This is a genomic window from Roseateles amylovorans, assembly GCF_025398155.2.
GTDB classification, from domain to species: Bacteria; Pseudomonadota; Gammaproteobacteria; order Burkholderiales; family Burkholderiaceae_C; genus Roseateles; species Roseateles amylovorans.
In genome coordinates this window covers 2,006,567-2,063,901 of record NZ_CP104562.2, presented here as the reverse complement: position 1 = coordinate 2,063,901, position 57,335 = coordinate 2,006,567, and the positions used below count along the sequence as shown (strand labels likewise).

Annotated in this window: 49 protein-coding genes and 1 riboswitch (2 of these 50 running past the window's edge); of the genes, 18 read left to right on the top strand and 31 right to left on the bottom strand. The window is 67.8% G+C overall.

Annotated features, from left to right (window positions below; genetic code table 11):
* The 4 genes from ispF to N4261_RS08830 all read right to left on the bottom strand — a co-directional run.
* On the bottom strand, positions 1–211 hold the start of the coding sequence (gene ispF / locus N4261_RS08845; RefSeq protein WP_261759790.1) for a 2-C-methyl-D-erythritol 2,4-cyclodiphosphate synthase. 281 nt of this gene lie to the left of the window's left edge; 211 of the gene's 492 nt are visible here — the first part of the coding sequence; the start codon lies at positions 209–211; the stop codon falls past the left edge of the window.
* Between the two features lie 66 nt (positions 212–277).
* Complete coding sequence (gene map / locus N4261_RS08840) at positions 278–1,045, bottom strand: type I methionyl aminopeptidase (RefSeq protein WP_261759789.1); 768 nt, start codon at positions 1,043–1,045, stop codon at positions 278–280.
* Positions 1,042–1,809: a 2-C-methyl-D-erythritol 4-phosphate cytidylyltransferase gene (gene ispD, locus N4261_RS08835; protein WP_261759788.1), complete on the bottom strand. Its 768-nt coding sequence runs from the start codon at positions 1,807–1,809 to the stop codon at positions 1,042–1,044. Before ispD ends, map begins: the two co-directional genes overlap by 4 nt.
* Positions 1,784–2,095, bottom strand: coding sequence for a hypothetical protein (locus tag N4261_RS08830; protein ID WP_261759787.1), 312 nt, complete (start codon positions 2,093–2,095; stop codon positions 1,784–1,786). Before N4261_RS08830 ends, ispD begins: the two co-directional genes overlap by 26 nt.
* Positions 2,096–2,211: 116 nt before the next feature.
* Between N4261_RS08830 and N4261_RS08825 the strand changes: the two genes are divergently transcribed.
* Complete coding sequence (locus N4261_RS08825) at positions 2,212–3,345, top strand: RNA methyltransferase (protein ID WP_261759786.1); 1,134 nt, start codon at positions 2,212–2,214, stop codon at positions 3,343–3,345.
* A 114-nt stretch (positions 3,346–3,459) separates the two neighbouring features.
* Positions 3,460–3,723: a hypothetical protein gene (locus N4261_RS08820; RefSeq protein WP_261759785.1), complete on the top strand. Its 264-nt coding sequence runs from the start codon at positions 3,460–3,462 to the stop codon at positions 3,721–3,723.
* Between the two features lie 27 nt (positions 3,724–3,750).
* On the opposite strand, the gene N4261_RS08815 is transcribed toward N4261_RS08820, so the two are convergent.
* Together N4261_RS08815 and N4261_RS08810 are read right to left on the bottom strand one after the other, a co-directional pair.
* A complete protein-coding gene (locus N4261_RS08815) occupies positions 3,751–8,832 on the bottom strand; it encodes a YDG domain-containing protein (protein ID WP_261759784.1) in 5,082 nt (1,693 codons plus the stop codon).
* Between the two features lie 163 nt (positions 8,833–8,995).
* Positions 8,996–10,657 carry a ShlB/FhaC/HecB family hemolysin secretion/activation protein gene (locus N4261_RS08810; RefSeq protein ID WP_261759783.1) on the bottom strand — a complete coding sequence of 554 codons (1,662 nt, stop codon included), beginning with the start codon at positions 10,655–10,657 and terminating at the stop codon, positions 8,996–8,998.
* 395 nt (positions 10,658–11,052) lie between these two features.
* Between N4261_RS08810 and mfd the strand changes: the two genes are divergently transcribed.
* The 6 genes from mfd (at position 11,053) to N4261_RS08780 (ending at position 19,544) form a co-directional block, all read left to right on the top strand.
* Positions 11,053–14,517 (top strand): transcription-repair coupling factor, encoded by a 3,465-nt coding sequence (gene mfd / locus N4261_RS08805; RefSeq protein ID WP_261759782.1) that lies wholly within the window; start codon positions 11,053–11,055, stop codon positions 14,515–14,517.
* Positions 14,518–14,602: 85 nt separating this feature from the next.
* Positions 14,603–15,184: a hypothetical protein gene (locus N4261_RS08800; RefSeq protein WP_261759781.1), complete on the top strand. Its 582-nt coding sequence runs from the start codon at positions 14,603–14,605 to the stop codon at positions 15,182–15,184.
* Positions 15,168–15,629, top strand: coding sequence for a PIN domain-containing protein (locus tag N4261_RS08795; protein WP_261759780.1), 462 nt, complete (start codon positions 15,168–15,170; stop codon positions 15,627–15,629). The genes N4261_RS08800 and N4261_RS08795 overlap by 17 nt, the downstream gene beginning before the upstream one ends.
* A gap of 42 nt (positions 15,630–15,671) precedes the next feature.
* Entirely contained in the window at positions 15,672–16,376 is a 705-nt protein-coding gene (gene serB, locus N4261_RS08790; RefSeq protein WP_261759779.1) for a phosphoserine phosphatase SerB, read from the top strand.
* Between the two features lie 13 nt (positions 16,377–16,389).
* On the top strand, positions 16,390–16,965 hold the full coding sequence (locus N4261_RS08785; protein WP_261759778.1) for a flavin reductase family protein: 576 nt from the start codon (positions 16,390–16,392) through the stop codon (positions 16,963–16,965).
* Between the two features lie 671 nt (positions 16,966–17,636).
* Complete coding sequence (locus N4261_RS08780) at positions 17,637–19,544, top strand: putative bifunctional diguanylate cyclase/phosphodiesterase (RefSeq protein ID WP_261759777.1); 1,908 nt, start codon at positions 17,637–17,639, stop codon at positions 19,542–19,544.
* Here the strand turns inward: N4261_RS08780 and rraA are convergent.
* The 4 genes from rraA to N4261_RS08760 are packed head-to-tail and all read right to left on the bottom strand — an operon-like array spanning position 19,529 to position 22,477.
* Positions 19,529–20,053, bottom strand: a complete 525-nt coding sequence (rraA, locus tag N4261_RS08775; protein ID WP_261759776.1) for a ribonuclease E activity regulator RraA — start codon at positions 20,051–20,053, stop codon at positions 19,529–19,531. The two genes, N4261_RS08780 and rraA, sit on opposite strands and share 16 nt — an antisense overlap.
* Positions 20,054–20,074: 21 nt before the next feature.
* Positions 20,075–20,314 (bottom strand): RNA-binding S4 domain-containing protein, encoded by a 240-nt coding sequence (locus N4261_RS08770; protein ID WP_261759775.1) that lies wholly within the window; start codon positions 20,312–20,314, stop codon positions 20,075–20,077.
* 4 nt (positions 20,315–20,318) lie between these two features.
* On the bottom strand, positions 20,319–22,082 hold the full coding sequence (locus N4261_RS08765; protein WP_261759774.1) for a thiamine pyrophosphate-binding protein: 1,764 nt from the start codon (positions 22,080–22,082) through the stop codon (positions 20,319–20,321).
* Positions 22,083–22,096: 14 nt separating this feature from the next.
* Positions 22,097–22,477, bottom strand: a complete 381-nt coding sequence (locus N4261_RS08760; RefSeq protein ID WP_261759773.1) for a MerR family transcriptional regulator — start codon at positions 22,475–22,477, stop codon at positions 22,097–22,099.
* Positions 22,478–22,566: 89 nt separating this feature from the next.
* On the opposite strand from N4261_RS08760, the gene N4261_RS08755 reads away from it, so the two are divergent.
* Positions 22,567–23,466, top strand: a complete 900-nt coding sequence (locus N4261_RS08755; RefSeq protein WP_261759772.1) for an alpha/beta fold hydrolase — start codon at positions 22,567–22,569, stop codon at positions 23,464–23,466.
* A 24-nt stretch (positions 23,467–23,490) separates the two neighbouring features.
* Here the strand turns inward: N4261_RS08755 and N4261_RS08750 are convergent, their stop codons facing one another.
* The 8 genes from N4261_RS08750 to N4261_RS08715 form a co-directional block, all read right to left on the bottom strand.
* Positions 23,491–24,066 carry a hypothetical protein gene (locus N4261_RS08750; RefSeq protein ID WP_261759771.1) on the bottom strand — a complete coding sequence of 192 codons (576 nt, stop codon included), beginning with the start codon at positions 24,064–24,066 and terminating at the stop codon, positions 23,491–23,493.
* Positions 24,066–24,533, bottom strand: a complete 468-nt coding sequence (locus tag N4261_RS08745) for an SCO family protein (RefSeq protein WP_261759770.1) — start codon at positions 24,531–24,533, stop codon at positions 24,066–24,068. Before N4261_RS08745 ends, N4261_RS08750 begins: the two co-directional genes overlap by 1 nt.
* A 180-nt stretch (positions 24,534–24,713) precedes the next feature.
* On the bottom strand, positions 24,714–25,307 hold the full coding sequence (locus tag N4261_RS08740) for a c-type cytochrome (protein WP_261759769.1): 594 nt from the start codon (positions 25,305–25,307) through the stop codon (positions 24,714–24,716).
* A 16-nt stretch (positions 25,308–25,323) separates the two neighbouring features.
* Positions 25,324–25,923, bottom strand: a complete 600-nt coding sequence (locus N4261_RS08735; protein WP_261759768.1) for a cbb3-type cytochrome c oxidase subunit II — start codon at positions 25,921–25,923, stop codon at positions 25,324–25,326.
* Positions 25,924–25,933: 10 nt separating this feature from the next.
* On the bottom strand, positions 25,934–27,508 hold the full coding sequence (locus N4261_RS08730; RefSeq protein WP_261759767.1) for a cbb3-type cytochrome c oxidase subunit I: 1,575 nt from the start codon (positions 27,506–27,508) through the stop codon (positions 25,934–25,936).
* Complete coding sequence (locus N4261_RS08725; RefSeq protein WP_261759766.1) at positions 27,505–28,932, bottom strand: efflux transporter outer membrane subunit; 1,428 nt, start codon at positions 28,930–28,932, stop codon at positions 27,505–27,507. The genes N4261_RS08730 and N4261_RS08725 overlap by 4 nt, the downstream gene beginning before the upstream one ends.
* Entirely contained in the window at positions 28,929–30,014 is a 1,086-nt protein-coding gene (locus N4261_RS08720) for an HlyD family secretion protein (RefSeq protein ID WP_261759765.1), read from the bottom strand. The genes N4261_RS08725 and N4261_RS08720 overlap by 4 nt, the downstream gene beginning before the upstream one ends.
* A 19-nt stretch (positions 30,015–30,033) precedes the next feature.
* Positions 30,034–31,692 carry an MFS transporter gene (locus tag N4261_RS08715; RefSeq protein ID WP_261759764.1) on the bottom strand — a complete coding sequence of 553 codons (1,659 nt, stop codon included), beginning with the start codon at positions 31,690–31,692 and terminating at the stop codon, positions 30,034–30,036.
* Between the two features lie 364 nt (positions 31,693–32,056).
* On the opposite strand from N4261_RS08715, the gene N4261_RS08710 reads away from it, so the two are divergent.
* Positions 32,057–33,142, top strand: coding sequence for an AraC family transcriptional regulator (locus N4261_RS08710; protein ID WP_261759763.1), 1,086 nt, complete (start codon positions 32,057–32,059; stop codon positions 33,140–33,142).
* Positions 33,143–33,324: 182 nt separating this feature from the next.
* Here N4261_RS08710 and N4261_RS08705 read toward each other — a convergent pair whose 3' ends face one another.
* The 3 genes from N4261_RS08705 to N4261_RS08695 are packed head-to-tail and all read right to left on the bottom strand — an operon-like array spanning position 33,325 to position 35,687.
* On the bottom strand, positions 33,325–33,957 hold the full coding sequence (locus N4261_RS08705) for a Vgb family protein (RefSeq protein ID WP_261759762.1): 633 nt from the start codon (positions 33,955–33,957) through the stop codon (positions 33,325–33,327).
* An 8-nt stretch (positions 33,958–33,965) separates the two neighbouring features.
* Positions 33,966–34,403 (bottom strand): SRPBCC family protein, encoded by a 438-nt coding sequence (locus tag N4261_RS08700; protein WP_261759761.1) that lies wholly within the window; start codon positions 34,401–34,403, stop codon positions 33,966–33,968.
* A gap of 60 nt (positions 34,404–34,463) precedes the next feature.
* Positions 34,464–35,687, bottom strand: a complete 1,224-nt coding sequence (locus N4261_RS08695; protein WP_261760658.1) for a Rossmann-fold NAD(P)-binding domain-containing protein — start codon at positions 35,685–35,687, stop codon at positions 34,464–34,466.
* 322 nt (positions 35,688–36,009) lie between these two features.
* Positions 36,010–36,096: riboswitch (cyclic di-GMP riboswitch) on the top strand.
* Between the two features lie 95 nt (positions 36,097–36,191).
* Between N4261_RS08695 and N4261_RS08690 the strand changes: the two genes are divergently transcribed.
* Positions 36,192–38,312 carry a S53 family peptidase gene (locus N4261_RS08690; protein ID WP_261759760.1) on the top strand — a complete coding sequence of 707 codons (2,121 nt, stop codon included), beginning with the start codon at positions 36,192–36,194 and terminating at the stop codon, positions 38,310–38,312.
* 180 nt (positions 38,313–38,492) lie between these two features.
* Here the strand turns inward: N4261_RS08690 and N4261_RS08685 are convergent, their stop codons facing one another.
* The 3 genes from N4261_RS08685 to N4261_RS08675 form a co-directional block, all read right to left on the bottom strand.
* A complete protein-coding gene (locus tag N4261_RS08685) occupies positions 38,493–39,464 on the bottom strand; it encodes a TAXI family TRAP transporter solute-binding subunit (protein ID WP_261759759.1) in 972 nt (323 codons plus the stop codon).
* A gap of 356 nt (positions 39,465–39,820) precedes the next feature.
* Positions 39,821–40,657, bottom strand: coding sequence for an alpha/beta fold hydrolase (locus tag N4261_RS08680; RefSeq protein WP_261760657.1), 837 nt, complete (start codon positions 40,655–40,657; stop codon positions 39,821–39,823).
* Positions 40,658–40,982: 325 nt separating this feature from the next.
* A complete protein-coding gene (locus N4261_RS08675) occupies positions 40,983–42,209 on the bottom strand; it encodes an MFS transporter (RefSeq protein ID WP_261759758.1) in 1,227 nt (408 codons plus the stop codon).
* A 366-nt stretch (positions 42,210–42,575) separates the two neighbouring features.
* Here N4261_RS08675 and N4261_RS08670 point away from each other — a divergent pair, with 366 nt between their 5' ends.
* From N4261_RS08670 to N4261_RS08660, 3 genes are all read left to right on the top strand, one after another.
* Entirely contained in the window at positions 42,576–43,289 is a 714-nt protein-coding gene (locus tag N4261_RS08670; protein WP_261759757.1) for an AraC family transcriptional regulator, read from the top strand.
* Positions 43,290–43,390: 101 nt separating this feature from the next.
* Positions 43,391–44,506 (top strand): quinolinate synthase NadA, encoded by a 1,116-nt coding sequence (gene nadA, locus N4261_RS08665; protein ID WP_261759756.1) that lies wholly within the window; start codon positions 43,391–43,393, stop codon positions 44,504–44,506.
* Positions 44,507–44,765: 259 nt separating this feature from the next.
* Positions 44,766–45,050, top strand: coding sequence for a late competence development ComFB family protein (locus N4261_RS08660; protein ID WP_261759755.1), 285 nt, complete (start codon positions 44,766–44,768; stop codon positions 45,048–45,050).
* 39 nt (positions 45,051–45,089) lie between these two features.
* On the opposite strand, the gene nadB is transcribed toward N4261_RS08660, so the two are convergent.
* Positions 45,090–46,706, bottom strand: coding sequence for an L-aspartate oxidase (gene nadB / locus N4261_RS08655; RefSeq protein ID WP_261759754.1), 1,617 nt, complete (start codon positions 46,704–46,706; stop codon positions 45,090–45,092).
* A 160-nt stretch (positions 46,707–46,866) separates the two neighbouring features.
* Between nadB and N4261_RS08650 the strand changes: the two genes are divergently transcribed.
* On the top strand, positions 46,867–47,472 hold the full coding sequence (locus N4261_RS08650; protein WP_261759753.1) for a histidine phosphatase family protein: 606 nt from the start codon (positions 46,867–46,869) through the stop codon (positions 47,470–47,472).
* A gap of 141 nt (positions 47,473–47,613) precedes the next feature.
* On the opposite strand, the gene N4261_RS08645 is transcribed toward N4261_RS08650, so the two are convergent.
* Positions 47,614–48,453, bottom strand: a complete 840-nt coding sequence (locus tag N4261_RS08645) for a PA4780 family RIO1-like protein kinase (RefSeq protein ID WP_261759752.1) — start codon at positions 48,451–48,453, stop codon at positions 47,614–47,616.
* A 349-nt stretch (positions 48,454–48,802) separates the two neighbouring features.
* Between N4261_RS08645 and N4261_RS08640 the strand changes: the two genes are divergently transcribed.
* The 3 genes from N4261_RS08640 to N4261_RS08630 all read left to right on the top strand — a co-directional run bounded on the left by N4261_RS08640 (position 48,803) and on the right by N4261_RS08630 (position 51,984).
* Entirely contained in the window at positions 48,803–49,072 is a 270-nt protein-coding gene (locus tag N4261_RS08640; RefSeq protein ID WP_261759751.1) for a hypothetical protein, read from the top strand.
* A 2-nt stretch (positions 49,073–49,074) separates the two neighbouring features.
* A complete protein-coding gene (locus N4261_RS08635) occupies positions 49,075–49,494 on the top strand; it encodes a hypothetical protein (protein WP_261759750.1) in 420 nt (139 codons plus the stop codon).
* A gap of 99 nt (positions 49,495–49,593) precedes the next feature.
* Positions 49,594–51,984, top strand: coding sequence for an ATP-dependent DNA helicase (locus tag N4261_RS08630; RefSeq protein WP_261759749.1), 2,391 nt, complete (start codon positions 49,594–49,596; stop codon positions 51,982–51,984).
* A 139-nt stretch (positions 51,985–52,123) separates the two neighbouring features.
* On the opposite strand, the gene N4261_RS08625 is transcribed toward N4261_RS08630, so the two are convergent.
* The 5 genes from N4261_RS08625 to N4261_RS08605 form a co-directional block, all read right to left on the bottom strand.
* A complete protein-coding gene (locus N4261_RS08625; RefSeq protein WP_261759748.1) occupies positions 52,124–52,513 on the bottom strand; it encodes a response regulator in 390 nt (129 codons plus the stop codon).
* A gap of 141 nt (positions 52,514–52,654) precedes the next feature.
* Positions 52,655–52,822 (bottom strand): hypothetical protein, encoded by a 168-nt coding sequence (locus tag N4261_RS08620; protein ID WP_261759747.1) that lies wholly within the window; start codon positions 52,820–52,822, stop codon positions 52,655–52,657.
* A gap of 299 nt (positions 52,823–53,121) precedes the next feature.
* A complete protein-coding gene (paaZ, locus tag N4261_RS08615) occupies positions 53,122–55,173 on the bottom strand; it encodes a phenylacetic acid degradation bifunctional protein PaaZ (protein ID WP_261759746.1) in 2,052 nt (683 codons plus the stop codon).
* A gap of 324 nt (positions 55,174–55,497) precedes the next feature.
* The gene (locus tag N4261_RS08610; protein ID WP_261759745.1) at positions 55,498–56,658 is read right to left on the bottom strand and encodes an ABC transporter substrate-binding protein; all 1,161 of its coding nucleotides are present in this window, start codon (positions 56,656–56,658) and stop codon (positions 55,498–55,500) included.
* Positions 56,659–56,711: 53 nt separating this feature from the next.
* Positions 56,712–57,335, bottom strand: the 3' portion of a protein-coding gene (locus tag N4261_RS08605; RefSeq protein ID WP_261759744.1) for a TetR/AcrR family transcriptional regulator. 27 nt of this gene lie beyond the right edge of the window; the window shows 624 of its 651 coding nt (coding positions 28–651); its start codon lies beyond the right edge, outside the window — the gene reads right to left on this strand; it ends in the stop codon at positions 56,712–56,714.

Here is a 57,335-nt window from a genome sequence, read left to right as displayed (position 1 = left end):
CGGCAGCGGTGTCCGGAAACAGCTTGCCGATGTCGCCAAGCGCGGCCGCGCCGAGCAAGGCATCGGTCATCGCGTGGGCCAGCGCGTCGGCATCGGAATGGCCCAGCAGGCCATGGGTGTGCGGAATGGTGACGCCGCCCAGGATCAGGGGGCGGTCGGTGACGAGTGCATGGGTGTCCCAGCCCTCGCCAATGCGGAATTGCAGTTGCATGGGGATGCTCGATGGAAGGAAATGGCACGGGTCGGCATGCTCAGCGCCTGAGGCCTGCGGGCGGACTCAATGCGCGCCAGCCGCCGCCCCGGTGGTGGTGACGATCACCGGCGCGCCACGGGTGACGATCATCGTGTGCTCGAACTGCGCCGACAGATTGCCCTTGATACCGGACAAGGTCCAGCCATCCGCGCCCTCGTCCACCCAGCGGCTCTTGGTCGACAGGAAAGGCTCGATGGTGATGACCATGCCTTCGGTCAGCACCCGGGTGTCGTTGGCGTCGAAATAGCCGGGAATGGACTTCGGCTCCTCATGCAGGGAACGCCCCACGCCGTGGCTGCACAGGTTCTCGATGATCTTGAACTTGTGGGCCTTGGCCACGCGCTCGATGGCATGCCCGATACGGTTGAGCTTGACGCCGTGTCGCACCTCCTTGATCGCCTGGTCCAACGCGTACTGCGCGGCGAAGACCAATTGGGTCTTGGTGGGGGTCGTGGGCGGAACGATGCGGGTGCCGCCGGTGTCGGCGAAATAGCCGTCCAGCTCGGCCGAGACATCCACATTGACCACATCACCCTTGGCGATGACACGGTCGCCGGGGATGCCGTGCGCGGCCTCCTCGTTGACGCTGATGCAGGTGGCGCCGGGGAAGTTGTAGCTGGTCATCGGCGCCGAACGGGCACCGAACTCGGCCAGCCAGCGGGCGCCCATCTCGTCGAGCTCCCGCGTGGTCATGCCGGGCTGGATCGCCGCCAGCATGCGCTGCAGCACCGTGGCGACGGCATGGCCGGCGACCTTCAATCCCTGAACATCATGTTCCGATCCGACCGTCATGAGCGACTCCTCAACAAGCGTTCGGCCAACGCGAAGTCGGCCGGATAGGTGACCTTGAAATTTTCCATCGATGCTTCCACCAGCAGCGGTCGATGTCCCAGCGCCTCCACCGCGCTGGCCTCGTCAGTGATGCCGTCCACACCTTGCGCCAGCGCGGGCGCCAGCAAGCCCCAGCGGAACATCTGCGGTGTCTGCGCCGCCCACTTCCCTCGGCGATCGACGGTTCCAGCCACACGGGCCGATGCGGCGTTCGCATTGGCATTGGCATTGGCACTGGCATTGGCGCCGGCATCGCTGCACCCGTCCTTCAGCGTGTCCGCGACTGGCAGCGCGAGCAGGCCGCCGACCTCATCAGGATCGCAGGCTTCGATCAGGCGCTCGATCCATTCGGGACGGATCAGGCAGCGCGCCGCGTCATGCACCAGCACCCAGTCATGCGGCTGAACGCCGCGCTCGCGCAGGACCTGCAGGCCGTTGGCCACCGTCTCGGCGCGCGTGGCACCGCCGCAGCGGGCCACCCAGCCCCGATCACCCTCAAAGCCGGGGACGGCGGTGTCGAACTGGTCGTCCTCGTCGGACAACACCACCAAGGTCGCTTCAATTCGGGGAACGCCCGCCAAGGCGGCCAGCGTGTGCGCGATCATCGCGCGGCCGGCCAGCGGCACATACTGCTTCGGGCGATCGGCACCGGACCGGCTGCCCACGCCCGCGGCCGGGACCAGCGCAAAGCAGCGCGGTTCAAGGCCGATCGGAAAAGTTGTCATAGGTCAGCATTGTAGGGAGCGTCATGCCTCTGGCCAGGCGCGGGCGGGCAGATTTGACTGCGAGCCGGCGGACCGGCGGCGTGATGCCCCTGGCTTCGCGCGAGCGGGTGGACCGGTGATCCATGCGTGCAGCAAAGCCCCACGCCCCCGCTGACGACGTGACCCGGCCCTCGGCGCGCACCTGGCAGGAACGGATCACGCGCCAGGGATCGGCGAGAATCCACCGTTGCCTCGCAATGCCTGATCGCGGCATGACACGCGACCGGTTGGTCACCAGCGTGGTCATGAACTTGCGCCGCTGCGTGGCAGAGGCTCTCCGCTTGAAACGTGGGCAGGCATGTCCACGCGGTGCTTGAGCCGCCTTGCCGCATTTCACCCAGACTGTCCTACCTGCCCTGCTCCGTGCTCTCCATCGCCGACATCGACCAACGCCTCAGCGCCCTCGGCGCGAATCCCGCGCATCGTCAACGGGTGTTGCGCCACTGGGTGCAAGCGTTGCCGCTCAGTGCGGGTCGGCGCCGGCTGGAGGACTATCTGCCGCTGCCCGTCCGTCAGGCGCTGCCGGGCTTGATGGATGAGCTGCATGGGCTGACGCGATTGATCGAGCAACACCCAGGTGATGACGGCTCCGCGCGTCTGCTGGTCGGATTGCAAGATGGCCAAACCGTGGAAAGTGTCCTGCTGCCCCGCGACGGTCTGTGCGTGTCCAGTCAGGTGGGTTGCGCGGTGGGCTGCCAGTTCTGCATGACCGGGCGCGATGGGCTGATCCGTCAGGTCAGCAGCGCCGAGATCGTGGCGCAGGTGGCCCTCGCGCGGCGTCTGCGTCCGGTCAAGAAGGTGGTCTTCATGGGGATGGGAGAACCGTCCCACAACCTGGAAGCGGTCATGGAGGCGATCGAGTTGTTGGGAACGGCCGGCAACATCGGCCACAAGAACCTGGTGTTTTCCACCGTCGGCGATCCGCGGGCGTTCGATCGACTGAGTCGCGGCCCGGTGAAACCGGCGCTGGCGCTCTCGCTGCACACCACCAAGCCGGACCTGCGCCGCCAGTTGCTGCCGCGCGCGCCACGACTGTCCCCAGCCGAGATCGTCGAAGCGGGGGAGCGGTATGCCCGTGACTCCGGCTATCCGATCCAGTACCAGTGGACGCTTCTGGAAGGCGTCAACGATGGCGACGATGAACTGGAGGGCATCGTCGCCCTGCTGAAGGGAAAGTACGGCGTGCTGAACATGATCCCTTACAACAGCGTGCCGGAGCTGCCCTTCCTGCGGCCGGACTGGGACAAAGCGCGAGACATCGCCCGGCGGCTTCATCAGCGCGGCATCCTGACCAAGCTGCGCGATTCCGCTGGCCAGGACGTGGACGGTGGCTGTGGCCAGTTGCGCGCCCGCGCGATTGCCGGCGATGTGGTGGTGCCCGGGGCGGCTGAACACGATCAATCGTCCGTGTCCACGACCCGGCAGCGCAGCGCCCAGGTCGAGACCAAGCCACCGGAGGGCGCCGCGCGCCGTATCGCTATCCGACCGGTGCGCTGACTGAAGCATCCAGAGCGAGCGCGGAGCGGCGCCAGGATTTCGCCGACCTGACACCGGCGAACTGACGCGGTTGGAATCGCGGGCAGCATCGCAGGCATCGCAGGCATAAGTGGCATGACTGGCGTCACCGGCGTCAACGGCCTCAACGACGTCACCGGAGTCACCGCAGTTACCAGCTTCCCCGGCACCCCGGCATCAACGACGTCACTGATCCCAGCGGCCGCATTGAGGGCATCGATGCGATTGAAGCCATGGGCAACCCTGGTGCCGTTGGAACCCTGGGTAACCTGGATGCTCTGGATGCTCTGGATGCTCTGGATGCCCTGGATGCCCTGGATGCCCTGGATGCTGCCATCCGCGCGGACAGCGGCGGTGTGAATGCCGCCGTCCTGGCCTTCTCAACCTTCAAGGCCGGTTTTGATCCGCCTCCGCCGGCAACTGGATGCCGTGGCCTTGCTGAGTCAGGCTCTTGGGCATCAACGAACTGGGCGACGTGCCATCCGCTTGCTTGCGCGGCTTGCCGGTCAGCGGATCGATTCCCCCGGCATTCAATCCACCGCGTCCGCCGATGACGGACTGCGACGCCAGGTTCATCGACAACAGCCATGTGCCCGCACTGCACGCCGCAGCGGCGCCACTGGACGAGCAGGCCGATTGGGTGCCCTGCAACACCGGCTGGGGACGGATGACAGCGCCGTCAGCGTAGGCCTGCGTGCTCGCCAACTGGTAGTTGCCGGCATCGCTGCCGACCAGCGCCAGGTCGGTCACGGTGACACGCTTGTCCATGCCGGGTCGCTCGTCGTTGAAGCGCGCCTCTCCCCACTGGGCCGTCGCCTGGTCGCTGGGCAGCGGTGCCGTGATCACCTTCACCATGGCCAGGTTGGTACCGTCCGCATCCTTCTGCGACGGCACCACCGTCACGTTGATCAGTCGAGGAGTGATCGAGGCCTGCGCCGTCACTTCGGACTGCGACAACTGGTAGTTGCCGCCATCGGTTCCCGCCAGCGTCAGGCCAGCCACGGTCACCGTCTTGCCCTGTGCCGCATGCTTGTCGCTGAAGTTCGCCGAACCCTGGTTCACGACGACCTCATCACCCGCCACGCGGTCGTCACTGAGCGACGCGGTGGCCTTGGTGAAGCTGTCGTAGACCTTGTCCTGCGCCCGGGCAGTGACATGCAAGGTGCGTGCGGTGACATCGGCCTGCGCCATCACCGGGGCGGCGGCCAGGACGTAGTTGCCACTGTCTGCGCCGTCGACACTCAGTCCATGAACGGTGGCGTTCTTTCCCTTGCCGACATTCTTGTCGTCGAAGTTCGCGCCAGCGGCGCCGATCGTCAGGTCATCGCCGGCCACACGGTTGTCCGTGAGACCGTTCACCGTGGTGGCCACCTTGCCGTCATAGACCTTGCCGTCCACCGTCGCCTGCACCAGCAGCTCGCGCGGCGTGATGCTGGCGGAGGCGGTCACCGGATCCTGCATGACCACATAGTTGCCGCTGTCGGTGCCGCTCAGGCTCAGGCCGGAGACGGTGGCGGTCTTCTTGACGCCAACATTCTTGTCCGCGAACCCAGCCCGCGCCGCAGTGACCTCCAGTTCATCACCGGCGACGCGATCATCCGCCAATGCCGACACCCGAGCCTGTGTGGCGCCGTCATAGACCTTGTCGGCCACATTGGCCACGACATTCAGGGTGCGCGGTGTGACATCCGCCTGCCCCTGGATCGTGGTCAATGCCACCGCATAGTTGCCCTGGTCCGCGCCGCTGATCGCGACCCCCTGAACGGTGACGGTCTTGCCACTGCCCACGTTCTTGTTGTCGAAGTTGGCCTCCGTGTTGCGCAGCGTCAGGAGATCACCCGCCACCCGATCGTCGACCAGCGACACCGTGGCCCGGACACCACCGTCGTAGACCTTGTTGTCGGCCCGCACGGTGACGTTGAGGGTCCTGGGCGTGATGTCGGCACGGTCGGTGGCATTCGACACCACAACATAGTTGTCCTTGTCGGCGCCCGTCAGCCCGATGCCGTCGATCACCACGCGTTTGTCGCGACCGGCTTGGCGATCGGCGAAGTTGGCCGACTGGTGCGTGACCTGAAGGGCGTCGCCAGCCACCCGATCGTCGCTCAGGTGCACCACGGCGCTGGTGTTGCCGTCGTAGATCTTGTTGTCTGCCAGGGTCACCAGGTTGAGGGTGCGCGGGGTGATGCTGGCCTGCGTCGAATAGGTTGGCGCGCTCAGGAGATAGTTGTCCTTGTCTGCCCCGGACAGCGCCAGGCCGTTCACCGTGACATCCTTGTTCTGCCCGACATTCTTGTCGACAAAATTGGCCGATTGATTGGACAGCGACACATCGTCACCAGCCACCTTGTCACTGGCAAACGACTTGATCTGGGCGGCTGTGCTGCCGTCGTAGACCTTGTCCTGCACCGTGACCACTGCATTGAGCACGCGGCGGTCGATGTTGGCCTGGGCAGTTGCGGTCAGCGTGCTCAGCACGTAGTTGTCGCGGTCAGCGCCATCCAGGTAGAGCCCGCTGATCTGCACCTGCTTGTTCAGGCCGGCGTTCTTGTTCTCGAACTGCGCGCCGGTGCTGCGCACGCTCAGACTGTCACCCGCCACCGCATCATCTGCGATGGTGACCGACGCGCCGGTGTTGCCGTCGTAGGTCTTGTTCGCGGCGGTGGCCGTGGGCGTCAGCGTGCGTTTGGAAATGGTGGCCGTGTCGGTCGCGGTCGTCTGCGCCAACTGGTAGTTCTGGGCATCCTGGCCGGCCAAGGTCAGGCCGGTCGCGGTCACCGTCTTGCCCACGCCCGCATTCTTGTTGGCGAATGTCGAACCAGCGGTGCCCACCGACAGGACGTCACCCGCGAGGCGATCGTCCGTCACCGTGACGGTGGCGTTGACCTGACCGTCATACACCTTGTCCTGGGCCTGAATCCCCACGTTCAGGGTGCGCTGGGCAATCGATGCGGTGGTGTCGACGGACGTGGCGACCAGCCGATAGTTGTCCTTGTCCTGTCCAGCGAGTGCGACACCGCTCACCGTCACCTGCTTGGCCTGCCCGGCGTTCTTGTCAGCGAATTGCGCACCGGAGGCGCTCACGGACACGTCGTCCGAGCCCAGTGCGGTGTAGTTCAGGGATCCCACCGTCGCTTGGGTCGTGCCGTCATAGGTCTTGTCCCGAGCGGTGGCCGTGACATCCAGGACGCGCTGCGCAATGGTGGCCGAACCCGTTCCCTTCAAGGCCCCCGCCGACGTCTGAATGCCGGTCGTGGCCGTGCCGTTGAAACCGGTGAGCTGCGCTGTCGCGCTGACCGCCTTGGACACGCCGGCATTTCGATCGGCAAACGCGTAATCCGATGCGGTGAGGCTGAGGTTGCTGTCGGCGGTGAAACCCAGGCCGCTGGCCTGCCAGTTGCCACCGGTCGCGGCGGTTGTGCGGTCGTAGGTCTTGTCGCCGGCCTGGAAGGTGGCGGTGACATTGGGGGAGGTCACCGTCAAGCCACGGGCAGACACGGTGCCGAGCGTGATCGTGCCGGTCTGGGCGTTCGAAAGACCCTGACCGTCGTTGACGGCGAAGGCCACCTGGTTGCCGCTGATCGACGTTCCAGTTGCCATCGTGATGTGCGCAGCGCCGGCCGCACGGTTGGCATTTCGGATGTCTGCCGACACGGGTTGGTTGGCATTCAGCGTCAGATCACCCGACGCTTGGATGATATTGGCATTCACCAGGATGGATCGACCCGCGTTCAACACCAGATTGCCTGCGGAGGCGCTGGTAGAAGTGATTGCGCTATTGAGGGTCAGATCATTGTCGGCGGTCAACGTGACACGGGCACCGTCGTCAAGCCATTTGCCGAGCACGCCGGCCCTCGTGGATTGTCCGATCTCGACGGTCGCGCCCTGGATCTGGATCGCTCCGTTCGCACCTGCACCTGAACCCGAGACATCCACTTGCGAATTGAGCACCGGGCTGGTGGGGGCGCCAGAGACGAACCGAACGATGCCACCTGCGCCGGACACACCGGCCCCCTTGGCTTCGAACGCCGACGCACCTCCGATCAACACGCGATTTGAACCTTGAATGATCACCGAGCCGCCGTTGCCAGCCTGACTCGCATTGACCTTCGCGCTGCTGTCCATGAAGTCGATAGCAGCACGGGTGGCGTATGCGACCTGCCCACCGCCACTGCCTCCAATGGCCTCGATCGACGTCGACGGTGCCGCCAGGACGCCGCCGGCGGCCAAACGGATGTTGCCGCCCAATCCCTGGCCTGAATTTGCTGAGAGTACCGAGGAAGAGACCCAGAGCGTCGACGCGGCATCGATCCCAATGTCACCGCCTCCAGTTCTTCCGCTCACATCCATCGTCACCGGCGACATCGAGCCGGCGCTGTTCACGGTCTGGAACTCGCCCGAGGACGTCACCTGAATGTTGCCGCCTCGGCCGTTAGCACTGACGGCCTGCCACTGCCCTGCGCCCTTGACGCTGGCCGCCGAGGCGTCGATCCGCCCCCCAGTGCCATCCACCGCGTTGGCCGTCGACCGGCCCGCATGTGTCAGGGTGCCATCGGTGATCAGCGCGATGCGCCCGCCCGCACTCTGCGCCAGGCTGCTGGCCTCGAGGGTGCCGTTCTGGTTGATCGCGGCTCCCGCCAGATCGCTGGCGCCCTTGGCGCTGAGCACGATCTGACCGCCATTGGCCGCAATCACACCGCCGTTGTCCACCTGAGCCTTGACGGCTGCCTGGGTCACATTGATCCGAACAGGTCCGCCGAAGTCCAGGGTGACCGCATTGCCCGCGCCGAGCAGCGCATTGCCCTGCGGCGCAGTGATGGTCCCCGAATTGACGACCTTGGCGCCGATCAGCGCAATCGCACCGCCGGACGCGGCGGTCAGGCTTCCCTGGTTTTCCACTGTCGCCGTGCTGGCGCCGGAAAAATCATTGAAGCCCGCCCGGAAGTCGGCATCCGTCATGCCAAGGGTCGAGGCCACGAGGCTGCCGACATTCACCTGCGCCCCGCTGCCGAACAGCACCCCGTTGGGATTGATCAGGAACACCTGGCCATTGGCTTCGAGTCGCCCCAGGATCTGGCTGCCGTCCGCGCCGGTCACCCGGTTCAGCGCCACGGACGCCGCACTTGGCTGGATGAATTTCACACTGGCATCCTTGCCAATGCTGAACGTATCCCAGTCCGTTTGCAGTCGCGCCGACTTTTGCTGAACTTCCAGCACGTTGCCGGTGGCAACGAAATCGGCTGCGCCAGAGCGAACGACCTGCCCGGTCGGCAACGTGGTCGGGGCCACCGGCTGGGCCTGCGCGAGGGCTTGCTGAAGCGGGGTCAGGATGAACAGTGCGGCGATGGCCGCCATGGCGGAGCCGGCGACCGAGCGGGAGGACCGTGCGCCGCAGCTGCGGCTGATCTCAGGCACGGCGACCCAAGTGCCTAGCGCTGCATTGAAGAGGGAGCGGAAACTTTGATTCATGGTGGCGATTCAATGAAATGGGAAGGGGAAGATCGATCGGGCGTTGTCTGAACAAGCGCCCACCCCGATGAGGGGACGAGGCCGCGCCGCGTCATCGCGTCATCGCGTCATCGCGTCATCGCGTCATGGCGTCAGCCGGAGCGTCCTGCGGGGAGTGGGGAGATCAGAACGAGCCCGGCGTGTAGTTCACGCTGACCCACAGCTGCGGATTGCCCGCGCTCGGATCGGACACCGGGCGGTCACGCAGGGCTCCCGTTCGCCAGCCCACCGTGCCCTGCATGGTCCAACGCCCCTCGGTCCAACGCAGGCCCACACCGGTGCCTGCGATCGTCCGCGTGTTCTTGGAGACGTCCCAGCGGTTGTGATTGATGCGCACGCCACCGGCATCGACAAACGCAAAGGGTTCGGCCGCACCGAGGCGATAGCGAAGTTCCGCCTGCCCCAGCACGCCGTCGTCCCCAGCGGCCTCGGCCGCGGGCCAGGCTCTCACGCCATCGGCACCGCCCAGCACGAACTTCTTGGAGGGATCGAGATTGCGATCGCTCGTCTGCCCCGCGCCGCGCAGGAACACCGACCAGCGACCAAAGGGCTTGAGCAATGCCGCATCGCCCGCAACCAGGAGATAGCCACCGTTCGTGCGTGCCGACCGGCTGTCCAGCTCACGCTGCGCGGCCTGCAGTCGCACCTGCCCCACTTCTGCAGACAGGCGACCCCAAACGGCACCGCCGGTCGACAAGAGGCTGGATGCCTGCAAGGCGCCAGACAAGGACCGCACCTGACGCTGGTCACTGGCCCCGACCGCCCGCTGCAGATTCGTGATCTGTTGCCGTTGAACCCCCGTCTGGAAATCGACGCGTTGGCCCGCCGTGACCACCAGCGGCGCGGTCAGTTGCAATGCCACCGCATCCACACGACCTTCGGCACCCAGGGAGACGAACTCCTTGCCCAGCTCATAGTGGCTGCGGCTGCCGGACAAGCCGGCACGCACACCGGAGGTTCCCAGTGGCAGCGAGTAGGCGGCCGCACCCTGCCAGCCCTTGCCGTCATTGGCGCCCAAGGACAAGACACCGCGGTCGCCCAGTGTGGCCAGGCCATTGCCATAAACGGTGGCGGTGAGGCGCTGGCTGCCGGCGTAGCGGCTGCCATGGTTGTCGAGCCGGATGTCCCCACCGAATCGGCGTCGCGGGGTGATGTCCACCGACAGATCGCCTTCCCCGGTGCCGCGCCCTGGCGCCATGGTTGCTGCGACGTCGATGCCGGGCAATTCAGACAGCAACTGGATCTGACGGGTCAGTTCCTCACCGATCGGCTGGCCGGGCTTCAAAGGTTCCAGCCAGGACTGTGCCGAGGCGGCCGAGTCAGGTGACAGCTCGTGTGCCTGCACATTCACTGCGCCGTAGCGGCCTTCCACAACGGCGATGCGCAGCTCGCCACCCGACAGATCCTGCGGCGGGAGATAGGCACGCGCAAAGGGGCGGCCGGCCAGTTGCACGCGTTGCTGCACTTCAGCCGCCAATCCACGCATGGTGGTCAAGGTGAACTGCTGGCCATCCACTGGGCCAAGAAGCGCCAGGAGTTCCTGCTCATCGAGCACGGTGAGCCCTTCGATGCGCACGCTGCGCAGGGTCACACGCCGCTCGGCCGCGGCCGGTTCCCCGCCCTTCGCGTCATCGCTGCGGGGTGCCATGCGGACCGGGTCGGCGGGCAGGCGAGTGGACATCGGGGGGGTCTCCTCGCGTTTGAGCAGGCCCGCATCGGGCGGACGTACCGCCTGCGCCAGCGCGGAACCGCTGATCAGCAGAGCGCCCATGCCGAGCGCCAACATCGGGACGGGGGAATGGGACGCCGCAGCGTCTTGGCAAGAGGGGCGCGACGCCCGTGCGTTGAGTCGTTTCACAAGATCCCTGAAAGTGGAGAGGAGAGACAGCCGTCATTGTTTTGAGGCCGCTCCCAGGACTCAATCGAGCGTCGTGGTACCAATCTCGAGATCTGCCCACGATTCCGGTAGTCCGACCACGGATTTCATTCAGGAACGGAAAACGTCGTTGGCGCCACACCCTCCCCGACATCAACACCAACGCTGACTCATGCAAATCAGCCACACACCGGAATGCACAGACGCCTCGGCGCAGGGCAATCCCACCGCGGCCAAGCACCGTCACGCACCTTCCCTACAATTGGCGCCAAGCCCCTGTCCGGGGCTGTTCTCATTTGTGTGCCATGCAGCTGTCACCCATTGCCCCAGGCAAACGCTTCACCCTTCCCCGACCGCTCGGTTCGGCCGACGCCCTGCTCCTGTCCCGGTTCGCCCGCCAGCAATTCGCAGCCGGACGATTGACCGTGATGGTGACCGCCGAACCGGGCGACACCCAGCGGCTGGAGGACGAGCTGAAGTTCTTCGCGCCGGAGCTGCGTGTGGCGGTCTTTCCGGACTGGGAGACGCTGCCCTACGACAGCTTCAGCCCGCACCAGGACCTGATCTCGGAGCGACTGGCCACCTTGTGGCGGCTGTTGCAGTCCAATGACAAAGCCTCCGCAGACCGCGACCTGGATCTGGTGCTGCTGCCCGCCACCACCGCGCTCACCCGGCTGGCGCCGCCCGCCTTCCTGGCCGCGACCACATTCAACTTCCGGCAGAAGCAACGTCTCGATGAGGCCGGCCTCAAGCAGCAGCTCACCTTGGGCGGGTATCAGCATGTGAGCCAGGTCGTGTCGCCCGGTGAATATGCGGTGCGGGGCGGACTGATCGATCTGTTCCCCATGGGCTCGCCGGTGCCCTATCGGGTCGACCTGTTCGGTGACGAGGTCGACTCGATTCGGGTGTTCGATCCGGACAGTCAGCGCAGCCTCTATCCCGTGCCCGAGGTCCGGCTGCTGCCCGGCCGTGAGTTTCCGATGGACGAGTCCTCGCGCAAGGCCTTCCGGGCCCGCTGGCGCGAGAAGATGGACGGCGATCCCACCCGGTCGCGCATCTACAAGGACATCGACACCGGGCTGGCCACCGCCGGCATCGAGTACTACCTGCCGCTGTTCTTCGATTCGGTCGCCAGCCTGTTCGATTACCTGCCCGCCGAAGCCGGCTTGGTGCTGCATGGCGAAGTCGACGAGGCCCTCCAGCGCTTCTGGACCGACACCCGCGAACGCCACCGCTTCCTGCAGCACGATCCGGATCGGCCCATCCTGCCGCCGGAGGAGATCTACCTGCGTCCGGAGGACTTCTTCGCTGCCACTCATCGGCATGCGGTGCTGTCGGTGCGGGGCCGGGACGAGGTCGACTACGCCCGGCCGCTGCCGGATGTGAGCGTCGAGCGCGGCGCTCAGGAGCCGCTGGCCCGTCTGGCGTCGCATCTCAAGAGCACCCCCTACCGGGTGCTGCTGCTGGCCGAAAGCGAAGGCCGGCGTGAAAGTCTGCTGGAGCTGCTGCGCGACAACAAGATCGATCCGCCCTCGGTCCAGGATCTGGCCGCCTTCGAGGCTGCGCCGGATGAGCGGTTCGCCATCACCGCCGCGCCGCTGGCCGCCGGCTTCTTCTGGCATGAGCCGGACGACGGCCGGCTGATCCAGCTGATCACCGAGACCGAGCTCTTCGCCACCACGCCGACCACCCGTCGACGTCGCAAGCAGGAGCAGGTCAGTGATGTCAATGCGCTGATCAAGGACCTGTCCGAGCTGAAGGTCGGCGATCCGGTGGTGCACACCAATCACGGCATCGGCCGCTACCTGGGCCTGATCAACATCGACCTGGGCGACGGCCCCAGTGAGTTCCTCCATCTGGAGTACGCCGACAAGGCCACGCTGTATGTGCCGGTCGCGCAACTGCACTTGATCAGCCGCTACACCGGCGTCAGTGCGGAAGAAGCCCCGCTGCATCGGTTGGGCTCCGGCCAGTGGGACAAGGCCCGGCGCAAGGCCGCCGAGCAGGTTCGCGACACCGCCGCCGAGCTGCTCAACCTGTATGCCCGTCGCGCCGCGCGCGAGGGCCATGCATTCCGCTATTCACCGCACGACTACGAGGCCTTCGCCGCGAGCTTCGGCTTCGAGGAGACCCCGGACCAGCGCGCGGCCATTCATGCGGTCATCCAGGACATGATCAGCCCGCGTCCGATGGACCGGCTGGTCTGCGGTGACGTGGGCTTCGGCAAGACCGAAGTGGCGCTGCGCGCCGCCTTCGTCGCGGTCATGGGCGGCAAGCAGGTCGCGCTGCTGGCGCCCACCACGCTGCTGGCGGAGCAACACTTTCAGAACATCGCCGACCGCTTCGGCAAATGGCCGGTGAAGGTGGCCGAGATGAGCCGCTTCCGCTCCGCCAAGGAGATCAAGGCGGCGATGGAAGGCCTGGCCGATGGGTCGATCGACATCGTCATCGGTACCCACAAGCTGCTCTCCGGCGATGTGAAGTTCAAACGGCTCGGGCTGCTGGTCATCGACGAAGAGCATCGGTTCGGTGTTCGCCACAAGGAGGCGATGAAGGCGATGCGCGCCGAGGTGGACGTGCTGACCCTCACCGCCACACCGATTCCTCGTACGTTGGGCATGGCGCTGGAAGGCCTGCGGGACCTGAGCGTGATTGCCACCGCACCGCAGCGCCGACTGGCCATCAAGACCTTCGTGCGCTCGGAAAACAGCGGCACCATCCGGGAAGCGGTGCTGCGCGAACTCAAGCGGGGTGGTCAGGTCTATTTCCTGCACAACGAAGTCGAGACCATCGAGAACCGGCGCATGAAGCTCGAGGAGCTGCTGCCGGAGGCGCGCATCGTCGTCGCCCACGGCCAGATGCCGGAGCGCGAGCTGGAACGGGTGATGCGCGAGTTCGTCGGCGGCAAGCACAACCTGCTGCTGTGCTCCACCATCATCGAGACCGGCATCGACGTGCCCAGCGCCAACACCATCGTCATCAGCCGGGCGGACAAGTTCGGCCTGGCCCAGCTGCATCAGCTGCGCGGACGGGTCGGACGCTCCCACCACCAGGCTTATGCCTACCTCATGGTGCCGGACATCGAAGGCCTGACCAAGCAGGCGGCCCAGCGGCTGGATGCGATCCAGAACATGGAGGAGCTGGGCTCGGGCTTCTACCTCGCGATGCACGACCTGGAGATCCGCGGCGCCGGCGAGGTGCTGGGGGAGAACCAGAGCGGCAACATGATGGAGGTGGGCTTCCAGCTCTACAACGACATGCTGTCCGAGGCGGTGCGCTCGCTCAAGGCGGGTCGCGAACCGGACCTGCTCAGTCCGCTGTCGGCCACCACCGAGATCAACCTGCATGCGCCCGCGCTGCTGCCCGATGCCTACTGCGGCGATGTCCACCAGCGGCTGTCGCTCTACAAGCGGCTGGCCACGGCCGACAAGAGCGAGCAGATCGACGCGATGCTGGAGGAAATCACCGATCGCTTCGGCAAACTGCCGGCCCAGGGACAGACCCTGTTCGACACCCACCGCCTGCGCGTGCTGGCCAAGCCCTACGGGGTGATGAAGATCGATGCCGCGCCCACGGTCATCAACATCAATTTCCGCCCCAACCCGCCGATCGATGCCATGCGCGTCATCGAGCTGGTGCAGAAGAACCGCAACATCAAGCTGGTGGGCAACGAGAAGCTCCGCATCGACAAGGCCCTGTCCGATCCCAAGGACCGTGCGCAGGCGGTGCGTGAGGTGCTTCGGTTGCTGGGGGCACCGGTCAAGACCTGACACTTTTTCTTACGCGAGTCTGGGTCAGTGACAGGCGGCGGGGCAATTTCTAGAGTGGTGGCTTGTCACCTTTTGGAGATGCCAGATGCTCAATGTCCATAGCGCCAATGCGGCGTCGTTCGCCGCCACGCCCGCCACCCCCGCGGCGGCAGGCGCCGTCCCCAGCGCCCGGTCCTGCCACGCCCCGGCCAGCCCAGCTCATCCCGGCCCAGCTCATCCCGGCCCGGCTCATCCCGGCCCGGCTCATTCCGGCTCTGCCGAGCCCCTGGGCGACACGCCCCGCCCCACGGAAGCCGCTCGCAGCAGCGAACTCGGCGACGGCGGCGACGGCGGCGAGCTCGGCAAGGATTGCATCAACGGCCTCGGCAGCACCGCGGGCGCCGGCGGCACCGGCTGCCCTGGCTGCCTCGCCCCCAACCGTACTACCGACAGCGGCAGCCCCGCCCAGACACCACCCACCGCACCGGCTGCGAACGGCGCCTCACCCTTCCCCTTCCCCGATCCGATGCCGCCAATCCACTCGCCGGCCTACGTCGCACTGTGGGAGACGTATTGCGCGTTCTACGGCATGTCGCCCGACGAGTCCCAACCCGATCCCGCCGCGCTGGCCTTCGATCGTTTCATGGCCCAAACCCGTCGGGAGCGCGACCATGCGCTACATGCTTGACACCAATGTCGTGTCGGCGCTCATGCGCGAGGTCGCTTGCAGCGGGTACAGCACCAGTTGGCGAGCGATCAACGCGCTGAAGCGAGACGAGGTCGGCCTCAGCGTGCTGGTGCACAACGAGGTGCTCTTCGGCCTGGCGAAGTGCCCTTCGCCCAGGCGCGCACGCCAGTACCAATGGGTGCGGCGCCTGATCCCGGTCCTGCCGCTCACCGAGGACGACCACCTCCCGCAGCACTACGCTCGGCTCCGCACGCTGCTGGAAAGCCAGGGACAGCGGCTGGAAACAATGGACCTGCTGATTGCCGCCCACGCGCTGTCACGCGACGCCACCCTCGTGTCTCGTGATCACGGCTTTGCGCGCGTGCCGGGACTCAAGCTGGAGAGCTGGCAGCATCCCCGGCTGACCTCTGTGTGTGAGCCAACGCCCGGTTGGCGGGTGCGCTAAGCTGAGCGCCTTCCCTTCCTGTCCTCACCTGCACCGATCGACATGTCCGCTGATCCCTCCCCGCTGGTTCTGCAAGGCCTCACACCGCCCCTGCGCCTGTCCGATTTCCGTCTCGCGGCCTTCGACATGGACTCCACGCTGATCAACATCGAATGCATCGACGAGATCGCCGACGCAGCGGGCCGCAAGGCCGAAGTGGCCGCCATCACCGAAGCGGCGATGCGTGGCGAGATCACCGACTTCAAGGACAGCCTGCGTCGCCGCCTGACGTTGCTGAAGGGTGTCCCGTCAAGCGCCCTGGCCCAGGTGCTGCGCGACCGGCTGCGTTTCAACCCCGGCGCGCGCGAGCTCTGCGCGGCGCTGAAGGCGGCGGGACTGAAGCTGGTCCTGGTCTCGGGTGGCTTCACCTACTTCACGAAGCATGTCGCCGCAGAGCTGGGCATGGACTTCGTGCGCAGCAATGCGCTGGAGATCGTCAATGAGCAGCTCACCGGCGGCCTGTTGATGCAGCCCTGGGGCGAGATCTGCGACGGTGAAGAGAAGCGCCGGATGATGCTGAACTGTGCCGAACACATCGGTGCCACAGCGGCCCAGTGCATCGCCGTGGGCGATGGCGCCAATGACCTGCCGATGATGGGTGCCGCCGGCCTCTCGGTCGCCTACCACGCCAAGCCGGCTGTCCGCGCCAAAGCGATGGTGGCCATCCCGGATGGCGGACTCGATCGCCTGCTCACTGTCTTCGCCTGAACCGGTCATCGCCATGAGACAAGCTGTCCCCCTGGCCAAAGCCTCCCGCCTGCTGAACCACGGCCCCACGGTCCTGGTGGCGTCCGCCCACCAAGGCCAGCGCGACGTGATGGCCGCCGCATGGAACATGCCCTTGGACTTCGATCCGCCCAAGGTGGCGGTGGTCATCGACAAAAACACCTTTTCGCGCGGCCTGATCGAAGCCTCCGGCAGCTTCGTGCTCAGCGTTCCGAGCGCCGCACAGGTGGACCTGGTGACCGGCGTCGGTCACACCAGCGGTCGCGACCTCGACAAGTTCAGCCGCTTCGGCCTCAGCACCGAGCCCGCCAGCTTGGTGGAGGCGCCGTTGGTGCAAGGCTGCCTGGCCTGGCTGGAATGCCGTATCTACCCCGAGCCCTACAACCAAGCCCGCTACGACCTTTTTTTAGCCGAGGTCGTCGCGGCCTGGGCGGATGACACCGCTTTCCGGGAGGGGCACTGGCTGGATCTGCCCGAGGGCCGGCGCGCGCTGCATCACCTGGGCGGCGGCCAGTACTTCACCACCAGTGGACTGCTGGTGGGTCGCATGCCGGATTGCACACCAGATTGAGCGCCCCTCGGGAGCCGAGCTGAAGGCCTCTGCCTGGCGGGTCTCCCAGATTCCGGGGAGTCTCGCCCCCTTGTAGCGTCCGCGCTTCCCTGCGATGCTGGTTACCATCACAGGGAGATGCGATGCCCGAGCCGCATGAGACGATGCCGGACGCCGCCACCATGGCAGCGCTTCTGGCGCAGGCGGACATCGGTCTGGTCTGGACCGATGACCAAGGCCACGTCCGATTCCCCAACGAACGCTTTCGGCGTTGGACCAACGCCGACTCGCTGTTCGACTGCTGCGAGCAACTGACACCGGCGCGGCTGGCCCAGTTGCTGGCCGGCGCACCCTCAGCGTCATGGGCGACATCAGGATCCTCGCTGCCCTCGCCGACATCAGCGACCTCGCCGGCTCCAGCCACTCCAGCCGCTCCAGCCACCTCAGCGGAGTCAGCGGAGTCAGCGGAGTCAGCAGCGTCAGCAGCGTCAGCGGAGTCAGCAGCGCCAGCAACCTCAGCAACTTCAGCGTCTGCGGCGCCCCCTTCGGCTGAACCGCCCCTCAGCACCACCAAGGCGACCACTCCGGCGCCCCCCTCTGAGACCGCGCCAGCAGCCACCGCCGTCGACCGGGACGCCGAGGCGTACAGCCCCCCCGCCCACGCGCTGCGGCTGAGGCAGGACAACGGCGAATTGCTTCAGCTGGACGTCCATGTGACCCACCCGCCAGGCTCGGCCCTGTCCGCCTTGATGATGTGTCGGACCGACGTCCGCGAAGAGCGCGCCGCCATCGACCGGCTCCAGCGCGAAGTGCTCGAGGCCGTGGCGGTCGGCCGCAGCTTGCGCGAGGTCATGGACCTGCTGTGCCGCTGTGTGGAGGCCCTGGCGCCGGAGGTGAGTTGCTCGGTGCTCACCATCGACGAGGCCGGCCTGATTCACCCTTTGGCCGCACCCAGCCTGCCCGCCAGCTACAGCGCGGCGCTGGAGGGTGTTCAGATCGGACCCAGCGCCGGCTCCTGCGGCACGGCCGCCTGGCGACACGAATCGGTGGAGGTCACCGACATCGCCACCGACCCCTTGTGGGCGCCCTACCGCTCGCTTGCGCTGGCGCACGACTTGCGAGCGTGCTGGTCGACCCCCATTGTGCTGGCCCATGACCGGGTGGTGGCCACCTTCGCGCTCTATTACCGGGAGCCGCGCGCGGCGGCGCCGTTTCATCGGCGCATGGTCGATGCCTGCACCCAGCTCTGCCAGATCGCCTTCATGCATCAGGCGCATCAGCGCGAAATCGAACGGCTGGCCTATGTCGACGGCGTGACCGGCCTGCCCAACCGCACCCTGCTGACCGACCGCGCCGGCCAGATGCTGCTCCTGGCCGCACGGGCGCGCGAACCCGCCGCGCTGCTGCTGCTGGACATGGATCGCTTCAAGACGGTCAATGATTCATTGGGCCATGCCGCCGGCGACGAAGTGCTTCGACAGATTGCCCAGCGCCTGCTCGGCACCCTGCGTGACAGCGACACCCTGGCCCGTCTGGGCGGCGACGAATTCGTGGTGCTGCTGCCCGGCTGCACGGCGGAGGATGGCCTGCAGGTTGCCGACAAGCTGCGTGAAGCACTGCAGGCGCCGCTGACGCTGGAAAACGGCCGGCTGCGGTTGCCGATGACCGCCAGCATCGGCGTCTGCGCCTATCCGCTCGACGGCGGCGACCTGGATCAGTTGCTGAAGAACGCCGACATCGCAATGTATGAGGCCAAGCGTGCCGGGCGCGACTGTGCGCGCTACTTCCTCAACACCATGAACCAGGCGCTGGACCAGCGGCTGGAGATCGAGACCGCACTCCGACATGCCCTGGCCTGCAACGCCCTGCAGTTGCACTACCAGCCCAAGCTCAGCCTGCCAGAGAACCAACTGGTGGGCGTGGAGGCGCTGCTGCGGTGGAAGGATGAGCAGCGCGGCTGGATCCCGCCGGACCGCTTCATCCCGGTCGCCGAAGAGAGCGGCCTGATCGGCGCCCTGGACGCCTGGGTGATGGAGCAGGCCTGCGCCCAACTCGCGCGCTGGCGTGCCGAGGGCGTGGACGTGCCCAGCATGTCGGTCAATGTCTCGCCGCTGCGATTTCATCAGGATGATGTGGCGGCGCACGCCAGCTCGCTGCTGGTTCGTCACGGCCTGAGTGCCGGCGACCTCACACTGGAGGTCACCGAGCGGGTCATGCTGGACGACGACAGCCGCCCCCGCGAGCAACTGCAGAAGCTGCATGCGATGGGCGTAGGAGTCTCGGTGGATGACTTTGGCACCGGCTACTCGAGCCTGAGCTACCTGAAGCGGCTACCGGTGACCGAGATCAAGCTGGACAAGAGCTTTGTGCGGGATCTGGAACTGGACCAGGACGATCGCGCCCTGGCCAGCGCCGTGATCGGCATTGGCCGGGCGCTGGGGATGACCGTGGTCGCGGAAGGCGTGGAGACCGACGGCCAGCGCCAACTGCTGCAGCACATGGGTTGCGATGTGGCGCAAGGTTATTTCTTCGCCCGCCCCCAGGCCGCGCCCGACCTGGTCGCCTGGGTGACGGCGCGACGCGCTCAGCCGACCGGATGAACGGCGGTCGGGGTGATCACCACCCCGTCCTCATCGGCATACAGCCATTCGCCGGGGCGAATCCACTGGCCATCGATCTGGACCGGCACATCGGACAGGCCTTCGTCGCGCCGCTCGGTCGGCATCGGCACATGACCGAGCGCGAAGATGCCGACATCGGCCGCCCGCAGTTCTTCCAGGTCGCGCACTGCGCCATGCACCAGCAGACCGGCCCAGCCATTCTTCGCCGCACTGGCGGCCAGGTTGCCCCCCAGCAGCGCCCGCCGCAGCGAGCCGCCACCGTCCACCACCAAGACCTTGCCGCCGCCGAAGCTCTCGACCGCCGCTTTCACCCGGCTGTTGTCCTCCAGGCAGCGCACGGTGGCGATGGGACCGGCGAAGCGCATACGGGCGCCGTAGCTCCGATAGCGCTGCCCCGGCAGCCAGCGGGTCGCGCCGCTGGTGTCGGCCTTCAGCGAATCGCAGAGGTCACAGGTGGAGAAACGCAGGGACACATGAGGTGTCGTCATCGGAAGGCTCCTGAGTGGAATTCAACCGGCGTCTGGCGCCTGCACCTCGATCCGCTGGCCGGCGAACTCCACCACTTGGCCGGCGCGGATCTTGGCGGTCTTGCGAAGTTCGATCTGACCATCGACGTGCACCTGCCCGTCGGCGATCAAATGGCGGGCGGCGCCGCCGCTGTCGGCCAGGCTGCAGACCTTGAGCAGCTTGTCGAGTTCGATGTAGTCGCCGCGCAGGGCGAAGGGGATGGGGGTCGGGGTCGCAGACATGCGCTCATTGTCCGCCAGCACGGTGCTCGGCCTGTCGCTTCAGGGCGGCCTCGCGAATGTGCGTGAGGGTGGTGCGGCTGGTGGAGATGTCCACCGGCAGCTTCAGATGGATCAAGGTCGGACACTCCGACTGCAGGGCTTCACGCAGCGCCGTTTCGACTTCCTCGGTGCGATCAGCGCTGTGCGCGGCCCAGCCATAGGCACGGGCCAGTGCGGCGAAGTCGGGATTGTGGAGATCACTGCCGCTGACGCGCCCTGGATACTCGCGCTCCTGATGCATGCGGATCGTGCCGTAGCTGCCGTTGTCCACGACGATGCTGATCAACCGCCTGGCGCCATGGGCCATGGCGGTCGCCATCTCCTGGCTCGTCATCAGGAAATCGCCATCGCCGGCGAGGTTGACCGTCCAGCGGTCCTTCTGAAGCAGACTCGCCGCGACGGCCGCAGGCAGCCCATAGCCCATGGCCCCGCTGGTCGGCGCCAGTTGGGTGCGTCCGCCCTGGTGCAAGGCCGTGTAGCGATGGAAACGATGCAGCCAGCCGCTGTAGTTGCCCGCACCGTTGGTGAAGACGGTGTCCGCCGGCAGCAGGCGATTCAGCAGGCCGATGACCGCCGCCATGTCCATGCGCAAGTCGGCGGATGGCGCCGACGGCGCCGCTGGCTGCTGATTGCGTTCGTAGTCGGCGCGAGCAGCCCGAGTCCACGCCGCCCAAGGTCGCTCACCGGGCGTCGGGGGATGGAGCGTTTCCAGGGCCAACGCTGCGACGCTCATGGAAGCTTGGATCAATTGATCGGCTGCATAGACCCGGCCCAGCTCTTCTGCCCCCGCATGGAGGTGCACCAGCGGCTGGGCCGGACGCGGGGCCTTCAGCAGCGTATAGCCGCCGGTGGTCATCTCATCGAGCCGCGGTCCGAGCGCGATCAGCAGATCCGACTCAGCGACCCGCTGCGCCAGGGCTGGATTGATGCCGATGCCGACATCACCCGCATAGTGCGGATCATGGTTGTCGAACAGGTCCTGGCGCCGGAAGACGGCGCTCACCGGCAACTGCCACCGATGCGCGAAGGCCTGCAGCGCGGCGCAGGCTTGTGGCGTCCACCCGCTGCCACCCACCAGCACCAAGGGGCGTTCTGCTGCCTCCAGCCGTGCCTGAAGCGCGATCAGGTCTGAAGGCGATGGCCAGGCCACCGCCGGTTGCGCGCGAGGCAGCACGGATGCGGCGCAGGGCGCGGTGAGCATGTCTTCGGGCAGCACCAGCACCACCGGCCCTGGGCGACCCTGCTGCGCCGTGTGGAAGGCGCGGGCGATGTACTCGGGCAGGCGATCGGCGTCCTGCACCTCCCCGACCCATTTGGCCATGCCCAGGGTGCCGGGTCCGAACATCTGGCGATAGTCCACTTCCTGGAACGCTTCCCGATCGCGCTGATCGGACGCCACCTGGCCGATGAACAGGATCATCGGCGTCGAATCCTGAAAGGCGGTGTGCAGGCCGATGCTGGCGTTGGTGGCGCCCGGTCCGCGGGTGACGAAGCACACGCCGGGGCGACCGGTCAGCTTGCCGCCGGCCTCCGCCATGAAGGCCGCGCCGCCCTCATGCCGACAGGCGATGAAGCGGATGCGATCGCGGTGTTCATGGAAACCATCGAGCACGGCGAGATAGCTCTCGCCGGGGACGCCGAAGACATCGGTCACGCCCTGCGCGATCAGGGCCTCCACGAGGGCATGGCCGGCGAGACGCGCGCCGGATCGCGAGGGGCTGCTGCTCATGGCTCCGACTGTAGTCATCCCGGCGCCGCTCCGTCGGACAGCAACTGGATCAAGCGGGTGCGACGTCGCTCCAGGTCGGCGATTTCACGATCAATGGCCTCCAGTCGCTTTCGCTGCGCCGGGGTCGTTTCCGGGCAGGAGAGCGCGCCTTCCACCAGCAGCATGCAGTCAGGAAAGGCCTGGATCTCCGCCAGACTGAGCCCGGTCGCAATGAAGCGCTGAATCTGCCGGACCTGGGTCACCGCTACCGGCGCAAAGCTGCGATAGCCATTGGAGGCGCGACTGGACTGCAAAAGTCCATGATCGTCGTAATGGCGGATGGACCGCACGCTGACGCCGGTTTCGCGCGCCAGCGCACCGATGGACAGAGGGGATGCGGCAGAGAGAGCGCTCACGACGGTGACGACGATGCCTCGGACCGCTTGACTCTAACACTGGTGTGAGGGTTGAGACTGCGCGCCTTCCCATTCTTGAGAGCCCGAACATGGCCTATCGATTCCTGCGACGCACCGTCCTGCAACTGGTCCTCCTCCTCGCCGTGGCCGCCCCGCCCGCCTTCGCCTGGGATCGCTCCTCCGTGGTGACGGCGCCGGACGGCGTCACCCTGGCCGTGCAGGAAACCGGCGATCCGGAGGGTCCCACGGTGATCTTCGTGCATGGCTTGCTCGGCAGTCGGCTCAGCTGGGACGCCCAGTGGCGGGACCCGGCTCTGCAGCGTTTCCGGCTCATCGCCTTCGACCTGCGCGGCCACGGCCAATCGGGCATGCCCACCTCGCCGCAGATGTACCGCGAGGGCCGCCGCTGGGGCGACGATCTGGATGCCGTCATCCGCGCCACACGGGCGAATCGGCCGGTGCTGGTGGGCTGGTCACTGGGCGCTGCGGTCATCACCAACTACCTGGCGGCCTATGGCGACGACGCGATCGCCGGGGTCATCTATGCCGGCGGTGTGATCGAACTCAAGACGGACCAGTTGATGCCTCAGCCGACGGTCTACGAGCGCATGGCGTCGGCGGACCTGCGGACCCATCTGGACGGAGAACGCGCCTTCCTCGCCCTGTGCTCCCACCGCCCGCCGGACGCGGACACCTTTCAGCGCATGATCGCCGCCGCGGCGATGGCATCCAACGTCATGCAGAACGCGGTGCATGGCATGAACGTCGAGGCCGACAAGGGCCTGCGCGCCCTGCGAAAGCCGATCCTGCATGTCTACGGGGCTCACGACGCGCTGGTACGACCCGAAGCCTCCTTTGCACGCGCCGCAGCACTGGCGCCTCAAGGCGTCCTGCGTCTCTACCCGGAAGCGGGCCATGCCCCGTTTGCCGAAGATCCCGCACGCTTCGACAAGGACCTGGCCACCTTCATCGAGGCGGCCACCCGTTGATCGGATGCCCTCGCCGAGAGGCGTTCATGCCTCGGCATCGATCCGGAGCGGGTCATCCGGCGTGCGCAGCAACGGGCCTAAGGCGGCCAGCCCCACCCCGCCCAGCACCAGGCTCCAGGCGATCAACGCCAGGCCCGTCACCTGCTGGTCATCCACCCGGTAGTTGACACAGAGCGCCTGCTCGGCCTCTAGGTACAGCAAGCCCGCCGTCGCCATCATCCAGGCCGCGTTCACCAGGAAGAAAGCGGCGACGACAGGCGGCATCCGCTGGCGCGAGCGGCGCAGCACCCACCCTGCACCGACCCACATCGCGCATTTCCCCACCGCCACGCCCGGCTCCAGCACGGCCAGGTCCAGCGCGGCTGGCACCATCCACAGCGCCAACACGCAGGACGCCACCGTGGCACCGAGTAGCCCTGCCGCATCCACGCGTTCGAGCCGATCGAAAGCCGGCGTCTTCAGGCTGCCGATCATCCAGCCGACGATGAAGAGCCACGGCAGCTCCACCGCCATGTGCAGGCTCATGCGCGTCTCCAGGGCGCCACGCACTGCAGGCAGCGCCAGCAACGCCAGCAGCGCCAGAAACCCAGCCCGCCTCATCACCGATCTCCCTCCAGGGCCCTTGCCTGCGCCAGGGCGCGCATCCAGTCGGCGGTGTCGTAGATGCCGACCACCCGCCCATGCCGGTCCACCACGTGAATGGCCCCGTTGTGAGCAAAGCCACCGAACCCATCCGCCACCGCCACGACGCCCAGCGACCGGCGGCTGCGACGCCCTTCATCGACCGAGACCGGCGCAGCGAGCGTCCAGATCCGCGCATCGGCACCGTGTCGGCGCGCGTAGGCGGACAGCGCCGCGGGTGTGTCCCGCACCGGGTCGATGGACACCGACAACAGCCGCACGCCCGCCCCTTCGCTCACGATCTGCTGCTGTGCCTGATAGAACGCCGCACCGAGCGACTGGCACACCGCCGCGCAATCGGTGTAGATGAAGTCCACCAGCCACACCTGCCCCGTGCCGTGCGCTGGAAGCTGCATCGGGCGGCCCGCCGCATCGAGCAGATCCATGGCCGGCCACCGCATCCCGCCACGAGCCGCCTGATCGCGACGCAGTGCTTCGAAGGTCCAGTGCTGCAGCCCAACGGTCAAATGGCCGATCGCGAATGCGAAAGCGCCAGCGACCAGCGCGCACGCCAGCCACGTCGGCCAGAGGCGCTTGCGGGATCGTTGTCGATCGCGGTCCATCGATTACTCAAGCGGTGGCAGGTCCTGACTGCCAAACGGTGCCGTCCGCCCCCGATGCGCCGCGCGGGCAAGGGCCACGGTCTCGGCGGTCACGGCCGCCGCCTGATTGCCCCAGTGCGTGCGCACATGGGTCAGCACCGCTGCAATTTCCGCATCGCTCAACAGCTCCCCGAACGCCGGCATGGCGCCGTTGTAGGTCTGGCCCATCACAGACAAGGGCCCGGTCACGCCATGAAGCACGATGGCCGCAGTCGTGCTGTCTTTGCCCTTCACCCACTCGCTGCCCGCCAGCGGTGGAAAGACGCCGGGCAAGCCCTGACCCTGAGCCTGATGGCAGGCCGCACAGCGCGACGCGAACACCGCCGCCCCATCGACCGTACCGGCAATGGTCGCGGAGACGCCGCCCAGATCCGCCGCGTGTCGGCCATCGCCCCAGGCGGCCGGCGTCTCAATGTCGGAGGCGGCGATGTAGGCGATGCAAAACGCCACCAACAGCGCCACCGCCATCAGAAGCGCCTTGGGCACGGGCGTCGTCCCCTCATGCGGATCAGGATGCTCGCGCCGTTGCGGGTCGGAGATCGGAGGTTCGGGGGTCATGTCGGCATCCTGAAGTTCAACGGGCGGCAGCGGCGGACACGGTGTCCGCCGCCGGATAGGTGTGATCGAGCGACTTGAGGTAGGCCACGAGATCCAGCGCCTCGCCGCTGGCCACCACGTGCTTGCCCGCCGGTGCCTGGCCCGGCGGCAGTGGGACCTCGTGGTCTCCCGGGCGCAGTTGGTCCTTGAGCTGGAACAGGAAGGGATAGCTCGGCATGACGCTGCCCGGCACATACGCACGCGGCTGGTACAGATGGCCCAGATGCCAGGCCTCGCTCGATTGCCGCGCGCCGATGTTGAAGAGGTCCGGACCGGTCCGCATCGTGCCCAGCAGGTGCGGCGTGTCATAGGCATAGTCGGCCGCCACGCTGGCCCGGCCCCAGCCGCGCGCAGCATCGGGCGCCAGACTTCTGGCGCGCGGCTGCTGGGAGTGGCAGGACACGCAACCATTGGCGATGTAGACCTGCCGGCCCCTTAGCTCGGCCGCCGTGTAGGGCTTGAGTGCTGTCGGCGCGGGCACCTGACCCACCGTCATGTAGGGCAGGACGACCAGCAGACTGGTGGCGATGCTCAGCATCACCATGCCGCCGGCCAGGAGTCGGGTTTCGTTCTGCATGGAAGGATCCTCAGGACGTCTGGAGCAGCGTGGGCCGGCTGTGAACCTGGCGTCGTCCGGCCAGCAGCATCGCGAAGTGAACGGCAAAGACCAGATGGCCCAGCCCCATCAACGCGCCCCCCACGGAGCGCGCCTTGAGATACGGCAGCGTGAGCAGCACCGAGTCCATGAAGGGCCGGCTGGCGTCCAGCATCGCCCGCCCCTGCAGCCATCCGCCGATCGTCAACGACACGAAATAGAGGCCCAGCCCGACGGCCGACAGCCAGAAGTGCGCCACGATCAGCCGCTGCGAGGGCCACTCGCGCCCGGTGATGCGCGGCGTGATGAAGTAGATGGCGCCGAAGAACACCATCGTCACGAACCCGTACAGGCCCAGGTGGGCATGCGCGACGGTGAAATGGGTGAAGTGGGTCACCGCGTTCACGCTCCGCAGCGCCTCAAGGCTGCCCTGAACCGAGCTCGCGGTGTACATCAACCCGCCGAAGCCGATGAACCGCAGCGTGGGCGAGTGAACCAGCGCGCCCAGGTGCCCCTTGAGCGTCTGGAACTGGTTGATCGTGAACGCCGCCACCGGCACCACCATCATCACGCTCTGCACGATGGACAGCGTGACGAGCCATCCCGGCACCGGCCCGCCGATGAGGTGATGACCGCCCACCTGGCCGTAAAAGAAGGCCAGTCCCCAGAAGCCCAGCAGCGACAGGTTGTAGCTCTGCACCGGGCGCCCGATGACCTTGGGCAGGAAGTAGTAGACCGCGCCCAAGGCCAGCGGCGTGTAGAACAGACCCAGCACGTTGTGGCCGAACCACCAGTTGGTCGCGGCCTGCTCCACACCCCGATGCAGCCCCGGCAGGTTGCCCACCACGAACAGCACCGGAAACCAGAACAGCGCGCAGCCCATGTACCAGACCGACACATAGAGATGCGCCACCCGGCGCTGCAGCAGCGTCAGCACCAGCGGCACCCCGACCAACGCACCGCCGACGACGAACAGCAGGTCGATCGACCAGGGAATCTCCAGCCATTCCTGACCGTCGCTGTCGCCGGCGCCGATCGCCACCAGACCGGCGATCAGACCGACATTCCATAGCGCCGCGCCCACGACCGCATAACGCGTGCCGACCAGTTCGGTCTTCAGCAGGCGCGGCAAGGTGAACAGCGCAATGCCCAAGCCCGCCATCGGCGCCCAGCCATAGGCCACGGCATTCAGATGGATCGTGCGGATGCGGCCAAAGGTCAGCCAGGGCTGGGCCGTGAGCCAGTCCGGCGCATGCAGCTTGATCGAGGCGGTCAGACCCGCCACCGAGGCCACCAACAGCCAGACGAAGGCGCAGACCAGGAACAAGAACACCAACGGCGCCGACGACGCATCGGCCCGCGCCCGCTGATCCAGCGCTGCACTCAAGGCCGGCGGCACGCGGCCCGCAGCGGGGTCCTCGGCGCTGCCGATTTCGCCCGGGGCAAAGATCACCGTGCTGCCCTGCGCGCTGCGGTCGAACAGCCCGCTGCGCTGCGTCCAGATGAACACCACCAGCGCCATCACGGACAGGACAAAGGTCGATAACAGGATGTTGACGGTGCTCATGGGCGCTCTTCCTGGGTCGGACGTGAGGGGTCAGGTTCAATGTTTCGCGACCAGCCGCCACCCAGCGCGCGGAACAGCGCCACCTGGCTGTGCAGCAGCCCCGACTGGAGGTTCAGCACGCCCTGCTCCACCGCCAGCAATTGACGCTCGGCCTGCAGTGCTTCCAGGGTGGAGACCTGGCCCTGATCGTGACGCCGCTCGGTCACGCGCAACGCCTCGGCCATCGCGTCGCGCTGCGCCAGCGCCTCGCGCAGTTGGGTCGCCTGCTGCTCGTGCGCATTGAGCTGCACCTCCACTTCCGCCCAGGCGCCCAGCACCGCGTGTTCGTAAGCGGCCAGCGCCTGCTCGCGACGCGCGGCACTGGCATCGGCCAAGGCCCGCAGTCGCCCCCCGTTGAACAACGGCGCCAGCACGCTGCCACCCAGGCTCCAGAGGGTGAACGGATCCCCGCGCAGCACGCTGGCACCGGTGCGTCCCAGGCTGGCATTCAGGTGCAGCGAGGGCAGCCACTGCGTGCGCGCCGCCGCCAGTTGCGCGTCGCTGGCCGCGACCTGCAGCTCGGCCACATGCACATCGGGGCGGCGACGCAGCAGCTCGGACGGCAGGCCCGCATCGGGCAACGCACAGGGATGGAGCGCACTCAGCCAGCCACCGCGCTCCACGGCACCGGGCGCGCGGTTCAGCAGCAGATTGAGCTGCGCTTCCTGACGTTCCATCGCGCGCCGAAGCTGCGGCAGCGCCTGTGCGCCGGCATGGCGATCGGACTCGGCCTGGGCCAGTTCCAGCGCATTGGCATAGCCCAGCGCGTGCCGCCGGCGCACCAGTAACAACGATCGTTCCCGCGAGGCCAGCAGACGCTGCGCCACGTCCAACTGCGCATCCAGCTCCAGCAGGCCGATGTAGGCCTGGGCCACACTCGCCGCGACGCTGAGCGCGATCGCATCCCGTGCGGCTCGGGTGGCCTGTTCGCCGGTGTCCGCGGCACGCGCGAGCGCGTCGACACGGCCCCACAGATCCACTTCGTAACCCGCCTGGAAGAGCGACTGGTGCCCGGTAGACAGATAAGGCTTCAGCGTGACATCGCTGATGCTCCGCGAGCGGGCCCCGCCCACCCCCGCGTCCAGGGTCGGCCAGAAGGCGCCGTGCTGCGCCACCGCCAGGGCGTGGGCCTCGGTCACGCGGGCGGCGGCCTGACGCAGATCCTGGTTGCGGGTCAGGGCCTCGTCGATGAGCCGCGTGAGCGTGGCATCGCCGAACTGTTGCCACCACGCGATCGCCACGGGTTGGCTGCCGGCGGCATTGCGCCATTGGGCCGGCGAGGAGCTGGACGTGCCCGGCATCACGACCGGCACCGGCCGCTGCGCGCAGGCGACCAGCAGCAAGGCGGGGACCACCAGCAGCCGGGTACGAAGGTGCGATGTCATGGCTGCAAGGACCCGGTGTCGACTTCCGCAATCACCGACATGCCGGGGCGCAGCCGGCCGGCCAGCGGATCATCGGCATCCACCGCAATGCGCACCGGCATGCGCTGCGGCACCTTGGTGAAGTTGCCGGTGGCGTTGTCCGGGCGAAAGAAGCTGAACTCCGACCCCATGGCCGGAGAGAGTCGCTCCACCCGCCCCTTGAGCCGCGCGTGACCCAGGCCATCCACCTGCACCCAGGCGGACTGTCCCGGTGCGATGGCGCTCGCCTGGTCCTCCTTGAAATTGGCCACCACCCACACCTCAGCGGGTACCAAGGCCAGCAGTTGAGCGCCGGGCGTCACATACTGACCGAGCTTCACGCCGATCTCACCGACATGCCCACGGCGCGGCGCGCGGATGCGGGTGTGCTCCAGATCGAGCTCCGCCACATGAACCGCCGCCAGGGCGCCTTCGATCGCGGCCTCGATGGCCTCGCGATTCACCTCCACCGCCCGCAATTCCTGCTGGGCCGCCGCGATGGCCGCCCGGGCCTGCTGCGCCTGCGCCTGGGCCAGCCGCTGGCTGGCTTCGGTCTGGCGCAGGACGCTCTCGGTCTGCTCATGCTCGCGCTGCGACACCGAGCCATCGCCCACCAGCGCCAACGACCGGCGATGGTCCGCCTGCGCCCGGCTCCACTGCGCGTCCGCATTCACCTGCTGGGCCTGAGCCGCCGCCAGTTGGGCCTGCGCATTGGCCACGCCGGCCTCCCGCACATGGCGGGCCTGCACCACGTTGGCCAGGCTGGCCCGCTGCGCCGCCAGTGCGGCCCGGGCCTGTTCCAGCCGATGGACGTAATGGCGACCGTCCAGACGCACCAGCACCTGACCCGCCTCGACCGCGGCGAAGTCCTGCACCAGCACCTCGGTCACATAGCCATCGACCTTGGCGGCCATGACGGTCACGCTCCCGCGCACATACGCGTTCTCGGTGGACTCGATCGCGCCGTGAAACGGCGGGAGCCGCCAGACATAGAGGACCAGCGCGATGCCACCGAGTGCGGCGCTCGCCACCAGGAGGTTGCTGATCCTGAGGAACTTGGGCATGACTGCAGATCTTTCGTGGTCAGACAGAACGGGGCGACGCTGATGCGGTGGATGCACCGGATGCGGGAGGGGATGCCGGAGGGGATGCCGGAGATGAGGGGGATGTGCCGGAGTCGTGGACCCGGCGGCGATGCGCGCGCCAAGCCAGCACCGTGAGCCACAGCGTCATGGCGGCGGCCAGGAGGGCCATCCGCTGGAACAGGTCGTTGTAGGCCAGCACCGTCGACTCGCGGGTGATCTGCTGCAGCAGCAACGCCAACCCTTGCTGGGCGCGGCTCACCGGGTCGCCGGTCAGCTGTCCGGCCCAGCCGCTGACATGCGCCACCTGTTGGGCCAGCAGCGGATTCCCCGTCGCCATCTGCTCGGTCAGCGCGTGGACATGCCAGGTCTGCCGCTGCGCCACGAAGGTGCTGGCCCAGGCCGACCCGAACAGGCTGCCCATCAGTTGCGCCCCACTGAAGGCAGCGAGCAGACTCACCAGATGCTGTCCGCCCTCCGCCATCACCGGACCGAAACCCAGCAGCAGCGACGCCGAGAAGAACAGCCCCAGCGCGACCGCCATCAACCCTTGGCTCAGATGGAACTGCTCGGGGCGGCTGAGCGCGCTGGCCTCGCTGTCCATGACGGCAGCGACCACCACCAGGGCTGCGGCCAGCACCGACAGCCACGGCGTGCCGCAGCGGGCCGCGATCACCGGCGCCAGCGCAAACCCGGCCACCAGTCCCACGCTGACCAACGCGAACAGCAGCTGCATCTGCTCATTGGTCTGGCCCAGCGCCGACATCAGGCCCACCACGCCCACGTTCTGCTCCGACAGCACGATGCGAAACAGCAGCACGCCCGCCACGAAACGCAGCATGTAGGGCTGCGTCAGCCAGCGCAGGTCCAGCAGCGGACTGACACGGTTGAGGTCGACCAGCACATACAGCCCGAGGCAGGCGATGGCGCCAGCCAGGCACGCGCCCAACCAGGGTGCGTCAGCCCACCAAGCCAGCCGCCCCTGAGAGACGACCACGCACAACAGGACCAGGCCGACCGCGTAGAGCGGCACGCTCAGCAGGTCGCCACGGCCAAACACCGGCTGCCGCGGCTGCGGTTTCAACGGCACCGCATGGATGGCGGCCAGGCTCAGCAGGGCCAGGGCCACATCCAGCAGGAACAGGCCCTGCCAGCGACCGGACACCAACAGATCCGGCGCCAGCACGCGGCTCAGCGGTCCCGGCAGCTGAAGGAAGGTGAAGCCCGCCAGCAGCGCCACCGGCGCCCACCGTGGCGGCAGCGCTTCCAGCATGTAGTAGATTGCCAGCGTGCTCAGCGGCGCGGCGGCCAGGCCCAGCGCGGCGCGCACTGCCAGGGCCGAGCCCAGGTTGTCGGCCAGTTGATGCAAGACCGCGACGCCCAGGAACAGCCACAGGCTGGCCACGGTGAAGATCCTCAGCCCGACCTGCAGCCGAATCTTGGTGATCAGCAGCGAGGCCCACAGGGCGGTCGCGAAGTAGGCGGTGGTGAGCCAACTGGCCTCGGCCGCCGTCGCCCCCAGCGATCCCTGGATGGCACCGAGGTTGTTGCTCACCAGATACAGCCCGAAGCCCTGGGTCAGCCCCAGCAGCGCCCCGATCGCCGCACGCGAGGGTGAGAACCCGGTCTGGATGGATGGCGAGGGCGAAAGCGCGTTCATTCGAGTCGGGGTGAGTGGGGTGGACAGTCCGCCAACCCGACGGCCGGCCTTGTGGCCGGCAGATCCTGTTGGGCAATCTGGATGACACTGGGATGACCCCTCAGGGGAGATCAGGAGGACAGCTGGCGGAGATGCCCCCGATCGTTCATCCCGGGATCGGGCCCTCCGCAAGGCGGCCGTCGTGCCAATGGCAGATGGGACGGCGCTCGACGTGCAGAAGTCTGTCCGCTGGGAGGGCCAGCGAAAAGTCAAAGTCGGACAGCCTGCGCATCCAGTCGGACAACGTTGTCCAATCACTCGGCGCTCCATGTCATCGCCGGCTGCAATACTCCGCGTCGGCTACGAACATCCACTCTCCGCGACCATGCTTGACGTCTCTGTACCGCCCCCCCAAACCGTGTCCTCCGGCCCCTTCGCCGGCCACACGGCACTCAGCCTGCGAGAACGTCTTTATGCCCCGCTGAAGATCCTCACCCTGGTTCAGGCCCTGGACGAATTCGGTGTGTGCAGTGAGCGTGCGCTGGCCGGCACCGGGCTGAGCTCGGCGCAGATCGACGACCCTGCCACGCGCACCTCGGTGCAACAGTTGCTGACGGTGGGCCGCAATGCGGTGCGGCTGTGCCCGGCGCCCGAGCTGGGCCTGCGGGTGGGGCAGCGTCTGCACATCAGCTGCTATGGGCTTTACGGCTACGCCATGCTGTGCACGGCGACGATGCGCGAGGGCTTCGAGATGTCGATGCGCTACCACGCGCTCGGGACGCCGGTCATGCCCGTCCGACGCTCGGAGGACGGCGGCACGGCCGTCTGGCACCTGCCCACCCATGACGAGCTCGCCCTGCTGGCACTCACCCCCGAGCAGTACCGCTTCTTCCTGGACGTGCAGTTCGCCGGCCACGTCACCCTGATCACGGACGTGATGGGCCCGTGGTGCCGACCGGTCGAAGCGCTCTACGCCATGCCAGCGCCCGCGCATGCGGACGACGTGGCAAGAACGCTGGGCTGCCCCGTCACCTTCGGCCACACTCGCAATGAGCTGCACTACCCGCGCGAATGGCTGGACCGGGCGCCGCAGATGGCCAATCCGATCACGGCGGCCCAGATGTCCGAGACCTGTGAGCGGCTGCTGTCCCAGATTGCCTGGCAGGCGGGACTGACCCGCCGCGTTTATGAAGAGCTCACCCGCATTCCGGGGCGCTTTCCCGGCATCGAGGACGTGGCCTCGTCGCTGTGCATGACCTCGCGCACGCTCAGGCGGCGCCTGAGCGACGAAGGCACCTCCTTCAGCGAGCTGCTGTCCAGCGTGCGGCACGCGCTGGCGCTGGACTACCTGGGCAGCACCTCGCTGTCACTGGAAGACATCGCCGCGGCCCTGGACTTCAGTGACGCGAACAGCTTCCGGCATGCTTTCAAGCGGTGGACCGGCAAGTCGCCGCTGGAGGTTCGCCGCTAGGGTGGCCGTGGTTCGCGCAAGCGCGGCATGGACAACGCCTTCACGCCGTTCAGCGCAGGCTCGACGGCGCGCGGCCCATGCGTCACCATCCAGGACCTCCGAGCCGGCCCCGCCCGCTTGCATCGGCCATCCCGCGCATCAGCCTGCCGGGGCTGTCTGCCGGAGCCTCCGACGGAGACGGACTACCGCGGCCGCTTCACCGCGCGCACTTTCCCGCTGGCCCCGCCGCCGCAATAGAAAAGACCAGCGCCATCGGACTCCAGACCGCTCACCCCGGTGCCGGCCGGCATGGTCAGTTGGTCCAGCACGGCGCCACTGTCGGGGTCGATCCGTCGGATGTCGCTTTCGTCACCCTCCCAGGTGCCGTGCCAGAGCTCGCCGTCCACCCAGGTCACGCCGGTGACGAAACGGTCGGACTCAATGGTGCGCAGGATGGCGCCATTGGCCGGGTCGATGCGGTGAATCTTGCGATCGCGGTACTGCCCCACCCACAGGCTGCCCTCGGCCCAGGCCAGTCCCGAGTCCAGGCCATGCCCGGGCGCTGGAATGGACGCAATGACCCGTCCACTCGCCGGATCGATCTTGTCGATGCGCGCCTCGGCCAGTTGATAGAGATGCCGGCCATCGAACGCCGTGCCGGCGTCGCAGGCCCTGTCCAGGGTGCGGGCCACCTCGCCCTGGTCGGGATCGATGGCCAGCAGCCGCGTGCCGGTGGCCACCCACACCCGCTCGCCGTCATGGGTCACCCCATGGACCGACGGGGCACCGTCGAAAGGGCCGTACTCGCGCACGATCTCTGCGTTTTTCTTTCGCATGGGCTCACCTAGTTCCAGTTGTCGATCTTCAGGTCATCCGGCGACGGCCGGCCGCGCCCCGTCTCCACCCACTCGCGCAGGCTGAGCAGGAAGGTCGCCCACTTCATGCTGCAGTGGGCCATGAACGCCGCCTCCTCGCGCCAATGACGATGGGCGAAATTCACGATGGTGAACTCATCCTGCTGCGCAAGCAGGAACTCGATGTCAGTGCCGACCCATTCGGCCGGCCCCTCCTTGACGCGCCAACGCACCGCCTGGTCGGGGTCCTGGGTCAGCACCTCCATGTCGAACGCGCCCAACTCGGTGCCGGCGGCATTGCAGAACCGGAACCTGATCCGGCCCAGGGGCTGCGCGTGGCCGGTGGTGTCCCGGGTCCACCAGCCGGCGAGACCCTCAAGGGTGCCGAGCGCGGCAAAGACCTTGTCGGGCGGCGCCTTGATGCCCATTCTGTGAACGATATCGACCATGCTGCGCTCCAAATCTTCGCGTGATGCGGTGGGATCACTCTAGGCAATTGGCACGGACGCGGGGAGTAACAAGATCGTCGTGAATCCGACCATCGGGGCGCTGAGCCAACGCTGGGCTCGCCCCTGCCCGATCGACCGCGCCCTTGCAGTCGCCTGCAGCGAGGCCAGCGCGCGCTGAATGCTGCGTTGACTCTCGCCCAGCGCCAGCGCCAGCGAGGAGGTGGACCACGGCGCACCATCGGCCAGCAAGGCCTGCAAGGACGCGGCCTCCCCATCGACGGGCGGGCGCAACACCACCACTGGCCGATCGCCGGGGGTCACCAAGGCGAATCCGCGGTCCCTGGCCTCGATGCGGGCCACCGGCGCGAGCAGCGCGCGCAGCCGGCCCATCTGCACCCGCAGCCGCACGCGGTGCGTTTCGTCGGGGCGGCGGATGCGGAAGGCACGAGCGATCAACACCTCGCGCGGCACACCGCCGGGCCACTGTTCCGCCAAGGCGCAGGCCAGTGTGAAGAGCACCGGCCGCCGCGCCAGGGACTGCCACGCATCGCCCGCCTGCAGACCGCGCCGGCAGCCATCCACCACCAGCGCGCCGGTGGCGAGCAAGGCCTCGACCTCGGCCAACCGAAGGGGCTGCTCGATGCCCGCTCGAACCCATCGCGCCGCAGGGCGGTGCAAGGCGCCCACGGCCTCGTCCACCTCGGCCTGAAGCGCCGGCACGCCGGCCTGCCCGGCGGCAGCTCGAGCCCGGCTCAACGCGGCCTCGGCGGACCCGGTGCGCAGCGTCCGCAGCGCGATCTCGGCATGGGCCAGTTCAGCCACGGTCTGCAGCGCGGGCGAGACCAGGCGCCGCACGTCCAGGGTCTGCAGGGCTGACGCTGCAGCGTCAAGGCGGCCCAGCAGCAACAGCCGTCGCACCGCGATCAGCCGGGCGTGCAGGGCATTGCCATGGTCGCCGCGATCGGCCAACGCAGCGGCAGCGGTCTCCAGGGGTCGGAGCGACCCGCCCAGGTCCCGCAAAGCCAAAGCCACTTCGGCCTCGGCCACCGTGCATCGCGCCCGGGCCAGCACCTCCTCCGGTCCGAACCGTCGCCTGGCGCTGCTCAGCAGCTCGCGTGACCGCGCCAACTCCCCGAGCTGCGCCATCGCGATGCCGCGCAAGGCCAGCGCGGGCGGATCGTTGCGCAAGGCCACGCGGTTGAGCGCACTCAGCGGATCGCCGGCCATCAACGCGCGGCCCGCCGCGGCAATCAGGGAATCCATCATGGACCAAGCCTACCCCGACCGGCCGCCGACCCTGGCAGGTCGGCACTCACCGCGAGACCGTGGCGCGGGACCGACCCACCCCGCGCCGACAGGGCAAGCGATGCCCGTGTTCATCGGCCTCATCCCGCATCGAGCTGCACCAAACCGCACCGAAGCTTGCAGTGAGCTGACGGTCAAATGCGGGTCACGTCCGGCAAAGCCGTGCTCATTTCACGCGGCGATCTGCCGTCTTGTAACGCCCTCTATCCTTGCCGTACAGCCCCAACTAAGGTGCAGCCCAGTTGCGATGAGTACCAGGTCCTGGGCGATCGCAAGCTTCGATGTCTGAGGGCAAACCCGTTGAAAAGCGGGGACGCAAAGCCACCGGCCTACCGCGCGACAGCGCCACGGCAGCGGGGTTGCCAATGAGAAGGCCCGGCCCTGCGCCGGACCTGTCACTGTCGCCGGTGACCGTTGTGTTCGCGTGGCCCTCGCCCTGGTTTGAATCGCCCGAGGACCCCCATGCGACAGCTCGCCCCCGCGAAGACCTCCCACCGCAGCGCTCTGTGGCTGTGCGCCGTGTCGGCCGCCGCCCTCAGTGCCTGCGGCGGTGGACAAGACACCTCGGCGGACACCGCCGCCGCCGCCAGTACCGCCGCGTCGGCCCCGCTGGTGTTCAAGCTCGCCCAACCGGACGCGACCGCGACCGTCGAAGGCGCCACCGTCCAGGCCCAACCGACCTTCCACGCCGCGCCGGTGATCCTGGACGAGCCCGCCGATACCGATCCGGCGAATCCGTCCGCCACCGCGCTGCAGGCGCCGCATTCACAGCACATCCCGGCGGCCCTGGCGGGCTTGTCCACCCAGCGGCTGAGTCTGGACGCCCTGCTGTTCGCTCAGCGCAGCCGGGCGCTCGCCAGCGGCAACGGCCAGGCCGCGCCTCAAGCATCCGGCGCCGCCGTCACCACCTACACCCCGGCGCAGATCCGCGCCGCCTACGGCATGCCGGCCTTGCTGGGCGCCGGCGCCACGCTCACCGCCGCGCAGGCCGCCGCCCTGGGCGCCGGCCAGACGGTCTACATCGTCAACGCCAAGCACAATCCCAACGTGGCAGCGGAACTGGCCGCCTTCAATGCGAAGTTCGGTCTGCCCACCTGCACCACCAAGGCCATTGCCACCAATACCGCGCTGCCGCTGGCCGCCGCGTCGGCCAAGACCTGCGAGTTCTCGCAGGTCTACGCCACACCGACCGGCACCCTGACCGCGACCGCACCCGGCTATGACTCGGGCTGGGCCACCGAAATCGCACTGGACGTGCAATGGGTCCACGCCACCGCGCCGCTGGCGCGGCTGGTGTTGATCGAAGCCGTCGACGCCTCGTTGAACAGCCTGATCGGCGCCATCAAGCTGGCCAATGCCATGGGTCCCGGCGTGGTCTCGATGAGCTTCGGCGCGAATGAGGGCACCTACACCGCCGCCTACGACAGCGCCTTCACCGGCGCCAGGATGACCTATCTGGCGGCCACCGGCGATTCCGGCGTCGCAGTCAGCTGGCCCTCGGTCTCGCCCTATGTCGTCGCCGTCGGCGGCACCACGCTGAGCTACAACGGCACCGGCGCGCGCAGCGAGGTGGCGTGGTCGGGCACGGGCGGCGGCGTCAGCGCCTACACCACCAAGCCGAGCTACCAGGCGGCCAACGTGCCCGGTTTCACCGGTTATGCCCGCCGGACCGTCGCCGATGTGGCCTTCAATGCCGATTCGGCCACCGGTCAGTACGTCGCCGTGATGACGCCCGGCTCAGCGGCCGTCAATTGGATGAGCGTGGGCGGCACCAGCCTGTCCACGCCGCAATGGGCCGGACTGATCGCCATCGCCAACGCCCAGCGCGCGCTGTCCGCCAAGCTGCCGTTGGGTATGCCGCACGCCGTGCTGTACGGACAGATCGGCGCGGTGCCCGGCAACTACGCCAGCGCCTTCGCCGACATCACCCAAGGCCGACACGGCAGTTGCAGCCTGTGCGTGGCCAAGACCGGCTATGACGAGTTGACCGGTCTGGGAACACCCCACGTGAGCAGCCTACTGGCGTTGCTCAGCGGCAGTACGGCGCCCGCGGCCGCGCCGGTCGCGCCGAGTGTGAGCAGCGCCACCGTGAGCGGTCAGCCAGGCGTCGCGCTGAAGTACACCGTCGCCGTGACCGCGCCGAATGCCGTGACCTACGGCCTCACCGGCGCTCCCGGCGGCATGAGCATCAGCACCGCCGGTCTCATCAGTTGGGCCAGTCCGGTGGCCGGCCGCTACAGCGTCACGGTCAAGGCCACGGACACCAAGACCGGACTGAGCGGCCAGGGCGTGCTGAGCGTCACCATCGCGAAGGCCGGGCCGGTCATCACCTTCAGCCCGATGAAAGGCGTCGCCGCCAAGGCGCTGACCGGCAGCTTCAGCATCACCGATGCCACCTCCACGCCGACCTCGATCGCCATCACCGGCGTGCCCGCCGGCATGGGCTTCTCGATCAGCGGCCTGACCGTCACCGCCAAGTGGCCCAGGCCGGTGACCGGCAACTACACGCTCAAGGTCACGGTGAACGATGCGGCCGGCCTGAGCAGCACCGTCAGCATTCCGGTGACGATCACCGCGAAATGATCGACCATTGACCGACGGCTGGCGCCTGCGCGCCGGCCCCCGTCCCCGAACGCCGGTGGTGCCGAGAGGCCCGCCGGCGTTTTCTCATCAGTCACGCGACTTCGGTCCACCGAGGTTCGCTGAGGCCAGCCGAGGTCTGCCGAGGTCGGCTTCACGCCGCCCAGAGACGCTCAGAACCACTCACCGCGACCGCACCGCCGCATGCAGCAAGTCCTCCGACGGCGCACTCGCCCGCGTGGTCTCCAGCGTGCTGAACCGGGCCTGCGGCAATGCCGCTGCCCATGCCGGGGCCACCGCCTGGATCGCCGCGAGCAGCCGTTGAGCGCGTTCCAGTGGGAGATCCTCGCGGACCAGGATGAAGTTCATCGACCCCACCGTGGGCAGCGTGGCGTCGATGCCGGGATAGGTGCCCGCGGGAAGTTCCATCGGCTTGAGCAGCGGATAACGGGCCAGGATGCGGGGAATCTGTTGCGCCGAGGGTGCCAGGAAGCGCGCCCCACCCGGCGACTGCGCCAGTTGGACAAAGCCGGGCCACCCTTCGCCCGCGCCCCACAGGCCGCGGGCCTTGCCGTCGATCACCAGCTTGGGCGAATCGGCCGCCCGGTCCACATACAGCGCCTGGAAATCGCGGTCGATGTCCAGATCCAGCGCACCCAGTACCTGCCGGGCCAGGGTCACCAGCCCGCTGCTGCGCACGCCGAACACCACCGGCTGACCCACCAGATCCTCCAGCCGACGCGCCGACGACGCCCGCGGCACCGCCAACAGACCGGGGCTGGGATACATCGCCAACAAGATGCGCAAGGGCTGCGACGCGCCCGCTTGCAGCACATCGCCGGCACTGGTGCCCTGGATGAGGGCGGCATCGACCTTGCCTTCGCGCAGCAGCGGCAGGTTCTCCTCCGTGCCGCGTGTGGGCTGCGCACGCAGGCGTTCGCCCCCGGCATGGGCATTCACCAGCCGCGCCAGCGTCTCCCCATACAGCGCAAAGCCGCCGCCGGGTGTGGAGGTCGCCAACACCAGCGGGGCCGCGTCGCCCGTGGGCGCCTGCGCGCGCGCAGCGCTTGGCAGTGCCAGCGCCACCGTCGACATCGAGGTGGCGGTCAACAGCACGCGGCGTCGGCTCAGGGGAAAGCGAATCAGACGGTTCATGGGGGCTCCTGCATCGCCCCCGTGGATCAGCGCATCAATGCGGCAACGCATCAACGTGGCAGCGCATCAAAGCGTCACGTTTCAGCGCACCAACGCAAAACGCGACCATGCGTCAGCGCCTCATCCAGCCATCCGCTGGGTGTTGAAGAAATCAGAGGGCGGGCGTCGCATCGTACGGTCGAAACCGCGTGAATGGGGGAGCGCCCTGCCCGTGCGCGTGCCCGTGCCTGTGCCACAGCAGTCGCCGACCGGCGCTGCGGCCACCACAAAGCACAACGGGCCGCCCGCTCGCGCCGGCAGCCCGCAGTCCAGATCTCCACGGGGTGAGTCTCCCCGTGGACACGGACCCGCCTGGATCAGGCCTTGATGAAGGCCAGCAGGTCCTGGTTCAGCACATCGGCATTGACGGTGAGCATGCCGTGCGAGTAACCCTTGTAGACCTTCAGCGAGCCGTTCTTCAGCAGCTTGACGGCCTTGAGCGCGGAATCGGCGATCGGCACGATCTGGTCGTCGTCGCCATGCATCACCAGCGTGGGCACGGTGATGGCCTTCAGGTCTTCGGTCTGGTCGGTCTCGGAGAAGGCCTTGATGCCGTCGTAATGGGCCTTGGCGCTGCCCATCATGCCCTGGCGCCACCAGTTCTGCACCACACCCGGCAGGGTCTTGGCACCCGGACGGTTGAAGCCGTAGAACGGGCCGGCCGGCACATCCATGAACATCTGGGCACGGTTGTCGGCCACGCCCTTGCGGAAGCCGTCGAACACTTCCATCGGCAGGCCTTCGGGATTGCTGGCGGTCTTGAGCATCAGCGGCGGCACCGCCGACACCAGCACCGCCTTGGCGACACGACCCGACGGCTGGCCGTGCTTGGCCACATAGCGGGCGACTTCACCGCCACCGGTGGAGTGGCCGATGTGCACCGCGTTCTTCAGGTTCAGGTGCTCCACCACGGCAAAGGCGTCGGCGGCGTAGTGGTCCATGTCGTGACCTTCAGCGACCTGGGCCGAGCGGCCATGGCCGCGGCGGTCATGGGCCACCACGCGGAAACCGCGCTGCACGAAGAACAGCATCTGAGCGTCCCAGTCGTCGCTGGACAGCGGCCAACCGTGGTGGAACACGATCGGTTGCGCGGTCTTCGGGCCCCAATCCTTGAAGAAGATCGAGGTGCCGTCCTTGGTGGTGATGGTGTTCATGGTGTGATGATCGTGCGAGTTGCTGGGGGTGTGGGCTTTGGCGGGCGCGGCCGTGGCTGCGCTGGCGCCGAAAGGCAGGCTGATCGCGCCCACCAGACCGGCACCGGCAACCAATGCGCTGCGGCGTGCCGGATCGGTCGGGCTGTGAGGGTTATCGACGGGCATGACCCGGGCTCCTTTTGCTGTGTCGTCCATGTCCTGTCAGTCGACAGCACATGGACTTCAGCTTAGGGCCCCACCCTCGACATGCACACCGCAGGAAGGGGAAGCAGGGACTCGTCCATTGGAGGGAGTCCGACTGTCCGCACCCGACCGGCCGCCGTCCTCAGGCCTTGCGCACCACGCTCGCCGCCGCGATCCCCAGCAACAGGGCAAGCGCCGCTCCCCAGAACACGCCGGAGGTCCACTGCCGGTCCATCAGCGCACCGAAGATCGGCGCGGCCACCGCGAAGCCGGTGTCCAGGCCCGAGTACACCGTGCCGTAGACGCGCCCCGTGGCGCCGGGTGGGGCGGCGCGCTTGATCAGCATGTCCCGCGACGGCCCGGCCAGGCCGGTGCCGAAGCCCGCCGTCGCGGCCGCCACCAGCGCGAGGCTGGCGGGCAGCCAGCCGGTGGCGGTCAACGCCAGCAGCGCAGCGGCGGCGGTCATCGCGCCGGCGATGTTGCGCTCCAGGTTCTGGGAACGCGCCACCAGGAACCCACCCAGCACCATGCCCGCCGCCCCCGCCAGCATGTAGCCGGTGACCACGAAGGCGGTGCTGGCCAGACTCAACCCATACATCGCCGACAGCGCGGGCGACGCAAAGCTCTGAATGGCCGTCAGCGCGGCGGTGCTGAAGAAGAAGAACGAGAAGCACAGCCAGACCGACGGCAGTTTCAGGAAGGCCATCGGATGCTCATCCACCGGTGCGGCGGCCGCGCCGGCCTTCTCATGGGACCAGGCGCCCTGGCGGTCGTCGATCGCATCGCGCTTGAATGCCAGCAGCGCCATCACGCACACGGCCCACAGCGCGGTGGCGACATAGGCATAGCGCCAATGGCCAGTGGTCTGGTGGACCGAGATCAGCAACACCGGCGCCAGCGCCCAACCCAGATTGCCGGAAATGCCATGCACCGAGAACGCATGGCCCAACCGTGCCTGCGACACCCGCTTGTTGAGGATGGTGAAGTCCACCGGATGGAACGGCGAATTGCCCAGTCCCGCGAGCGCTGCCGCCAGGGCCAGCCCGGTGAAGCCCTGCGCGGTGCCGGCGGCGATCGAGGCCAGCACGAAGCAGCCCAGCGCCAGGAACAGGATCGGCCGAGCGCCGGTACGGTCCACCAGGAAGCCCGACAGCGCCTGGCCGATGCCCGAGATCACGAAGAAGACGGTGACCAGCAGGCCCAATTCGGAGTAGCTGAGGCCGAACTCCCGCATGAAGACGGGAAACAGCGGCGGCAGCAGCATATGGAAGAAGTGCGACGTGCCATGGGCCAGACCGATCAGGCTGATGGTCTGGATGTCTCGTCGGGCGCTCTGATCGGCGCTCAGGGTCAGCGTGGCGGTGTTCATGGCCGTGATGTTGTCAGGCTGGCCGCGTCGCGTTTACGATAGCCGGCCAAGTTCTGTCGATTTTCCGCCATGCGCCTGCCCGCCACTGAGACGAACGCCCCGAACGCCTCGGATGCGCGCGGCGCGACCGACGTCACCGGTCCCCCGAACCACCCCGCAGCCCCGCCATCGGTGCCGCGGTCGCGACCCAGCTCGACATCACGCGGCCAGCGGGGTGCGTCTGCCGCCTCGTGGTCTGACGGCAGCCCTTCGGGCCGGCGCGCATCGAGCCCGTCGCCCGCGCCTGTTCGCAGCAGCGTCCCGCCGCTGGATCCACGGCGCTATGCACCGAGCGAGCACCGGCCGGTGCGCGGCAAGTCCCGCAGCATGGCCAGCCACATGGACATCCAGGCCCATCACCACGACTGGGGCCAGTTCGTGTTCTCGGTGCGCGGCGTGGTGCGGGTCAACACCGAGCGCGCCACCTTCTTGCTGCCGCCCTCGCGCGCGGTGTGGATCCCGGCGGGCGTGGTGCATGCGGTGACGGCGGTGGAACGCTGCGAGCTGCGCACCCTCTACCTGCATCAGCCGCCGTGCGGCCAGGCGGTGTGGCAGGCCAACCGGGTGTTGGAGGTCTCGCCCTTGCTGCGCGAACTGGTGGTGCAGTTGGCCATGGACGAGGTCCAGCAGCAGGACACGGTGTCGGACCGCGAGGTCTGGATCGCGCGGCTGATCCTGGACGAGATCCGCCGCGCCCGCAGCCTGCGCCTGGGCGTGGACCTGCCCACCGACAAGCGCCTGCGCCGGCTGTGCGAAGCGGTGCTGGCGGATCCGCAGCGCGAGGCCAGCCTGGACGACTGGGCGGCGCAGGTGGGCGCCAGCGCACGCACCGTGTCGCGGCTGTTCCGCCAGGAGCTGGGCAGCACCTATGCCCAGTGGCGCCAGCAGGCACTGCTGGCGGAGGCCCTTCGGCTGGCCGCGCACGGCAAGCCGATGGGCCTGATCGCGGCAGAACTCGGCTATGCCAGCGCCAGCGCGTTCTCCGCGATGGTGACCCGCACCGTGGGCATGCCGCCGAGCCGGTTCTTCGAGCAGGTCTGAATGGGGGGCCGCGGTCCGGTGGCGGTCGTCTCCGCACCGGATCTCGACGCCGATGCCCCGTCGGCCATCGATGCCTTGCCCCGACGCCTAGAATCCCGCCCATGAATCAGGTGATGTACGACTTCGCCCTCCAGGATGCGCAGGGCGCCACATGCACCGCCCATGCCTGGGCCAAGGTGCCGGCCCCGCTGACGACCCGCCAGCGCGATGAGCTCAAGCAACGCGCCGCCGAGCTGCTGAAGGCGCGCGGCGCCGCGCTGGTGGCGCACTACTACGTCGACGGCGATCTGCAGGATCTCGCCCAGGCCACCGGCGGCATCGTGTCCGACTCGCTGGAGATGGCGCGATTCGGCCGTGACCATGCAGCGCAGACGCTGGTGGTGGCGGGCGTGCGCTTCATGGGCGAAACCGCCAAGATCCTCAGCCCGGAAAAACGGGTGCTGATGCCCGATCTGGACGCCACCTGCTCGCTGGACCTGGGCTGTCCGGCCGATGATTTCGCTGCCTTCTGCGATGCCCATCCGGATCGCACCGTGGTGGTCTATGCCAACACCAGCGCCGCCGTGAAGGCGCGCGCCGACTGGATGGTCACCAGCTCCTGCGCCCTGGAGATCGTGTCCGATCTCAAGGCGCGCGGCGAGAAGATCCTCTGGGCGCCGGACAAGCACCTGGGTCGCTACATCCAGGACCAGACCGGCGCGGACATGCTGATGTGGAACGGTGCCTGCATCGTCCACGACGAGTTCAAGGGCCTGGAGCTGGAGCTGCTGCGGGCCCAGCATCCGGACGCGATGATCCTGGTGCATCCGGAATCGCCGGCGGCTGTGGTCGCCCAGGCCGATGTGGTGGGGTCGACCTCAGCGCTGATCAAGGCCGTGGTCGAAGGCCAGGCGCGCGAATACGTGGTCGCGACCGACAAGGGCATCCTGCATGCGATGCGCCAGCTCGCGCCCGGCAAGGTGCTGATCGAGGCGCCCACCGCCGGCAACAGCGCCACCTGCAAGAGCTGCGCCCACTGCCCGTGGATGGCCATGAATGGCCTGCAAGGCATCGTCGAATGCCTGGAGCACGGTCACGGCGAGATCCAGGTGGCCGAACCGGTGCGGGTCCAGGCCTTGTCCTGCATCACCCGCATGCTGGACTTCACCGCCGCGTTGAAGGCCCGGCAAGCCGCCCAGGCTGCAGGCAGCCTCGTGGCCGGCATGGGCGCGGCCTGAGACCTCCTGCTCGCGCCACTGGATCCGTCCAGCTCGCGTGGGCGCTCAAGCCCCCCGCCCCGCCGTTGCGCGCTCGCGCGGTGAGACGACTCGTCCGCCCTGAGCAACCGGCACGGCTACGATCGACGCCAAACCGTCCTGGCGGCTCCGCTCCGGACCACGCCCCCGCCCGAACGAGCGTCCGCGGGGGCTTTCCTTTTGGGGCGCCGCCCGCCTATGCTCGGGGCATCCCAAGCCCTGCCGCAGGACGAGACACGCCATGGACTTCACCTCGCTCTACAACCACCACGAACGCGAAGTGTTTGCCGCCGTCATGGAAACGGCGCCGAGCTATCCGGCGATCCAGGCCGACGCGGAGCTGATGGCCGATGTGGCCTGCGTGGCCCTGAACCGGCTGCCACCGCGCTACATCCGGCACCAGGTCGATTACTCCTTCTACCTGACCGAGCGCGAGCGCCAGGACATCGACGCCGCCGTCAAGGAGGCCGTGGAATCGGCCTTTCGCTTCGTGGTCTCACGCAGCGAACTGCGACAAAAGCGCTGACGCTCCACCGCAGTCTCAGACTAGGGCTACGGCTACGGCTTAGCCTGCGCGACCCCGGTCGCGCACCAGCACCGTCGGCAGACTGGCGGGCAACGTGCGCGGATAGTCGCGGCTGTAGTGCAAGCCGCGGCTCTCATGCCGCAGCAGGGCGGAACGCACGATCAGCTCCGCGCAGTCGACCAGGTTGCGCAATTCCAGCAGGTCGCGGCTGACGCGGAAGTTGGCGTAGTAGTCGTCGATCTCTGCGCGCAGCAGGTCGATGCGATGCAGCGCCCGCTGCAACCGCTTGGTCGTGCGCACGATGCCGACATAGTTCCACATCAACAGGCGCAGCTCGTCCCAGTTGTGGGCGATGACCACCTGCTCATCGGCATCCTCGACCTGGCTCTCATCCCAGGCCGGCAGCGGGGCGCGGTCCGGCACCGACTGCGCCAGGATGTTGTCGGCACAGGTGCGGCCCAGCACCACGCACTCCAGCAACGAATTGCTGGCCAGACGATTGGCGCCATGCAATCCGGAGTACGCCGTCTCGCCGACCGCATACAGGCCGGGCAGATCGGCCTGTCCGCTCAGGTCGGAGACCACGCCGCCGCAGGTGAAGTGCACCGCCGGCACCACCGGAATCGGCTGGCGGGCGATGTCGATGCCCAGCGCCAGACAGCGCGCATGCACCGTCGGGAAGTGCTCCTTGAGGAAGGCCTCGCCAAGATGGGTCGCGTCCAGCCAGACATGGTCCAGGCCGTGCTTCTTCATCTCGAAGTCGATGGCACGGGCGACGACGTCCCGCGGCGCAAGCTCCATGCGTTCGTCGTGCGCGGCCATGAAGCGGGTGCCGTCGGGCAGCTTGAGATGGCCGCCCTCGCCGCGCAGGGCCTCGGTGATCAGGAAGCTGCGTTCCTGCGGGTGATAGAGGCAGGTGGGATGGAACTGGATGAATTCCATGTTGGCAATGCGGCAGCCCGCGCGCCAGGCCATGGCGATGCCGTCGCCGGTGGAGGTGTCCGGGTTGGTGGTGTAGCGATAGACCTTGCCGGCGCCGCCGGTGGCCATCACCACCGCCTTGGCGGCGATCGCCTCCACCCGTTGCCCATCCATGTCGAGCGCATAGATGCCGTAGCAGCGCGACGGCTCGTCCCGCTGCACATGCCGCGAGGTGATCAGGTCCAGCGCCATCCAGCGCTGGCGCAATTCAATGTTGGGATGCGCCTGCGCCTTGGCCAGCAGGGCATCGTGGATCGCCTTGCCGGTGGCGTCCGCCGCATGGGCGATGCGGCGCACCGCATGGCCGCCTTCGCGGGTCAGGTGCAGGCCGAGCGGTCCGCGCTCATCAGGGGTGAAGGGCACGCCCTGCGCCACCAGCCAGCCGACCGCGTCCGCGCTGCGCTCGGCGATGAAGCGGGCGGTGGTCTCGTCGACCAGTCCGGCGCCGGCTTCCTGCGTGTCGCGGACATGGCTCTCGATGCTGTCGTCGCTGCCCAGCACGCCGACGATGCCGCCCTGCGCCCAGGCGGTCGCCGCCTCGTTGAGCTCGCGCTTGGCCAGGACGATGACGGGCACCTCGTCGGCCAGATGCAGCGCCACCGTCAACCCGGCCAGGCCGGCACCCACGATCACCACCGGCGCTTGCGGGGCGGCGGTCCGTACTGCAGCTGTCATCGTCATCGCCCGGTCACCGGGCGTCATCGCTTGGGAGTCGCGATTCTAAGGAGGGAACCGAAACGTCGGGTTTCAGGCTGAATCCGCCGTGCGGCGCCGGCCCCACGGCGCGGTAACCCTTGTGCGGCAGGGTGCATGCGGAGCACCGCAGAATCCGCCCATGGACCGACGCCAACTCCTCGCGCTGTCATGCGCCGTTTCCGCCACGCTGGCCTCACGAGTCGGATTTGCCGAGAGTCCGCCACCGGCCGCTGCTGGCGCCGAGGCGCTCGCACTGCTCAAGCGGGGCGGCGTGGTGTTGGCCATGCGCCATGCCCGGGCGCCCGGCACCTTCGACCCGCCCGGCTTCAAACTCGGCGAGTGCAGCACCCAGCGCAACCTCAGCGAGGACGGCCGCCATCAGGCCCGGGCCCTGGGCCAGCGCCTGAAGGCCGCCGGCCTGACGCCCGCGCAGGTGCGCAGCAGCCCCTGGTGCCGATGCATGGACACGGCGACGCTGGCCTTCGGCCGCGTCCAGGCGTGGCCAGCGCTGGGGTCGCCGGAGGGCGTCGATGCGGCGACCTATGCCCAATCGCTCGACACGCTTCGCCGCTCGCTGGCTGAAGCCGCCCGACGCCCAGGCGAATTCGAGGTCTGGGTCACCCACATGTTTGTGCTGAGCGCGCTGGTGAACACCGACACAGCGTCCGCGGAAGGGCTGGTGCTCGGACTGGATGCGAAGGGCCAGCCGACGGTGCTGGCACGATTGGAGACGCCCTACCGCTGAGGGCGCACCGGCACACAGGCCCGGGCGCTGAGGGACGGGCACCGCTTCAACCTCAGCGCGCCCCCGCGCATGTGCCAGGTGTTGCCATTGGCCGCCTGTGCGACGCAGGCGATCCCGCAGACCGTCGCCCGCTGGCGGCGGTCACTGCATGCGCTGCTGCCGCGCCACTTCCTCGTCCCGGGCGTCGTCGATCTCGCGGATCACCTCGCCGAGGTCCACCGGGCCGGTCGCCCGCTTGAACTGGCCGGTCAACGGCGTGTCGGGATGCAGCGCACCCGCCTCATACAGCGCCCAGATCTCGTGGCCGTAGTCGGTGGTCAGCAGGTCCGGCGCAAAGCCGCCGAAGAAATCGCGCAGGTTGGCCACGTCCCGCAGCAGCATGCGCTTGGCGTGGTTGTTGCCCGCCGCATCCACCGCCTGCGGCAGGTCGATGATCACCGGTCCATCGCTGGCGAGCAGGATGTTGAATTCGGACAGGTCCCCGTGCACCACCCCGGCGCAGAGCATGCGCACCACCTCCACCAGCAGGCTGCGGTGGTGGGTGCGGGCTTCGTCTGCGGTGAACATCACGCCGTTGAGGCGGGGCGCGGCATCGCCGTGCTCATCCGCCACCAGCTCCATCAAGAGCACGCCGTCCATGAAGTTGTAGGGTTGTGGCACCCGCACGCCCGCAGCCGCGAGCCGATACAGCGCATCCACCTCCGCGTTCTGCCAGGCGGCCTCCTGGGCCTGCCGGCCGAACTTCGTGCCCTTGGCCATGGCGCGCGCCTGGCGGCTGTTCTTCGTGCGGCGGTTCTCGGTGTAGTCCACCGCCTGCCGGAAGCTGCGCTGGGTGGCCTCCTTGTAAACCTTGGCACAGCGGGTCTCGTCGCCGCAGCGCACCACGTAGACCAGCGCCTCCTTGCCGCTCATCAACTGGCGCACGACCGAATCGATCAGGCCTTCCTCGATCAGGGATTGGAGTCGCGGAGGTGTTTTCATCAGGGCCTTGGGCAGTGGATCGTCAAACACGGTTCGACGCTGGCGCGTACGGAGCCCGATGCGATGCGATGCGGTGAACGGGTGAGTGCAACGGTCATCTTCGCATGCAAGAACGTTCAGCCTCCCTGAATCCCCCGCAGACCCTGGGCCCCGCCCATCCAGAAAGACCGCACCGGCGGCCCCGCGCAGCCCATCGGCCCGCCACCCGCAGCGCAGGCGGCCCAGCCCGTTCCGGGCCCCCCATTCCCACGGCGAGGTTGTTGCCACCCGCAAATCATTCGCCGGCAATACTGTATTTGTGTACAGTACCACTCAGCACCTACTACCTACTGCTGCTGAGGAGCCTTCCATGTTGCTTGATCTGAATGATGCGGAATCGATCGTGAGCTGGTGGTCGGTCTACCCGGAACGCCACGGCGCGTTGCTGGCGGACTGGGCGCGGCGCCGTCCTGAACATCGGGCCGCCATCGCCCAGGCACGGCGGATGATCCATGCCCAGCCCAGCCATCGGGCCGAGCTGCATCGCTTCCAGCTCAGCCAGCGCACGGTGGCCCATGATGAGGCCGACCTGCCCCGCCCGTCTCACGACGAACTGGCCGCTGGCGAGCTGGAGCATTGAGCATGTCGGCGGATGAAGATCCGAGCCCGCCCGCCGGCACGCCGCCGGGCGGCCAGCGCCGCGCCACGGACGGCGATGACGCCTTTGGGGAGCGGTCCGCGCTGGCGGTGGTGACGGGCAGCTCGGTGGCCCAGCAGCTGGCGCAGACGCGGGCCACGATGGGCTTTGAGTTCACGCTCCGCTACGAGATTGATGAGCACGACGCGTGGGTGGAAGCCGTGATGGAGCGACTGGAAGCGTCGGGCTGCACCGAAACGCTGGTCGGTGCCAGCGTCACCGGCCTGCTGGAGCTGCAGTTCATCCGCCATGCCACCTCCGCCGAAGACGCCTTGGCCAGCGCCAGCCAGGCGGTGCGGCGCGCCTTTCCATCGGCCAAGCTGGTGAAGATCGTTCCCGCGCCCGACACACCGACACCGGACTGAGATCGCCGCGTCGGAGCACGCTTCCGCTTCCAAGTACGACGCCGACGCCCACGCCTTCTCCGACTCCGACGCTGATCCCGCGCCACGCCCTTCCCGCTCATGTACACGGTCTCCGTCCGCGAACTCTGCGCGTTCACCGCCAAGCAAGGCGATCTGGATCTGCGCTTCACCCCGGCGCCGACCGCGCAGGAGGGCATTGCCGGTCACACCCTGGTGTACGAACGCCGCGGCGAGAGCTACCGCAAAGAGGTGTCGTTGACCGGCGACCACGGCGCACTCCGGGTGCGAGGCCGCGCCGATGGGGTCGATCCGATCCGTCGACGTGTCGAGGAGATCAAGACCTATCGCGGCAGCCTGGAACGGCAGCGGCCCACCCATCGTCATCTGCATTGGGCCCAGGCCAAGATCTACGGATGGCTGGTGTGCGAGGCCGAAGGCTGGGAGAGCCTGGATGTCGCGCTGGTCTATCTGGAACTGGGCCGCAGCGAAGAGACCGTGCTGGTCGAACACTGCAGCGCCGCCGAACTGCGCGCGCATTTCGACGCGCACTGCGAGCGCTTCCTGGTCTGGGCGATGGCGCAGTTGGCGCATCGGCAGGCGCTCGATACGGCCCTGCAAGCCTTGCGCTTTCCGTTCGGCGATTTCCGCACCGGCCAGCGGACCCTGGCCGAGGCGGTGTACCGGGCGGCCGCCGGGGGACGCTGCCTGCTGGCGCAGGCGCCTACAGGCATCGGCAAAACCCTCGCGACGCTGTTCCCGCTGTTGAAGGCCACGCCCGGGCAGCGGCTGGACAAGGTGTTCTTCCTCGCCGCCAAGACCTCGGGACGACAGACCGCCCTGGATGCGCTGGCGCGCCTGCAGGGCGGCGATGCATCGGACCCGGCCGCGGCACCGCTGCGGGTCCTGGAGATGGTGGCACGCGACAAGAGTTGCGAGCATCCCGACAAGGCCTGCCACGGCGACGCCTGTCCCCTCGCCCGCGGCTTCTATGACCGTCTTCCCGCCGCGCGTTCGGCGGCACTGGGCACGGCGCCGGAACACGGCGCCACCTGGACCCGCGAAGCCGTGCGAGAAGCCGCGCTGGCCCACGGCCTCTGCCCGTACTACCTGAGCCAGGAGCTGGCGCGCTGGGCGGATGTGATCGTCGGCGACTACCACTACTACTTCGATCACGGCGCGTTGCTCCACGGGCTGACGCAGGAGAACCAATGGCGGGTGGCCGTGCTGGTGGACGAGGCGCACAACCTCGTCGAGCGCGGCCGCAAGATGTTCAGCGCCACCCTGTCGCCCGAGTTGCTGCAACAGGCGCGGCACTCGCCGAGCGCCTCGGCTTCAGCGCTGGTGCGCAAGGCGCTGGACAAGGTCAGTCGCCAATGGCGCGCGCTCGACAAGGCGCAGACCGACGACTACACCGCCTATGACCGCGTGCCCGAAGCCCTGCTGACGGCGGTGCAGCATTGCAGCGGCGTGATCGCCGAGCATCTGGCCCAGCAGCCCGACACGGCGGACCCGGAACTGCTGGCCTTCCATTTCGAGGCGCTGCATCTGATCCGCGCTGCGGAGTCCTTCGGCCCGCATTCGATGGTCGACCTGCAAAAGCCGACCGGGCCGTTCGCCAAACCGGGACGGTCCACCTTGTGCATCCGCAACATCGTGCCGGCCAGCTTCCTGCGTCCGCGGCTCCAGGCGGCGCACACCAGCACGCTGTTCTCTGCCACCTTGCAGCCGCATGCCTTCCATGCCGACCTGCTGGGGCTGCCGGAGAACCATGTCCGCATTGACGTGGGCTCGCCCTTCGACGCGTCCCAGCTGCAGGTTCAGATCTCCGGGCACATCTCGACCCGCTATCAGCATCGTCAGGCGTCGCTGCAGCCCATCGCGGATCTGATCGCCGAGCAGTTCCGCCGCGCGCCGGGCAACTACCTCGCCTTCCTCAGCAGCTACGACTATCTGCAGCAGGTGGCGGATCTGCTGGCCCAGCGCCACCCGGAGGTGCCGCAATGGCGCCAATCCCGCCGCATGAGCGAGCCGGCCCAACGCCAGTTCCTGGACAGCTTCACCGACGACAGCCGCGGCGTGGGCTTCGCCGTGCTCGGTGGGGCTTTTGCGGAAGGGGTGGACCTGCCGGGCCGGCGCCTGATCGGCGCCTTCCTCTCGACGCTGGGCCTGCCGCAGGTGAACCCGGTCAATGAGCAGATCCGGCAACGCATGGATCAGCTGTTCGGCGACGGCTATGACTACACCTACCTCTACCCCGGCCTGCAGAAGGTGGTGCAGGCCGCCGGCCGCGTGATCCGCACCACCCATGACCGCGGTGTGATCCACCTGATCGACGATCGGTTCGCCCGCGCCGAGGTGCAGCGCCTGTTGCCGACGTGGTGGTCGCCGAGTCTTTCGGTGACGCGACCGAAGACACGGCACGACGTGAGGGACGTGAGGGGCTTGAGGGACGTAAGCGACCAGAGCGACCTGAATGGCGTGAGCGCCTGAGCAGGTCAGCGGGAACGTGCCGCGCGGGAGGGCGGGTGAACCACCTCACGAGCGCACGGCGGCTCGACGCACCGGGTGGCCGAATGAAGACATCAGCGCATGGGGAGCGGCGGGCCGGCGCCGGCGTGGGGCGGGGACGTCAGTGGCCTTTGGCCTCGGCGGCGGTCTTCAGGGCCTTGAGCGCCTGAAGATCGTCGAGCAACTTCTGCTGGTCATGGGCCTTGTCGTAGAACCCGTCCGCGCCGTGGCGCTCGCACAGCGATTGGTAGAAGTCGGGATCGCGGCTGCTCAGCACGAACAGCTTGCCCGAAAAGCCCGCACGACGCGACCGGCTGAGCACATGCATGCCGGAGCCGGTCTGCAGGTTGAGGTCGACCAGCACCACGTCCGGCGCCAGGGTCGTGATGCCGTCCACCGCCTCATCTTCCGTCGATGCCTGGCCGACCACCGTCACATACGGTACGCCTTCGAACAGGCGAAGGAACTGCTGGCGGATGTATTCGGAATCCTCGACAAGAAAGACGCGCATGCCTGACCTCATGTGAGCGCCGACTTGTACGACGACGCTCATGCATTGTGGCCCGCGATCTCTTCTCCGCTGGCGTCTGAGGGCGTTCCGATGGCAACGGTCGGTATCGCCCTCGCACGCGGCTGCGCTGTCGTCTACCGATCAGGCGAGCGCCGCGATCACCGTACACAGTCCGCCTACGCCTGCGGTCGACGCCAGGAAGGCCACATCGCGCCGTTCGTTGCCGCCTTTCCAGGCCATCCCGGCCACGATGGCCAAGGTGACCGAGAAGACGAGGCCGACAAGGAAAGGGGTGCTGATCTCGTCCACGGTAGTCCTGTTGACGGTGAAAGAAGCCCGCAGTGTGGCGGCCGGACACCGCACGCTCAAGCGGGTCGGGCCAGCCGCAGACTTCGCTTTTGCCTCAGCACCGAGGGGGCAGCTCACGGCTCACGGCTGGCGGCTGGTGGCTCACCGCTCACCGCTCACCGCTCACCGCTCACCGCTCACCGCTCACCGCTCACCGCTCGCAGATCACAGATCACAGATCACGGCACGAGACGCGCCGCACGGGCCACGGCGCACGAGTTGCCGCGTCGTTGCGTCACCGCATGGCCTCCGGCACGCGCTCAGGCCGCCTTCTTCGCCACCAGCGTCAGGATGTCATAGCTCGCCACCAGTTCGCCGCGCTGGTTCATGACCTGCACGTCCCAGGCGACGACGCCTTGCGGCGGCTGGTCCGGCCGATTGCCGCGATCGATGCGGCGTTTGCAGGTCAGGCGCGCCTGGATGGTGTCTCCGATCGCCACCGGATTCACGAAGCGGAGCGTGTCCAGCCCGTAGTTCGCCAGCACCGGGCCGGGCGCCGGAGACACGAACAGGCCGGCCGCCGCCGACAGCACGAAATAGCCGTGCGCGATGCGCTGCCCGAACTGGGTGTCCTTGGCGGCCACCTCGTCGAAGTGCATGTAGAAGAAGTCGCCGCTGATGCCGCCGAAGTTGACGATGTCCGCCTCCGACACGGTGCGGCGATGGGTGAGCAGCGAATCGCCGACCTGGATCTCTTCGAAATACTTGCGGAACGGATGAATCGCGTCTTCATTCACCTTGCCGCCGCGCACATATTCACCGGTGATCGCGGTGAGCATCGTGGGCGAGGCCTGCACCGCACAGCGCTGCAGATAGTGCTTCACCGCGCGGATGCCCCCCAGTTCCTCCCCGCCGCCAGCGCGACCCGGACCGCCATGCTTGAGCATCGGCAGCGGGGAGCCATGGCCGGTGGATTCGGCGGCGGCCTCGCGGTCCAGCACCAGCAGACGGCCGTGGAAGGCCGCGGCCTGATAGACCGCCTGGGCCGCCAGGGCCGGCGTGCGGGTGATGACCGAGCCGACCAGGCTGCCACGGCCCTTGGCCGCCAGCGCCAGCGCTTCATCGAAATCGTCGTAGGTCATCAGCGTGGACACAGGACCGAAGGCCTCGACCTGATGGACCGCCTCGTTGCGCAGCGCATCGCGACACAGCAGCAGCGTCGGCGGGAAGAACGCGCCCTCGCCCACGCCCTCGCCCAACGGAGCGAAACCGTCGCGCTCGCCGAAGATGACTTCATTGCCTTGCGCCAGTTGCGCCAGCCGCTCGGCCACATCGGCCTGCTGCGCCTTGGAGGCCAGCGCCCCCATGCGCACGCCCTCGATCGCCGGATCGCCAATCTTGATCTTCGACAGCCGTTCCCGCAGCGCGGCCGCCACCGCATCCACCTGGGCGGCGGGCACGATCGCGCGGCGGATGGCGGTGCACTTCTGGCCGGCCTTGGCGCTCATCTCGCGCAGCACTTCCTTGACGAACAGATCGAATTCCGGATCGCCGGCTTGCACATCGGGCGCCAGGATCGAGCAGTTCAGGCTGTCCGCTTCGGCATTGAACGGCACCGAGCGACGGATCAGGTTGGGATTCACCCGCAACTGGGCGGCGGTATCGGCCGAGCCGGTGAAGGTGACCACGTCGGTTTCTTCCAGCCGATCCAGCAGATCGCCGGAACTGCCGATGACCAGTTGCAGCGTGCCGGCCGGCAGCAGCCCGGTGGCCTCGATCAGGCGGACGCAGGCTTCGGCCACATAGCTGGTGGCGGTCGCGGGCTTGACGATGCAGGGCATGCCCGCGAGGAAGCTGGGCGCGAACTTTTCCAGCATGCCCCACATCGGGAAGTTGAAGGCATTGATGTGGACCGCGACGCCGCGCTTGGGCACCAGCACATGGGTGCCCATGAACTGGCCGACCTTGCCGAGGGCCGTGGCGGGCCCTTCGTGGACGAGGTTGCTGGAGGGCAGTTCGCGGCGGCCCATCGACGCATAGGCGAACAGGGTGCCGATGCCGCCTTCGATGTCGATCCAGGAATCGGCCCGGGTGGCGCCGGTGTGGGCGGAGATGGTGTAGAGCGTTTCCTTGCTCGCCATCAGCTCATTGGCCAGCGCCTTGAGGATCGCGGCGCGCTGCTGGAAGTCGAGCGCCAGCATCGCGGGCAAGGCCTGTCGACGTGCGAAGGCCAGGCTCTCGCCGAAGTCGATCTCATCGGCATGGGTCTGAGCGACGGCGCGGCCGTTGATCGCGCTGTGCAGCGAGCGGGCGGCGGAGGTGCCGATCCAGCGTCCGGCGATCAGGCTTTGGAGGATGGGGGTGGAACTCATGACGATCCTTCAGAACATCAACGCCCATGGTCACGCCACGGGCCGCAGCAATGCGATCAAAGAAGATGGGAGCGGTGCGACGAAAAAACTAGAAAACCAGCGTGAACGCGAGCGAAACCTTATGTCGAGCCCCCCAGCAAAGACGCTGCAAGCACCCGATGACGAATTTCGCAGGAACGACCCAGCGTTGTTCACCGCTGGGTTTCGCGGACGAGCGGCGTCGCGAGCGGGCCGAGGTTGGGCTTGCGGCGCGCAGCCGTACTGCTGTACGGCGAGCACCGCAAGCCCAAGATCGGCCCGCGCAGTAGCCGAGCGTCCGCGAAACTAGGGTTGGAGTTTCCAGGTTCCGCCTTCGATCTTGACCATCACCCGGGCACGCTGATCGAGTCCCAGATGGTCGTTAGCGGACATGGTGAACACGCCATGAGACGCGGGCAGTTCCTTCACGTTCTCGATGGCGTCGCGCAGGGCGGCCCGAAACTGGGGCGTGCCGGGCTGTGCCTTCTTGATCGCCTCGGGAATCGCCGCCTGCAGCAACAGCCCGGCGTCCCACGCATGGCCGCCGAAGGTGGACACGCTGCCCTTGCCGAAGGCCGCCTCATACGCGGTCACATACGCCTTGGCGCTCTTCTTGGCCGGATGGTCCGCCGGCAGCTGATCCACCACCAGCACCGGGCCGGCCGGCAGGAAGGTGCCTTCGACATCCTTGCCGCCCACGCGCAGGAAATCATTGTTGGCCACGCCGTGGGTCTGGTAGTACTTGCCACCGTAGCCCCGCTCCTTGAGCGTCTTCTGCGGCAGCGCCGCCGGCGTGCCACTGCCGCCCACCAGCACCGCATCCGGCTTGGCCGACAGGATCTTCAGCACCTGGCCGGTGACCGAGGTGTCGGTCCGGTTGTAGCGCTCATTGGCGACGATGCTCAGCCCCTTGCTGGCGGCGACCTTGTTGAACTCGCCATACCAGCCCTCGCCGTAGGCATCCGCAAAGCCGATGTAGGCCACCGTCTTCACGCCCATCGCCTGCATGTGGCTGGCAATCGCCAGCGCCATCATGATGTCGTTCTGCGGTGTCTTGAAGACCCACTTCTTCTTCGCATCCATCGGCTCGACGATGCGCGCCGACGCGGCCATCGAGATCATCGGCACCTGGGCCTCGGAGACCGCATCGATCATCGCCAGCGAGTTGGGCGTGACCGTGGAGCCGACCACCACATCCACCTTGTGCTCGGTGATCAGCTTGCGGGTGTTGGCCACCGCTGTGGTGGTGTCGGAGGCGTCGTCCAGGATCACATAGTTGACCTTCTGGCCCGCGATCGTCTTGGGCATCAGGCTGAAGGTGTTCTTTTCCGGAATGCCCAGCGACGCGGCCGGCCCGGTGGCCGACACCGTCACGCCGACTTGGATGTCGGCCTGTGCCGCGCCGCCCAGGCCCATCAAGGCGGCGCCGGCCAGCGCCAGCAGGGTGGTCTTCTCGATGCGTTTCATGTCGTCTCCGTGTGAATTTTTTGGTCAGGAACGCAGAGGAAAGGTTCAGGCCGTCATGAGGCAGGACGGCCTGAGACCGAGAGCCCGGACACGCCGTCGGCGACCGGGCCGATCTTCACCGCGCCGAGCCCGCCGAAGAACAGGTCCGCCACCATGGGCGCCACCGCCTCATAGGTCAGGGCCCCGTCCGGACGCAGCCAGGTGAAGGTCCAGTTGATCATGCCGAACAGCAGCATGGTCAGTGGCTTGTGCAGATGGGCGCCGCGCAGTTCCGGGCGAATCGTCGCCACCGCATCGGCGAAGCGGGCAACCACCTGACGCTCGACCTCGATCATCCGCGCCCGATGGTCCTCGTCGAGGAACTTCATGTCCTCGGTCAGCACCCGATGCTCGTTCTGCGACTCGCCGTAGGCCTGCACGAAGCGATGGATCAGCGCCCGCAGATGGTCTTCGGGCGGCAGGCCGAGACCGCTCACCTCGTCCACCAGATGGGCCAGGTGCTGGAGATGGCTCTGGCAGATCTGTGCGAGCAGTTCATGCTTGTCGCGCACATAGTGATAGAGGGTGGGCTTGGACACCTCGCAGGCTTCAGCGACCTGATTCATCGAGGTGGCGGGAAAGCCCTGGTTGGCGAACAGGCGGGCAGCCTGGGCGAGGATCTCCTCGCGGGTGGCGTC

Excerpts from the sequence above, each read along its gene's own strand:
- N4261_RS08670 (WP_261759757.1), top strand. The coding sequence starts at position 42,576 with ATGGCCAGCCACATGGACATCCAGGCCCATCACCACGACTGGGGCCAG.
- N4261_RS08830 (WP_261759787.1), bottom strand. The coding sequence starts at position 2,095 with ATGACCACGCTGGTGACCAACCGGTCGCGTGTCATGCCGCGATCAGGC.
- ispD (WP_261759788.1), bottom strand. The coding sequence starts at position 1,809 with ATGACAACTTTTCCGATCGGCCTTGAACCGCGCTGCTTTGCGCTGGTC.
- N4261_RS08750 (WP_261759771.1), bottom strand. The coding sequence starts at position 24,066 with ATGAGGCGGGCTGGGTTTCTGGCGCTGCTGGCGTTGCTGGCGCTGCCT.
- N4261_RS08740 (WP_261759769.1), bottom strand. The coding sequence starts at position 25,307 with ATGACCCCCGAACCTCCGATCTCCGACCCGCAACGGCGCGAGCATCCT.
- N4261_RS08630 (WP_261759749.1), top strand. The coding sequence starts at position 49,594 with ATGTACACGGTCTCCGTCCGCGAACTCTGCGCGTTCACCGCCAAGCAA.
- N4261_RS08695 (WP_261760658.1), bottom strand. The coding sequence starts at position 35,687 with ATGGATTCCCTGATTGCCGCGGCGGGCCGCGCGTTGATGGCCGGCGAT.
- N4261_RS08795 (WP_261759780.1), top strand. The coding sequence starts at position 15,168 with ATGCGCTACATGCTTGACACCAATGTCGTGTCGGCGCTCATGCGCGAG.
- N4261_RS08660 (WP_261759755.1), top strand. The coding sequence starts at position 44,766 with ATGGACTTCACCTCGCTCTACAACCACCACGAACGCGAAGTGTTTGCC.
- paaZ (WP_261759746.1), bottom strand. The coding sequence starts at position 55,173 with ATGAGTTCCACCCCCATCCTCCAAAGCCTGATCGCCGGACGCTGGATC.
- N4261_RS08685 (WP_261759759.1), bottom strand. The coding sequence starts at position 39,464 with ATGAACCGTCTGATTCGCTTTCCCCTGAGCCGACGCCGCGTGCTGTTG.
- N4261_RS08725 (WP_261759766.1), bottom strand. The coding sequence starts at position 28,932 with ATGACATCGCACCTTCGTACCCGGCTGCTGGTGGTCCCCGCCTTGCTG.
- N4261_RS08675 (WP_261759758.1), bottom strand. The coding sequence starts at position 42,209 with ATGAACACCGCCACGCTGACCCTGAGCGCCGATCAGAGCGCCCGACGA.
- N4261_RS08705 (WP_261759762.1), bottom strand. The coding sequence starts at position 33,957 with ATGCGAAAGAAAAACGCAGAGATCGTGCGCGAGTACGGCCCTTTCGAC.
- N4261_RS08635 (WP_261759750.1), top strand. The coding sequence starts at position 49,075 with ATGTCGGCGGATGAAGATCCGAGCCCGCCCGCCGGCACGCCGCCGGGC.
- N4261_RS08730 (WP_261759767.1), bottom strand. The coding sequence starts at position 27,508 with ATGAGCACCGTCAACATCCTGTTATCGACCTTTGTCCTGTCCGTGATG.
- N4261_RS08765 (WP_261759774.1), bottom strand. The coding sequence starts at position 22,082 with ATGAGCAGCAGCCCCTCGCGATCCGGCGCGCGTCTCGCCGGCCATGCC.
- nadA (WP_261759756.1), top strand. The coding sequence starts at position 43,391 with ATGAATCAGGTGATGTACGACTTCGCCCTCCAGGATGCGCAGGGCGCC.
- N4261_RS08680 (WP_261760657.1), bottom strand. The coding sequence starts at position 40,657 with ATGAACACCATCACCACCAAGGACGGCACCTCGATCTTCTTCAAGGAT.
- N4261_RS08820 (WP_261759785.1), top strand. The coding sequence starts at position 3,460 with ATGACTGGCGTCACCGGCGTCAACGGCCTCAACGACGTCACCGGAGTC.
- N4261_RS08815 (WP_261759784.1), bottom strand. The coding sequence starts at position 8,832 with ATGAATCAAAGTTTCCGCTCCCTCTTCAATGCAGCGCTAGGCACTTGG.
- mfd (WP_261759782.1), top strand. The coding sequence starts at position 11,053 with ATGCAGCTGTCACCCATTGCCCCAGGCAAACGCTTCACCCTTCCCCGA.
- N4261_RS08625 (WP_261759748.1), bottom strand. The coding sequence starts at position 52,513 with ATGCGCGTCTTTCTTGTCGAGGATTCCGAATACATCCGCCAGCAGTTC.
- N4261_RS08715 (WP_261759764.1), bottom strand. The coding sequence starts at position 31,692 with ATGAACGCGCTTTCGCCCTCGCCATCCATCCAGACCGGGTTCTCACCC.
- nadB (WP_261759754.1), bottom strand. The coding sequence starts at position 46,706 with ATGACAGCTGCAGTACGGACCGCCGCCCCGCAAGCGCCGGTGGTGATC.
- N4261_RS08745 (WP_261759770.1), bottom strand. The coding sequence starts at position 24,533 with ATGGATCTGCTCGATGCGGCGGGCCGCCCGATGCAGCTTCCAGCGCAC.
- N4261_RS08610 (WP_261759745.1), bottom strand. The coding sequence starts at position 56,658 with ATGAAACGCATCGAGAAGACCACCCTGCTGGCGCTGGCCGGCGCCGCC.
- serB (WP_261759779.1), top strand. The coding sequence starts at position 15,672 with ATGTCCGCTGATCCCTCCCCGCTGGTTCTGCAAGGCCTCACACCGCCC.
- N4261_RS08700 (WP_261759761.1), bottom strand. The coding sequence starts at position 34,403 with ATGGGCATCAAGGCGCCGCCCGACAAGGTCTTTGCCGCGCTCGGCACC.
- N4261_RS08800 (WP_261759781.1), top strand. The coding sequence starts at position 14,603 with ATGCTCAATGTCCATAGCGCCAATGCGGCGTCGTTCGCCGCCACGCCC.
- N4261_RS08810 (WP_261759783.1), bottom strand. The coding sequence starts at position 10,657 with ATGTTGGCGCTCGGCATGGGCGCTCTGCTGATCAGCGGTTCCGCGCTG.
- N4261_RS08755 (WP_261759772.1), top strand. The coding sequence starts at position 22,567 with ATGGCCTATCGATTCCTGCGACGCACCGTCCTGCAACTGGTCCTCCTC.
- N4261_RS08785 (WP_261759778.1), top strand. The coding sequence starts at position 16,390 with ATGAGACAAGCTGTCCCCCTGGCCAAAGCCTCCCGCCTGCTGAACCAC.
- rraA (WP_261759776.1), bottom strand. The coding sequence starts at position 20,053 with ATGACGACACCTCATGTGTCCCTGCGTTTCTCCACCTGTGACCTCTGC.
- N4261_RS08720 (WP_261759765.1), bottom strand. The coding sequence starts at position 30,014 with ATGCCCAAGTTCCTCAGGATCAGCAACCTCCTGGTGGCGAGCGCCGCA.
- N4261_RS08650 (WP_261759753.1), top strand. The coding sequence starts at position 46,867 with ATGGACCGACGCCAACTCCTCGCGCTGTCATGCGCCGTTTCCGCCACG.
- N4261_RS08735 (WP_261759768.1), bottom strand. The coding sequence starts at position 25,923 with ATGCAGAACGAAACCCGACTCCTGGCCGGCGGCATGGTGATGCTGAGC.
- map (WP_261759789.1), bottom strand. The coding sequence starts at position 1,045 with ATGACGGTCGGATCGGAACATGATGTTCAGGGATTGAAGGTCGCCGGC.
- N4261_RS08770 (WP_261759775.1), bottom strand. The coding sequence starts at position 20,314 with ATGTCTGCGACCCCGACCCCCATCCCCTTCGCCCTGCGCGGCGACTAC.
- N4261_RS08710 (WP_261759763.1), top strand. The coding sequence starts at position 32,057 with ATGCTTGACGTCTCTGTACCGCCCCCCCAAACCGTGTCCTCCGGCCCC.
- N4261_RS08645 (WP_261759752.1), bottom strand. The coding sequence starts at position 48,453 with ATGAAAACACCTCCGCGACTCCAATCCCTGATCGAGGAAGGCCTGATC.
- N4261_RS08640 (WP_261759751.1), top strand. The coding sequence starts at position 48,803 with ATGTTGCTTGATCTGAATGATGCGGAATCGATCGTGAGCTGGTGGTCG.
- N4261_RS08690 (WP_261759760.1), top strand. The coding sequence starts at position 36,192 with ATGCGACAGCTCGCCCCCGCGAAGACCTCCCACCGCAGCGCTCTGTGG.